Annotated in this window: 55 protein-coding genes (1 of these 55 running past the window's edge); 49 read left to right on the top strand and 6 right to left on the bottom strand. The window is 41.2% G+C overall.

Annotated features, from left to right (window positions below; all coding sequences use genetic code 11):
- From DTK66_RS03145 to pyrE, 26 genes are all read left to right on the top strand, one after another.
- A protein-coding gene (locus DTK66_RS03145; protein ID WP_172971299.1) for a NupC/NupG family nucleoside CNT transporter crosses the window boundary here: on the top strand, positions 1-1,032 show its 3' portion. 180 nt of this gene lie to the left of the window's left edge; 1,032 of the gene's 1,212 nt are visible here — the last part of the coding sequence; its start codon lies off the left edge, out of view; it ends in the stop codon at positions 1,030-1,032.
- An 80-nt stretch (positions 1,033-1,112) separates the two neighbouring features.
- Entirely contained in the window at positions 1,113-2,021 is a 909-nt protein-coding gene (gene rihC, locus DTK66_RS03140) for a ribonucleoside hydrolase RihC (protein WP_191667752.1), read from the top strand.
- A gap of 141 nt (positions 2,022-2,162) precedes the next feature.
- Positions 2,163-3,053 carry a 3-hydroxyacyl-CoA dehydrogenase gene (locus tag DTK66_RS03135; protein ID WP_191667751.1) on the top strand — a complete coding sequence of 297 codons (891 nt, stop codon included), beginning with the start codon at positions 2,163-2,165 and terminating at the stop codon, positions 3,051-3,053.
- Positions 3,054-3,422: 369 nt separating this feature from the next.
- On the top strand, positions 3,423-4,148 hold the full coding sequence (gene rsmG, locus DTK66_RS03130) for a 16S rRNA (guanine(527)-N(7))-methyltransferase RsmG (RefSeq protein ID WP_191667750.1): 726 nt from the start codon (positions 3,423-3,425) through the stop codon (positions 4,146-4,148).
- A gap of 17 nt (positions 4,149-4,165) precedes the next feature.
- Complete coding sequence (locus tag DTK66_RS03125) at positions 4,166-5,128, top strand: nucleoid occlusion protein (RefSeq protein ID WP_153931009.1); 963 nt, start codon at positions 4,166-4,168, stop codon at positions 5,126-5,128.
- A 12-nt stretch (positions 5,129-5,140) separates the two neighbouring features.
- Positions 5,141-5,911, top strand: a complete 771-nt coding sequence (locus tag DTK66_RS03120) for a ParA family protein (RefSeq protein WP_153931008.1) — start codon at positions 5,141-5,143, stop codon at positions 5,909-5,911.
- Positions 5,898-6,785 carry a ParB/RepB/Spo0J family partition protein gene (locus tag DTK66_RS03115; protein ID WP_191667749.1) on the top strand — a complete coding sequence of 296 codons (888 nt, stop codon included), beginning with the start codon at positions 5,898-5,900 and terminating at the stop codon, positions 6,783-6,785. Before DTK66_RS03120 ends, DTK66_RS03115 begins: the two co-directional genes overlap by 14 nt.
- A 13-nt stretch (positions 6,786-6,798) precedes the next feature.
- On the top strand, positions 6,799-6,996 hold the full coding sequence (locus DTK66_RS03110) for a DUF951 domain-containing protein (RefSeq protein ID WP_153931006.1): 198 nt from the start codon (positions 6,799-6,801) through the stop codon (positions 6,994-6,996).
- 83 nt (positions 6,997-7,079) lie between these two features.
- A complete protein-coding gene (gene ychF, locus DTK66_RS03105; RefSeq protein ID WP_191667748.1) occupies positions 7,080-8,177 on the top strand; it encodes a redox-regulated ATPase YchF in 1,098 nt (365 codons plus the stop codon).
- A gap of 29 nt (positions 8,178-8,206) precedes the next feature.
- The gene (locus tag DTK66_RS03100; RefSeq protein ID WP_191667747.1) at positions 8,207-8,977 is read left to right on the top strand and encodes a DUF1129 domain-containing protein; all 771 of its coding nucleotides are present in this window, start codon (positions 8,207-8,209) and stop codon (positions 8,975-8,977) included.
- Positions 8,978-9,151: 174 nt separating this feature from the next.
- Complete coding sequence (gene deoC / locus DTK66_RS03095; RefSeq protein ID WP_191667746.1) at positions 9,152-9,826, top strand: deoxyribose-phosphate aldolase; 675 nt, start codon at positions 9,152-9,154, stop codon at positions 9,824-9,826.
- 49 nt (positions 9,827-9,875) lie between these two features.
- The gene (locus DTK66_RS03090; protein WP_191667745.1) at positions 9,876-11,069 is read left to right on the top strand and encodes a phosphopentomutase; all 1,194 of its coding nucleotides are present in this window, start codon (positions 9,876-9,878) and stop codon (positions 11,067-11,069) included.
- Positions 11,070-11,098: 29 nt separating this feature from the next.
- Positions 11,099-12,397: a pyrimidine-nucleoside phosphorylase gene (locus tag DTK66_RS03085; RefSeq protein WP_153931002.1), complete on the top strand. Its 1,299-nt coding sequence runs from the start codon at positions 11,099-11,101 to the stop codon at positions 12,395-12,397.
- A 23-nt stretch (positions 12,398-12,420) separates the two neighbouring features.
- The gene (gene deoD, locus DTK66_RS03080) at positions 12,421-13,131 is read left to right on the top strand and encodes a purine-nucleoside phosphorylase (protein ID WP_153931001.1); all 711 of its coding nucleotides are present in this window, start codon (positions 12,421-12,423) and stop codon (positions 13,129-13,131) included.
- 117 nt (positions 13,132-13,248) lie between these two features.
- Positions 13,249-14,187, top strand: a complete 939-nt coding sequence (gene deoR / locus DTK66_RS03075; RefSeq protein WP_191667744.1) for a DNA-binding transcriptional repressor DeoR — start codon at positions 13,249-13,251, stop codon at positions 14,185-14,187.
- Positions 14,188-14,265: 78 nt separating this feature from the next.
- Entirely contained in the window at positions 14,266-15,408 is a 1,143-nt protein-coding gene (gene guaB / locus DTK66_RS03070) for an IMP dehydrogenase (RefSeq protein WP_153930999.1), read from the top strand.
- 167 nt (positions 15,409-15,575) lie between these two features.
- Positions 15,576-16,265 carry a response regulator transcription factor CroR gene (gene croR, locus DTK66_RS03065; protein ID WP_153930337.1) on the top strand — a complete coding sequence of 230 codons (690 nt, stop codon included), beginning with the start codon at positions 15,576-15,578 and terminating at the stop codon, positions 16,263-16,265.
- A 31-nt stretch (positions 16,266-16,296) separates the two neighbouring features.
- A complete protein-coding gene (locus tag DTK66_RS03060) occupies positions 16,297-17,442 on the top strand; it encodes a sensor histidine kinase (protein ID WP_191667743.1) in 1,146 nt (381 codons plus the stop codon).
- Positions 17,443-17,580: 138 nt separating this feature from the next.
- Positions 17,581-18,480: an AzlC family ABC transporter permease gene (locus DTK66_RS03055; RefSeq protein ID WP_191667742.1), complete on the top strand. Its 900-nt coding sequence runs from the start codon at positions 17,581-17,583 to the stop codon at positions 18,478-18,480.
- Positions 18,481-18,482: 2 nt separating this feature from the next.
- Positions 18,483-18,827 carry an AzlD domain-containing protein gene (locus DTK66_RS03050; RefSeq protein WP_153710809.1) on the top strand — a complete coding sequence of 115 codons (345 nt, stop codon included), beginning with the start codon at positions 18,483-18,485 and terminating at the stop codon, positions 18,825-18,827.
- Positions 18,828-18,916: 89 nt separating this feature from the next.
- Positions 18,917-19,804: a LysR family transcriptional regulator gene (locus tag DTK66_RS03045; protein WP_191667759.1), complete on the top strand. Its 888-nt coding sequence runs from the start codon at positions 18,917-18,919 to the stop codon at positions 19,802-19,804.
- A gap of 347 nt (positions 19,805-20,151) precedes the next feature.
- On the top strand, positions 20,152-21,081 hold the full coding sequence (locus DTK66_RS03040; protein WP_191667741.1) for an aspartate carbamoyltransferase catalytic subunit: 930 nt from the start codon (positions 20,152-20,154) through the stop codon (positions 21,079-21,081).
- Positions 21,082-21,094: 13 nt separating this feature from the next.
- Complete coding sequence (gene pyrC / locus DTK66_RS03035; RefSeq protein WP_191667740.1) at positions 21,095-22,378, top strand: dihydroorotase; 1,284 nt, start codon at positions 21,095-21,097, stop codon at positions 22,376-22,378.
- A gap of 3 nt (positions 22,379-22,381) precedes the next feature.
- A complete protein-coding gene (locus DTK66_RS03030; protein ID WP_191667739.1) occupies positions 22,382-23,308 on the top strand; it encodes a dihydroorotate dehydrogenase in 927 nt (308 codons plus the stop codon).
- A complete protein-coding gene (pyrF, locus tag DTK66_RS03025) occupies positions 23,290-24,024 on the top strand; it encodes an orotidine-5'-phosphate decarboxylase (RefSeq protein WP_191667738.1) in 735 nt (244 codons plus the stop codon). The genes DTK66_RS03030 and pyrF overlap by 19 nt, the downstream gene beginning before the upstream one ends.
- An 11-nt stretch (positions 24,025-24,035) precedes the next feature.
- On the top strand, positions 24,036-24,677 hold the full coding sequence (pyrE, locus tag DTK66_RS03020) for an orotate phosphoribosyltransferase (RefSeq protein WP_191667737.1): 642 nt from the start codon (positions 24,036-24,038) through the stop codon (positions 24,675-24,677).
- Between the two features lie 99 nt (positions 24,678-24,776).
- On the opposite strand, the gene DTK66_RS03015 is transcribed toward pyrE, so the two are convergent.
- The 3 genes from DTK66_RS03015 to DTK66_RS03005 form a co-directional block, all read right to left on the bottom strand.
- Entirely contained in the window at positions 24,777-25,415 is a 639-nt protein-coding gene (locus tag DTK66_RS03015) for an HAD hydrolase-like protein (RefSeq protein ID WP_153930330.1), read from the bottom strand.
- An 87-nt stretch (positions 25,416-25,502) separates the two neighbouring features.
- Complete coding sequence (ribB, locus tag DTK66_RS03010; protein ID WP_153930329.1) at positions 25,503-26,165, bottom strand: 3,4-dihydroxy-2-butanone-4-phosphate synthase; 663 nt, start codon at positions 26,163-26,165, stop codon at positions 25,503-25,505.
- 238 nt (positions 26,166-26,403) lie between these two features.
- The gene (locus tag DTK66_RS03005) at positions 26,404-27,579 is read right to left on the bottom strand and encodes an SAM-dependent methyltransferase (protein WP_191667736.1); all 1,176 of its coding nucleotides are present in this window, start codon (positions 27,577-27,579) and stop codon (positions 26,404-26,406) included.
- 169 nt (positions 27,580-27,748) lie between these two features.
- On the opposite strand from DTK66_RS03005, the gene DTK66_RS03000 reads away from it, so the two are divergent.
- From DTK66_RS03000 to budA, 4 genes are all read left to right on the top strand, one after another.
- Entirely contained in the window at positions 27,749-28,792 is a 1,044-nt protein-coding gene (locus tag DTK66_RS03000) for an AI-2E family transporter (RefSeq protein WP_153930327.1), read from the top strand.
- Between the two features lie 384 nt (positions 28,793-29,176).
- Positions 29,177-30,838, top strand: coding sequence for a formate--tetrahydrofolate ligase (locus tag DTK66_RS02995; protein WP_153930326.1), 1,662 nt, complete (start codon positions 29,177-29,179; stop codon positions 30,836-30,838).
- Positions 30,839-31,028: 190 nt separating this feature from the next.
- On the top strand, positions 31,029-32,708 hold the full coding sequence (gene alsS / locus DTK66_RS02990; RefSeq protein ID WP_191667735.1) for an acetolactate synthase AlsS: 1,680 nt from the start codon (positions 31,029-31,031) through the stop codon (positions 32,706-32,708).
- Between the two features lie 18 nt (positions 32,709-32,726).
- Positions 32,727-33,443 carry an acetolactate decarboxylase gene (gene budA, locus DTK66_RS02985; RefSeq protein ID WP_191667758.1) on the top strand — a complete coding sequence of 239 codons (717 nt, stop codon included), beginning with the start codon at positions 32,727-32,729 and terminating at the stop codon, positions 33,441-33,443.
- 134 nt (positions 33,444-33,577) lie between these two features.
- Here budA and DTK66_RS02980 read toward each other — a convergent pair whose 3' ends face one another.
- Both DTK66_RS02980 and DTK66_RS02975 read right to left on the bottom strand, forming a co-directional pair.
- Entirely contained in the window at positions 33,578-34,585 is a 1,008-nt protein-coding gene (locus tag DTK66_RS02980; RefSeq protein WP_191667734.1) for a Gfo/Idh/MocA family protein, read from the bottom strand.
- Between the two features lie 3 nt (positions 34,586-34,588).
- Entirely contained in the window at positions 34,589-35,782 is a 1,194-nt protein-coding gene (locus DTK66_RS02975; RefSeq protein WP_225208972.1) for an iron-containing alcohol dehydrogenase, read from the bottom strand.
- Between the two features lie 144 nt (positions 35,783-35,926).
- Here DTK66_RS02975 and DTK66_RS02970 point away from each other — a divergent pair, with 144 nt between their 5' ends.
- Positions 35,927-36,808 carry an AraC family transcriptional regulator gene (locus DTK66_RS02970; protein ID WP_191667733.1) on the top strand — a complete coding sequence of 294 codons (882 nt, stop codon included), beginning with the start codon at positions 35,927-35,929 and terminating at the stop codon, positions 36,806-36,808.
- A 1-nt stretch (position 36,809) separates the two neighbouring features.
- On the opposite strand, the gene thrC is transcribed toward DTK66_RS02970, so the two are convergent.
- A complete protein-coding gene (gene thrC, locus DTK66_RS02965; RefSeq protein WP_191667732.1) occupies positions 36,810-38,303 on the bottom strand; it encodes a threonine synthase in 1,494 nt (497 codons plus the stop codon).
- Positions 38,304-38,410: 107 nt separating this feature from the next.
- Between thrC and DTK66_RS02960 the strand changes: the two genes are divergently transcribed.
- From DTK66_RS02960 to tyrS, 18 genes are all read left to right on the top strand, one after another.
- Positions 38,411-39,685, top strand: coding sequence for a homoserine dehydrogenase (locus DTK66_RS02960; protein ID WP_191667731.1), 1,275 nt, complete (start codon positions 38,411-38,413; stop codon positions 39,683-39,685).
- Between the two features lie 9 nt (positions 39,686-39,694).
- Entirely contained in the window at positions 39,695-40,555 is an 861-nt protein-coding gene (thrB, locus tag DTK66_RS02955; RefSeq protein WP_191667730.1) for a homoserine kinase, read from the top strand.
- Between the two features lie 206 nt (positions 40,556-40,761).
- Positions 40,762-41,247: a 5-(carboxyamino)imidazole ribonucleotide mutase gene (purE, locus tag DTK66_RS02950; protein WP_191667729.1), complete on the top strand. Its 486-nt coding sequence runs from the start codon at positions 40,762-40,764 to the stop codon at positions 41,245-41,247.
- Positions 41,234-42,364: a 5-(carboxyamino)imidazole ribonucleotide synthase gene (gene purK / locus DTK66_RS02945; protein ID WP_438268341.1), complete on the top strand. Its 1,131-nt coding sequence runs from the start codon at positions 41,234-41,236 to the stop codon at positions 42,362-42,364. Before purE ends, purK begins: the two co-directional genes overlap by 14 nt.
- Positions 42,365-42,434: 70 nt before the next feature.
- Entirely contained in the window at positions 42,435-43,730 is a 1,296-nt protein-coding gene (gene purB, locus DTK66_RS02940) for an adenylosuccinate lyase (RefSeq protein ID WP_191667727.1), read from the top strand.
- A gap of 300 nt (positions 43,731-44,030) precedes the next feature.
- Complete coding sequence (locus tag DTK66_RS02935) at positions 44,031-44,759, top strand: phosphoribosylaminoimidazolesuccinocarboxamide synthase (protein WP_191667726.1); 729 nt, start codon at positions 44,031-44,033, stop codon at positions 44,757-44,759.
- Positions 44,752-45,000 carry a phosphoribosylformylglycinamidine synthase subunit PurS gene (gene purS / locus DTK66_RS02930; RefSeq protein WP_153930313.1) on the top strand — a complete coding sequence of 83 codons (249 nt, stop codon included), beginning with the start codon at positions 44,752-44,754 and terminating at the stop codon, positions 44,998-45,000. Before DTK66_RS02935 ends, purS begins: the two co-directional genes overlap by 8 nt.
- On the top strand, positions 45,001-45,681 hold the full coding sequence (gene purQ, locus DTK66_RS02925) for a phosphoribosylformylglycinamidine synthase subunit PurQ (protein ID WP_191667725.1): 681 nt from the start codon (positions 45,001-45,003) through the stop codon (positions 45,679-45,681). It abuts the gene before it with no gap.
- Between the two features lie 3 nt (positions 45,682-45,684).
- On the top strand, positions 45,685-47,913 hold the full coding sequence (gene purL, locus DTK66_RS02920; protein WP_191667724.1) for a phosphoribosylformylglycinamidine synthase subunit PurL: 2,229 nt from the start codon (positions 45,685-45,687) through the stop codon (positions 47,911-47,913).
- On the top strand, positions 47,889-49,352 hold the full coding sequence (purF, locus tag DTK66_RS02915) for an amidophosphoribosyltransferase (protein ID WP_191667723.1): 1,464 nt from the start codon (positions 47,889-47,891) through the stop codon (positions 49,350-49,352). The genes purL and purF overlap by 25 nt, the downstream gene beginning before the upstream one ends.
- Entirely contained in the window at positions 49,349-50,395 is a 1,047-nt protein-coding gene (purM, locus tag DTK66_RS02910; RefSeq protein WP_191667722.1) for a phosphoribosylformylglycinamidine cyclo-ligase, read from the top strand. The genes purF and purM overlap by 4 nt, the downstream gene beginning before the upstream one ends.
- Complete coding sequence (gene purN, locus DTK66_RS10945) at positions 50,396-50,974, top strand: phosphoribosylglycinamide formyltransferase (RefSeq protein ID WP_153930310.1); 579 nt, start codon at positions 50,396-50,398, stop codon at positions 50,972-50,974.
- A gap of 3 nt (positions 50,975-50,977) precedes the next feature.
- The gene (gene purH / locus DTK66_RS02905; RefSeq protein WP_225208971.1) at positions 50,978-52,516 is read left to right on the top strand and encodes a bifunctional phosphoribosylaminoimidazolecarboxamide formyltransferase/IMP cyclohydrolase; all 1,539 of its coding nucleotides are present in this window, start codon (positions 50,978-50,980) and stop codon (positions 52,514-52,516) included.
- Between the two features lie 17 nt (positions 52,517-52,533).
- Positions 52,534-53,790 carry a phosphoribosylamine--glycine ligase gene (purD, locus tag DTK66_RS02900; protein WP_191667721.1) on the top strand — a complete coding sequence of 419 codons (1,257 nt, stop codon included), beginning with the start codon at positions 52,534-52,536 and terminating at the stop codon, positions 53,788-53,790.
- Positions 53,791-53,888: 98 nt separating this feature from the next.
- Positions 53,889-54,575, top strand: coding sequence for a 2,3-diphosphoglycerate-dependent phosphoglycerate mutase (locus DTK66_RS02895; protein ID WP_153710783.1), 687 nt, complete (start codon positions 53,889-53,891; stop codon positions 54,573-54,575).
- Between the two features lie 161 nt (positions 54,576-54,736).
- Positions 54,737-55,786 (top strand): hypothetical protein, encoded by a 1,050-nt coding sequence (locus DTK66_RS02890; RefSeq protein ID WP_191667720.1) that lies wholly within the window; start codon positions 54,737-54,739, stop codon positions 55,784-55,786.
- A 75-nt stretch (positions 55,787-55,861) separates the two neighbouring features.
- Positions 55,862-56,017, top strand: a complete 156-nt coding sequence (locus DTK66_RS02885) for a hypothetical protein (protein ID WP_172971257.1) — start codon at positions 55,862-55,864, stop codon at positions 56,015-56,017.
- Positions 56,018-56,129: 112 nt separating this feature from the next.
- Entirely contained in the window at positions 56,130-57,380 is a 1,251-nt protein-coding gene (tyrS, locus tag DTK66_RS02880; RefSeq protein WP_191667719.1) for a tyrosine--tRNA ligase, read from the top strand.
- Positions 57,381-57,671 lie beyond the last annotated feature (291 nt).

Raw genomic sequence — 57,671 nt, 5'->3', positions numbered from 1 at the left:
GCTGCCGATGGATTTGCTTGGATTGTTAATGTATCTGCAAAAGGTACTGTCTTTGCTTTGGGTGGTTGGTACAACACCAAAAACCTTAACTTCATTTGTTCAGCATTGATGCCAATTCTTATGATTGTTCCATTGTTCGATATATTAAACTACATTGGTGTATTACCATGGATTATTAAGTGGATCGGACGGGGACTTTCATTCATCACCGGTGAACCTAAGTTTGAATCATTCTTTGCTGTAGAAATGATGTTCTTAGGTAACACTGAAGTTTTGGCTGTTTCTGGTATGCAGATGCGGGCAATGAACAAGGAACGTAACTTGACGATTGCCATGATGTCAATGTCTTGTGTTACTGCTTCCATTCTTGGTGCATATATTGAAATGATGCCAGGACAATATATTCTGACTGCTGTTCCAATTAACATTATTAATTCTTTAATCGCTGCAAGTATGTTGAATCCTGTTACTGTACCAGCTGAAGATGATACTATCGAAAAAGTTGGTGCTGAAGTTGATTCTGATAAGCGGGAACCATTCTTTAGTTTCTTAGGTGACTCAATCTTAGGTGCTGGTAAGTTGATCCTTATCATCATTGCTAACGTTGTTGCTTTCGTTGCTTTAGCTGCTTTAATCGATGCTATCTTAGCATTATTCTGGAAGCAATTATCGCTTGAAAGTATCCTCGGGGTTGTTATGTTCCCATTCTCATGGCTACTCGGATTACCTGTTCATCAAGCATGGATGCTTTCACAAGATATGGGTATGAAGTTAGTTACTAACGAATTCGTTGTTATGGGTAAAGTTACCGGTGAAATTAACAACTACGCACCACACTTGCGGGCTGTCTTGACTGTCTTTGTTACTTCCTTTGCTAACTTTGGTACTTTAGGTATGATTATCGGTGCCTTCAAGGGATTAGTTGATAAAGAAAAGAACGACTACATCGCTGCAAACATTGGTTACTTAATGCTTTCTGGTATTTTAGTTTCACTATTATCAGCAGCATTTGTTGGCCTCTTTGTTTGGTAAAATTGAAAAGCAGCTGTCAAAGCTGCTTTTTTTTACACTAAGTTCGTAAACGCTTGCAAAACAAAAGGAGACGATTAATTATGACTACAAAAATTATTATGGATACAGATCCAGGTATTGATGACGCAGCTGCCTTAACAATGGCAATCAATAACCCTGCACTTGATTTGAAGTTAGTTACGACTGTTGCTGGTAACGTTACTGTTGATAAGACAACTGCCAATGCGTTGAAGATTGTGCATTTCTTCGGAAAAGATATTCCGGTTGCGGCAGGGGCTGAACAGCCATTAATCAAGCCATTTGAAGATGCAGCGCGGATTCATGGTGAATCAGGAATGCCTGGCTATGACTTTGGAAATGACTATGGTGAACCAATTAAAAAGACAGCAGTTGAAGCACTTCATGATGCTATTATGGCTGAAGATGAGGTCGTATTAGTGCCAACTGGTTCATACACTAACATTGCTTTATTATTTAGTGAATATCCAGAAGTTAAAAGTCATATTAAGCAAATTGTTGCCATGGGTGGTTCATTCTCTGGCGGTAACATGACCAGTGCAGCTGAATTTAATGTCTTTACCGACCCGGATGCTGCTAAGATTATGTATAATGCGGGCGTTCCAATTGTGACTGTTGGTTTAGATGTTACCTTGAAAGCTCTTCTCACCGCTGACACAATTGAAAAATTAGGCAAATTAAACAAAGCAGGAGAAATGCTGCATGGCCTAATTACCCACTATAATGATGGTAGCGATGAAGGACGTCCAATGCATGATGTTAACACGATCTTCTACCTTCTGCACCCAGAAGCATTTACTACAAAGGATATGTGGGTAGATGTTCAAACAGATGGTCCAGCAATTGGGGCTACTGTTGGAGATGTGCGGGCTGCTTATCATGATGGCAAGACTAATGCTAAGGTTTGCTTAGACATTGATGCTGATTACTTCAATAAGTGGTTCTTAGAAGAAGTTGCAAAGATTAAATAAAATGCAAAAAGGCCGAGTAAACCTCGGTCCTTTTTTATACCAAACGAAATGTCTTGTTGCCGATTACACAAGCATTTAAGTTTTTGTTGAAAGCGCTTTTTGATATGATGTTGTTAGAGACATTATTAAGGAGATGGCAAAATGGAATTTAAAAATATTATGATTGCTGGTGCAGGTGTTTTAGGTAGCCAAATTGCTTATCAAACAGCTTTATCAGGATTTCCAGTAACCGTTTATAATCATCATATTGATACAGCAGAACGGCGTATCAAGGCTTTAAAGGCTGATTACCAACGGGACTTACATTTAACTGATGAAGAATTCCAAAAAGGTCTCGATAATATTAAGGTGATTACTGACGATATTGAAACGGCGGTTAAAGATGCAGATTTGATGATTGAGGCTTTACCAGAATCATTAGAATTAAAAGATAGTTTTTACCAAGAAGTGTCTAAACTGGCACCAGAAAAAACAGTATTTGCAAGTAATTCATCAACCTTTATTCCTAGTCAATTGGCTCCGCATACTGACCGGCCAACGAAATTCTTAAATATGCACTTTGCAAATCATATTTGGCGGTTTAACGTTGTTGAAATTATGGGTTCTGCTAAAACAGAGCCAGCAGTAATTGAAGCAGCAACTAAATTTGCTCGTGAAATTAAGATGGTTCCAATTGTTTTGCATAAAGAACAGCATGGGTATATTCTTAACTCACTCTTAATACCGTTATTAGCAGCTGGTTTAGGGTTATGGGCTAAAGGTGTTGCAGAACCAGAAACGATTGATAAAGATTGGATGATTTCAACTGGTGCACCAATGGGACCGTTTGGAATCTTGGATATGGTTGGTTTACGGACAGCAGCTCAAATTGAGTTAAACGCATATGCTCAAACAAAAGATGAAAGTCATAAGGCAATTGCAGAAAAGATGCAAGAAATGATAAAGGAAGGGCATGAAGGAAAAGAATCCGGTCAAGGGTTCTATACTTATCCTCATCCTGCCTTTATGGATCCAGACTTCTTGAAGCATTAAACTATAAAAAATAGAGTAGGGGGAGTGAGACAGAACTAGCTTGCTAGTTCGTTTTTCGACGCGAAGCTAGCCTTTAGGGAACCCCCGCAAGCACAAAGAGGACTCTAGTGTTCGGATTTTCCGAACGCTAGAGTCCCTTTGTGTACTGCGCTGTAGCATTTTCAACTATATAGGAGACTTATGTCAGAGCCCCTTTCCTACGATTAGTCAAGAAAAATATTTAGAAAAGAAGAGTAATACTAAACCAACCCGGTTCTTATTCAAAAATCGAGCGCGAAAGGGAGTTACGAGGTTGCAACAAGCGGGAATTTACGGTACAGTAATATAGAACGTGAAACAATAAATGTTTCACGAAAGGAGACTTAATAAATGAATCCGGAACAATTCCAACAAGCATTGGCCGACCACGGCATTGCATTATCAGTAACGCAAATGGAACAATTTGCTGACTACTATCACTTATTAGTCCAGACTAACGAGCATGTAAACCTTACACGAATTACTGAGAAAAAAGAGGTGTATTTAAAACACTTCTATGATTCAATTACAGGCGTTTTTGCAGAACCACGGTTACAAAATGAAACGCTGACCTTATGCGATATTGGTGCTGGCGCTGGTTTCCCATCGTTACCGCTTAAAATTGCTTTTCCACAGTTGAAAGTAACTATTGTGGATTCGTTAAATAAACGGATTGCTTTTTTGAATGATTTAGTTGCTAAGCTTGGTCTGGAGAATGTGACGCTCATCCATGATCGTGCTGAGACCTTTAGTGCCAAGCAAAGTCCTTACCGCGAAAAATTTGATATTGTTACTGCCCGAGCGGTGGCAAGGTTAGCAGTCCTTAGCGAATTATGTTTGCCCGCGGTTAAGGTTGGTGGTGAATTCATCGCTTATAAGGCTAGTGCTGCTCCTGAAGAATTACAACAAGGTGGGACAGCAATCAAAAAACTTGGTGGTAAAGTCCAAAAGACGGTAACTTTGACCTTGCCAGGGACAGATGATGAACGTAATATAATTGTGATTGATAAAGTCCAATCGACACCTAACAAATATCCGCGTCGTCCTGGTTTACCAAGTAAGAAACCAATTCAATAAAATAAGGAGTTAAGATTATGGCTTTTTCATTATTTGGTATTGGAAAAAATAATTCTGATAGTACAAAAAATAAGGTCGTTGAAGTAAAACTGGACCAAATTATCCCTAATCGTTACCAGCCACGAAAAGTTTTTGACCAAGATGGCATTCGTGAGTTAGCCCAAACAATTGACGAGCATGGTTTGCTACAACCGATTGTGCTTCGTGAATATGAACCAGCAAAGTATGAAATTATCGCTGGGGAGCGACGTTATCGGGCAATGAAGCTCTTGAAGTGGGAAAAAGCGCCAGCCATTATTGAGAAGATGAGTGATCAGGAGACTGCATCTTTAGCCTTAATTGAAAATTTGCAACGATCCCAATTAAGTTCGGTTGAAGAAGCACAGGCATATCGGCAATTGATGGACCTTAATCACTTAACGCAATCTCAACTCGCAAAGGGGATGGGAAAAAGTCAATCATTTGTTGCTAACAAGTTGCGGTTATTACGGTTGATTACCCCTGTTCAAACAGCAATTCTTGACCATCGGATTTCGGAACGTCATGGCCGGGCGCTATTAGACCTTAATGAAAAACAACAACGTGATATGTTAATGCGGATTGTTAATGAGCGCTTGACTGTTCGGCAGACAGAAGATGAAGTAGCCCGGTTATTAGGCCGTCCTCTCCCTTCAGAAATTGCAGAATTAAAAGCAGCAGCAAAACGGAAGGAACTTGCTTCACTTGAAGTGCACTCGGAAGAAGAACGTGAAGAAGCCGTTGAAGAAGCGCCGGTAATAAAGAAAAAAGTTACTAAACGAAAGACAAATAAAAAAACGAAAAGTACCAAAACTAAACAAGCTAATGATGCGCGGATTGCCCTTAATACGATTAAGAAATCAATTAAGATGGCAACCACTAACGGCTTTGAAATTAAGACACATGAAGAAGATAATGGTGATACTTACCAATTGACGATTGAAATTCCGAAAAAGCAGTAGGGAGGCCAAAAGATGGGTTCTGTAATTGCACTAGCAAACCAAAAAGGCGGCGTTGGTAAAACAACGACGAGTGTCAACTTAGGTGCGTGTCTAGCTGACCTTGGGCAACGAGTCTTGCTAATCGACTTAGATCCTCAAGGAAACGCAACTAGCGGCTTGGGAGTTGAAAAACAAAGTATCGAGCAAAGCGTTTATGATGCGCTGATTAATGATGTGCCGCTAAAAGATGTTATTCAAACAACCAGTCACCCAGGAGTTGACATTGCGCCGACAACGATTGCTTTATCAGGAGCAGAAGTAGAATTAACTAACCTGATGGCACGGGAAACAAGGCTTAAGGACTCATTTGGGGAGATTCGCGCTGAGTATGACTTTATCCTCATTGACTGTCCGCCTTCGCTCGGCCTACTGACTATCAATGCCTTTACAGCATGTGACTCGATCCTTATTCCTGTCCAAAGCGAGTATTATGCTCTTGAAGGATTAAGCCAGTTGCTAAATACAATTAAACTTGTTAGAAAGCACTTTAACCCGCAACTAAGAATTGAGGGTGTTCTGCTGACGATGTTTGATAAGCGGACTAACTTGGGACAACAGGTAAATGCGGAAGTGAAAAAATTCTTTGGCGACCAAGTTTACAATACAATTATTCCGCGTAATGTTCGTTTATCAGAGGCACCAAGTCACGGCTTAGCAATTATTGATTATGATAAAAATTCAACAGGTGCACACGTTTACCAACAATTAGCAAAGGAAGTGTTGGCCAACCATGGCAAAGCATAAAAAGAGTGGATTAGGACGCGGAATCGAGGCGCTCTTTGCAGAGAATACGGTAACAGAGCCAGCAGCGGATGAGACAATTCAAGATATTAAGTTATCATTGATCCACCCTAACCCATATCAGCCACGGCGGACGTTTGATCAAAAATCATTAGCCGAATTGGCAGCATCGATTGAAAAATCGGGGGTCTTTCAACCAATCATTCTTCGCCAATCAGACCCGGCAATTAACCGTTACGAATTGATAGCTGGTGAACGGCGTTTTCGAGCTTCCAAACTCGCTAAGCAAAAAACAATCCCTGCGATTATTCGCAATATGACCGATGAGCAGATGATGGAAGTTGCTGTTTTGGAAAATCTGCAACGGGAAGACTTGACTCCATTAGAAGAAGCGCAGGCATATCAAATGTTAATGGACAAATTATCTCTTACTCAGGCACAAGTTGCCGTACGATTGGGTAAGAGTCGCCCATATATTGCTAATTATTTACGGTTATTAGGACTACCAACGGTGATCAAAGAGTTCTTAAATAATGGCAAACTATCAATGGGGCAAGCACGGACGATTCTTGGACTAAAGGATAAGACAAAGCTTGTTCCGCTGGCGCAACGAGCGGTGGACAAAAATCTGACTGTTCGGCAATTAGAAGAAGTTGTGGCACAGTTAAACGGTACTGCTAAGAAAAAAGAACAACGGCGCAGTCAACGAAAACCGGTGTATATTCGGGCAGCCGAATCGCAACTGCAAAGTAAATTTGGAACCAAAGTGTCGGTTGCACAAAGCCGCAAAAAGGGAACTGGTAAGATTGAAATCCCGTACAGCTCAAATGAAGACTTTACGCGAATCTTAGAACTATTAAATATTACCCTTGATTAAGGAGGAATTACTCATGGCAACTTATGATAAAGGCGACATTGTAATGATGAAAAAAGCACATCCTTGTGGAACGAATCGTTGGTTGATCACGCGGGTTGGTGCAGACATTAAAATTGAATGTCAAGGATGCGGTCATATTGTCATGATGACCCGCCAAAAGTTCGATAAGGGCTTGAAAAAAGTCCTTGAGAAGGCTGATCAACAAGATTAATGTTTTTGATGATTACTAGTCACAAATACACAATTGTAGCTTAAAATAATAATTGATTAATTGAAAAGGAAAGTGAACAATATATGTCATTAACTGCAGGAATCGTTGGGTTACCAAATGTTGGTAAATCAACACTTTTTAACGCCATTACTAAAGCCGGGGCTGAAATGGCCAACTACCCATTTGCGACAATCGATCCCAACGTGGGAATGGTTGAAGTGCCTGATAGTCGTCTTGATCGAATTCAAGAATTGATCCCCGCAAAAAAGATTGTCCCAACAACCTTTGAATTTACCGACATTGCCGGAATTGTTAAAGGGGCAAGTAAGGGTGAAGGTCTCGGTAACAAGTTCTTAGAAAATATTCGTCAAACAGATGCGATCGTTCACGTTGTGCGGGCGTTTGATGATAGCGACATCACTAGTGTCTCGGGTAAGGTTGACCCAATTGAAGATATCGATACAATTAATTTGGAATTAGTTATGGCCGACTTAGATGCTGTTAATAAGCGTTTAGCTAAGGTTCAGCGAGCAGCTAAGGGTCAAGATAAGGATGCTTTAGCAGAACTAGAAGTCCTTAATAAGATCAAGCCCGTTCTTGAAGATGGTAAGAGTGTTCGCTCAATTGATTTTAAAGATGATGAACAAAAGATTGTTAAGGGTCTCTTCTTACTAACAAGCAAGCCCGTCCTCTATGTTGCAAACATTGCCGAAGAAGACATGGCTGATCCTGAAAGCAACAAGTACATGGATGCCATTAGGGAGCATGTTAAAGACGATGGTGAAGTAATTGGGGTTGCCGCTGCTGCCGAAGAACAGATTGCCGAGATGGATGAAGCCGATAAAGCCGACTTCCTTGAAATGGAAGGGGTAACAGAGCCTGGTTTGAATCGGTTGATTCGGGCAGCATATAAGCTTCTTGGCTTAGAAACCTTCTTTACCGCTGGCGGTCCAGAAACACGGGCATGGACTTACAAAAAGGGGACCAAGGCTCCTCAAGCTGCGGGGATTATTCACTCTGACTTTGAACGTGGCTTTATCCGTGCCGAAGTAATGAGTTTTGAAGATCTTGACAAGCTTGGTTCAGAATCAGCAGTTAAGGAAGCAGGAAAGCTCCGTCTTGAAGGTAAAGATTATGTAATGCAAGATGGTGACATTGTTGAATTCCGGTTCAACGTCTAAAACTCTAATGATGGGAGAGAAGTTTTAAAGTGAGTGAAGAACAACCACGTAACGCCCAAGCTGGACAGCGGCAGAGGCAACTAGAAAAAGAACGCCGTCAAGCTAGCGGAAATGCTTTTAGCAATTATAATTTGACACGTAAAAATGAAGATTTCATGTACCAGCTAAATAAGCAATTAGATCGGCTTGACGTTCCCTCTGATAAAAAAGCAGAAATGCTGCAAGAAACAATTAGTAAATTGTTAGCTGGACAAAAGAAAAATCAAACCGCGCGGACGTTATTAGGAACCCCGACCGAATACGCAAAAGAATTAAAAAATCCTAAGCCAACGCCTGCTCAAGCCAGTAAGCAGTCAATAAAACTATTGGCAATTGATAATATGCTAATTTTCTTAAGTATCTTTACGTTTATGTTTGGATTAATGTTCTGGTTATCGCCAGCAGCAATGCAAACTAAGAATGCTGGTAGTAGTGGTATTACAGCAATTTTAATTGTTGCCATTACGGGGGGCCTTATTTTTGGGTATGTTGCAACCCAGGTTCAGCCACAAATTAATGAAAAGGGTCAACGCGTAAGTAAAAAGCCGCTTTGGCAACGGATTTTGCTAATCGTAGCTGGATTAGCGGCATGGCTAATTATCTATATGCTCGTAAGCATGTTGCCAAACGCTATTAATCCACGGCTAAATCCATGGGTTTACATCATTATCGGGGTAGTTACCTTTATTGGTGATATGTACTTCCGTTCGAAGTTTCATGTTACGGGATCGCTTTATGGCAATCGGGCACCAAGAAAATAATAGATAAACTAAAAGAGTTTGTGCAAAATAATGATTTTGTTACAAGCTTTTTTATTTTTCGTAAACTTTGAAATAAATTTCTCGAAATATGTGGACAAATGTGCAGATGATTGATAAGATATAAATGTAAACTTATGAAAGCGTATTCAGATCTTGAGAGGAGATTATTAAATTATGAAATTAACACAAGCACAATTAGCAAAATACATGGACCACACCATGCTTAAGCCAGAAGCAACCGCAGAAATGATTGATAAGACTGTTGCAGAAGCACGCAAGTATAACACTGCTTCAGTATGTATCAATCCATACTGGGTTAAGCGGGTTCACGAAGGACTAGCTGGAACTGACATCAATACTTGTACTGTTATCGGCTTCCCTCTCGGTGCTACTTCTACCGAAAGCAAGGTCTTTGAAACTAAGCAAGCAATTGAAGATGGTGCTGACGAAGTTGATATGGTTATCAACATCGGTGAATTAAAGGGTGGCAATGATGATGCCGTTGTTGCTGATATTAAGGCCGTTGCAGATGCAACCCACGAAAAAGGGAAGGTACTTAAGGTAATTATTGAAAATGCTCTTCTTACTGATGAAGAAAAGACACGTGCAAGCAAGCTAACCGTAAAAGGCGGTGCTGACTTTGTTAAGACTTCCACCGGTTTTTCAACTTCAGGTGCTAAGGTAGAAGACGTTAAGATTATGCGTGAAGCAGTTGGCCCTGATTTCAAGATTAAGGCTGCTGGTGGAATTCACAGCTTACAAGAAGCTTACGATATGATTGAAGCAGGGGCAAACCGTTTAGGGGTATCAGCCTCCGTTCAAATCTTAGAAGAAGCTGCACAACAATAAGCAAAAAGGTTAATTGCTAATCTTAATTTAGAAATAGGAGGAGTCAAATATGTCATATAAACGTGTTTTTGTTATTGTAATGGACTCAGTTGGTACGGGTGCCGCTCATGACGCCGCAAAGTTTGATGATGTTGGTTCAGATACACTTGGTCATGTTGGCGAATATTATAAAGGCGCCTTAAAGTTGCCAAACCTTGGTAAATTAGGAATTAGCAATTTACGTGATAAGCCAATTGAAGGTGTGCCAGTTGCCGACCCAGCCATTGGTGATTACGGTAAGATGGAAGAAATTTCTGCGGGGAAAGATAGTATGGATGGCCACTGGGAAATGATGGGCTTGCCGGTAATGAAGCCTTTATCAACTTTCCCTAATGGCTTCCCACAAGAAATTGTTGATAAGCTTGAAAAGTTCTCTGGCCGTAAAGTAATCGTTAATAAACCATATTCAGGAACAGAAGTAATCCATGATTATGGTGAACGTCAAATGGAAACTGGTGAATTAATCCTTTATACTTCAGGCGATTCTGTAATGCAAATTGCCGCTCATGAAGATGTTATTCCTGTTGAAGAACTTTATAAGATCTGTGAATACGCTCGGACACTGGTTAATGGTCCGGAATATACTGTTGGGCGAATTATTGCGCGGCCATATGTTGGACCAGATAAAGACCACTTTACGCGGACGGCTAACCGGCATGACTTTAGCTTGAAGCCAATTGGTAAAACTGACATGGACCGGCTACGTGAAGCGGGTTATGAAGTAATCGGCGTCGGCAAGATTAATGATATCTTCTCTGGCGAAGGAATTGACAAAGGCTACCATAACGAAAGTAACATGGATGGGATGGACCACGTTGATGAAGTAATGAAGCAAGACTTTACTGGTTTTTGCTTTACTAACTTAGTTGACTTTGATGCAATGTATGGTCACCGTCGTAATCCAAAGGGCTTTGGTCAAGCATTGATGGACTTTGATAAGCGTCTCGGAAATGTTCTTGATCAAATGAAGCCTGATGACTTATTGATGGTAACTGCTGACCATGGTAACGATCCTGGCTTTAAGGGAACTGACCACACTCGTGAAAACGTTCCATTGTTGGTTTACTCACCATCGATGAACAAGCCAAACCAATCACTTGGCTTACGGAAGACCTTCTCTGACCTTGGAGCAACTATTTTGGAAAACTTCAATGTTAAACCGGTCAAGGGTACCAGTTTCTACAAGGAAATTAGCAACGACTAAGATTGTTTTGATGAAAGGGGCGAAATGTGATGCGAATGGTTGACATCATCGATACTAAACGGAATGGTGGAACGTTGAGTGATGAGCAATTACAATTCTTCGTTGATGGGGTAGTAAACGGGACAATTCCCGATTACCAAATTAGCGCACTCTTAATGGCAATTTATTTTCAAAAAATGACCAAGGAAGAGCAAACTAGTTTAACGATGAAGATGATGGAGTCCGGTGAACGACTAGATTTGAGTCGGATTCCGGGAATTAAAGTTGATAAACATTCCACTGGTGGTGTTGGTGATAAGGTTAGTCTGCCACTCGCCGCAATGGTTGCCGCAACTGGTATTCCAGTCCCCATGATTTCTGGTCGTGGTTTAGGCCACACGGGAGGAACGCTTGATAAGCTTGAAGCAATTCCAGGTTTTCGAGTAGAACTTTCTGAAGATGAATTTATTGATCAAGTTGCTCAAGAAAAACTGGCAATTGTTGGAGCTACTGGCGAAGTTGCACCTGCGGATAAAAAAATTTACGGTTTGCGGGATGTGACAGATACGGTTGACTCCATTCCATTGATTGCTAGCTCGATTATGAGTAAGAAGATTGCCTCTGGGACAGATGCGTTAGTGATTGATGTTAAAACAGGGGCCGGTGCCTTTATGAAAACGCTTGACCAATCTCGGGCACTTGCAAAGGCGTTAGTTGAAATTGGCAAACAAGCGGGGCTAAAGTGCATGGCGGTGATTTCTGACATGAATCAGCCGCTCGGCAATAAGATTGGTAATTCACTCGAAATAGAAGAATCATTAGATGTCTTAAAGGGCAAAGGGCCGGTTGATTTGACCGAGCTTGTACTAACACTTGGCAGTTATATGGTAGTGATGGGAGAGAAAGCCCAGACACCAGCAGAAGCGCGCAAAATGTTAGAACAAACAATTGCTGATGGGTCGGCGCTTGATCGTTTCAAAGCAATGATTGAGGCCCAAGGGGGAAACCCAGCAGTGGTCGATGATTACCAGTTGATGCCGCAAGCAAAATATCAAATTCCATTTAAAGCTGACCGTGATGGGGTATTAACTAAGTTATCAGCGGATGAAGTTGGAACGGCTAGCATGTTACTTGGTGGTGGTCGTCAAAAAGCTGATGATAAGCTCGATTATAGTGTTGGAATTGAACTACATCATAAGCTAGGTGATGAAGTTAAAGACGGGGAAACGCTTTTAACCATTTATAGTAATCGCCAAGATATTCCAGATGTCGAGCAGTTGTTACGTGAAAGTATTGAAATTAGTGACCATGGTGAAGTGCCAACACTAATTCATGAGATTGTTGAATAATTAGATTGAGGAGGAATATTTCAATGAGTACACATATTAATGCTAAAAAAGGTGATTACGCAGATACTGTCTTACTTCCGGGAGACCCATTGCGGGCAAAGTACATTGCTGAAAACTTTTTAGAGAATGTTAAGCAGGTTAACGCTGTCCGGAATGCTTTCGGTTACACTGGTGAATACAAGGGTCACCGAATCTCAGTTCAAGGTTCAGGAATGGGTATTCCATCAATGTCGATTTATATCAATGAATTAGTTCGTGAATTTGGGGTAAAGACAATTATCCGTGTTGGTTCTTGTGGTGGAATTGCTCCTGATGTTCATGTTCGTGATGTCCTTCTTGCCCAAGGATCTTCAACTGACTCGGCCGTAACGGTTAATACATTTGGCCCAGGTTTCCACTATGCACCATTGGCGGACTTTAAGTTACTAGACACTGCTTACCACGTTGCCGGCAAGTTAGGAATTGATACTAAAGTTGGTGACATTTTTGCTGCTGACCGGTTCTACAATGATGAACTGGATATGAGCAAGCTCCGTGATTATGGAATCTTAGGAACTGAAATGGAATCTGCGGGACTTTATCTCTTAGCGGCAAAGCTCCACTTCCGCGCCCTTTCTGTTTTGACTGTCAGTGACCTTATCTTTGGTGATGAAAAGGCAACCGCAGAAGAACGTGAAAGAACATTTAATGACATGATCAACATTTCTTTGGAAACAGCAATTGCTGATAAATAGTTGCTTGTCTTAATGGTGAAATACACCTTATAATATAAGATCGTAAGAAAAGCAAAGAAGCGAAGAAAAGATAATAAGCTTCTTTGCTTTTTATGGTTTAAGAAAGGGGGCTAAAGAATGGATGATAAGGATCGGATTGAATTAGCGCTTAAAGTAGCAACCTTGTATTACCGTGATGGCTGGAATCAAAGTGATATTGCCACCGAGCTGAATATTTCGCGGGCAACCGTGTCCCGATTATTGCAGTTTGGCCGGGAGCGTGGTTTGGTGACGATTAAAATTCACAATCCAATTGCACCATTGCATCAATTAGAAGTTGACCTACTTGCTAAATACCCATCATTACGCAAGATTATTATTGTGCCTGGAACTGATGATCCGTTGGAAGAAGTAGGAGCAGCGGGAGCGCAATATATTGAACAAGTAGTAAAGGATAAAGATATTATCGGTTTAGGCTGGGGAAAAACAGTCTATCAAGTGGGTCTGCACTTAAATCCTAAAGATGTATCGGATATTACGGTCGTGCAAATGAAAGGAAGCATGGCAAATACGAATACGCGTAACTATGCCTTTGAAACGGTAAATACTTTCGCTAATGCCTTTAATACGATTCCGCAATATTTGCCATTGCCAGTAATTTTTGACCATGCACAAACGCGTGAATTAGTGGCTAATGATACGCATATCAAGCACATCCTAAGACTGGGTGAACAATCCAATATTGCCGTCTTTACTGTAGGGACAGTTCGTGATTCTGCACTATTATTCAAGTTGGGATATTTCACGAAGCAAGAACAGCAAACCTTGCAACGAGAAGCAGTCGGGGATGTTTTTTCCCGTTTTATTGATAGTAAAGGCCGAATTGTTAACGAAAATATCAACCAGCGGACGATTGGGATTGCCCTCCCTGAATTAAGAAAGAAAAAGCATAGTATTTTAGTTACAGCTAATGTTGCTAAAGTACCGGCCGTTCATGGTGTTCTAACCGCTGGATATGCTAATACGTTAGTTATCGATCAAGAAAGTGCTAATAGCTTAGTCAATTTTTCTAAATAAATTTAATATTTCAATTGACCTCGGTAGAAAATCCTAGTAGAGTATACCTAATTAAAAATCAAAGGAGTTGCACTACAGATGTCAAATTGGGACACAAAATTTGCCAAGAAGGGCTTAACCTTCGACGATGTATTACTTATTCCAGCTGAAAGTCACGTTTTACCAAATGAAGTTGACTTGAGTACGCAGCTAGCTAAAAATATCAAGCTACATATTCCGCTTATCAGTGCTGGGATGGATACAGTTACAGAAGGACCAATGGCAATTGCGATGGCACTGCAAGGTGGCTTAGGGGTTGTTCATAAGAATATGTCAATCCAAGCACAATCAGGTGAAGTTGCTAATGTTAAGAGTGTAGTTGTACCAGCTGGCGCAACCAAAGCAGCTGTTGATGATCAAAATCGGTTACTAGTGGCTGCTGCGGTAGGGGTTACCAGTGATACTTTTGAACGTGCCGAATCCCTCTTAAAAGCGGGTGCAGATGCAATCGTGATTGATACTGCGCACGGGCATTCTGCCGGTGTTCTTCGCAAAATTGCGGAGATTCGTGAACACTTCCCCGAAGCAACGTTAATTGCTGGTAATGTTGCCACTGGTGAAGCAACCAAGGCATTATTTGATGCTGGTGTTGATGTAGTTAAAGTTGGGATCGGTCCAGGTTCAATTTGTACTACCCGGGTTGTTGCAGGGGTTGGTGTCCCTCAAATTACTGCTATTTATGACGCTGCGAGTGTTGCTCGTGAATATAATAAGCCGATTATTGCTGACGGTGGGATCAAGTACTCGGGAGACGTTGTAAAAGCACTTGCAGCTGGTGGTAATGCAGTTATGCTTGGTAGTATGCTTTCTGGGACGACGGAAGCACCTGGTGAAGTATTTGAAGACAACGGTAAGAAGTACAAAGCTTATCGGGGAATGGGTTCGGTCGGTGCAATGGCCCAAGCTCATGGATCATCTGACCGTTACTTCCAAGGCGGAGTTAACGAAGCTAATAAGCTCGTGCCAGAAGGAATTGAAGCGCGCGTAGAATACAAGGGTGACGTTTCCGATATCGTCTTCCAAATCGATGGCGGGTTACGGTCAGGAATGGGTTATGTCGGTGCAGCCGATATCCCATCCTTGATTGAAAAAGCCCAATTTGTCCAAATTACTAACGCAGGACTTCGTGAATCTCACCCTCATGATGTCCAAATTACGCGGAATGCGCCTAACTACAAATAATGTAATTAGCGAAAGTAAGCTTAGGGAAATATTCCTTAGGCTTTTTTATTTCCCAGGAAATAGTGGAGGGTAAACTTTTTGTTAAGGCGACATAAGAATTATCGCTTTTTGACAAGAGTTAGTTATAATATTTAATAGGATATTATGCTGAAAAAGGAGAGCCACTTATGAAAATTTTAGTTGTCGATGATGATAAAGAAATTGTTCAATTACTTGAGATCTACATCCGTAATGAAGGATACGATCCAATTTCTGCTTATGATGGTAAGGAAGCATTGACAAAATTAAATACCAATCCTGATATTGGCCTCGTTATCCTCGACCTAATGATGCCGGAAATTGATGGCATGGATGTTATTAAGCGGGTACGTAAAGATTCTGATATTCCAATTTTAGTTCTTTCTGCTAAAACTGGTGATATGGATAAGATCCAAGGATTGATTACCGGTGCTGATGACTATGTTACAAAACCATTCAATCCATTAGAGGTAATGGCACGAGTCAAGTCATTATTACGGCGTAGTCAAGGAGAAGTTACTAATGATCAACCGGACGTATTAAATGTTGGTCCATTGACGATTAATAAGGATTCTCATGAAGTAAAGACCATCAAGGGGGATGTGATTCAGTTAACCGCTCTTGAATTTGGAATTTTATACTTGCTTGCTAGTCATCCTAACCGCGTTTTTTCTGCCGATGATATTTTTGAACGGGTATGGCAGCAAGAAAGTGTTGTTTCTGCTAAAACTGTAATGGTACACGTAAGCCATTTACGAGATAAGATCGAAGAAGCAACTAATGGGGAGAAAGTTATCCAAACAGTTTGGGGCGTTGGTTATAAGATTGAAGACCATTAGTTTGTATTTTTGATGATGTGGAGGAAAAATCGTGAAGTTAACGGGGCGTGAGAAGAGTTCACTAATATTAGAAGGGGTAGTGACTGTTATCTTGCTCTTGCTGCTGAACATGGCAGTGATTGTAATTATTCAAGATGCTATTCAATCTAACCCGGGGGTAACAAATGGGATTTTTATGATAAAGCAATCATTGCGCGTTGGCCCCCTGCAAGCGCAAATTTGGAGTTACCAACGGATCTTAATTGCATTTCTGGTAATTATTGATATTTGGGTTGTTTGGTGGCGTTTGCGGCGCCGGTACCACCTATATCAAATGAATCATATCATTGCTGAGTTACACTATATTGCCCAAGGACACTTAGACCATCGAATTCCGTTTAGATTAAAGGGAAACCAGCAGCATGTTATCACGAGTGTTAATGCGCTCGTTGATAGTGCAGTTCGTTCGATGGATGATGAACGGAAGATTGAGAAGTCTAAAGATGAGTTGATTACAAATGTTAGCCATGACTTACGGACGCCGCTGACCAGTATTATTGGTTACCTTGGGTTAATCGAGGATAAACAGTACCGTAGTGAAGAAGATATTCTCAAATATACTCATACCGCTTATGAGAAAGCTAAGCAAATGAAAACATTAGTTGATGACCTCTTTGAATACACTAAGGTTCAGCAGCATGGTGCACCAGTTAATATCATGAAGATCGATCTTAACCAATTAATAGAGCAGCTTACGGCGAGCTTTGAACTTGAGGCTCAACACCGTGGGATTGAGATTACGTCATCTGTCATTCCCAATCCATTAATGATTGAAGCTGATCCGGAAAAGTTGGGCCGAGTATTCAATAACCTTGTATCAAATGCGTTTAAATATGGCAATGGTGCAAGCTATATCCGAATTGATGCCCGTCAAGAGCGAGAGATGGTCGTGGTAAAGGTCGCTAATGATGGAACGCCAATCCCCGCGGAATCATTAGAGCACCTTTTTGAACGTTTTTACCGTGCAGAAGCTTCCCGTTCACGTGCGACTGGTGGAACTGGATTAGGTTTAGCGATTGTCAAAAGTATCATTGACCTCCACCATGGTAGCGTCCGTGTGACGTCAAATGAGGATGAAACAGCATTTATTGTGACGTTACCATTAAAACAAGATAAAGAAAAAAATAATCAAAAGTGAGAAAAAAGTCCAAAATCATGTGATTTTGGACTTTTTTCTTCCTCCGTTATATTCAACGTATTTGTTATGTGGTAGACTAAAGAAGCATTGTGTCACGTAATATTTAGAAAAAAGATACAAATTATTGGAGGAAATTCTGTGGCTAAAGCACAAATAAATCCAGAAAAGGCACGCTGGCTTGAGGTGCTTGGTGTCTCAATGCCGTTGTGTCTTAGTTATATTCCGATTGGATTGGCCTGTGGTATCTTGCTGCATGCGGCAGGTTTTAACTTTATCATGATCTTGCTGGTGTCAGTATTGGTCTTCTCTGGTGGAGCCCAATTTATCTTGGCATCCTTATTAACTGTAAATTCACCATTAAGTACGATTTTTCTTTCGTTGTTCTTCTTAGAATTACGTTATGCATTATTAGGCTCCAGTTTATCAAAATATATTAAGCAAAAGTCAGCTCGCTTTATTTTGATGTTTTCAGCCTCAATGAATGACGAAAATTATGCCATTAATTATATGAAGTTTGCAACTGATAAGAAGTGGACACCCGATGATGCGTTATTAGTTGAGTATTATTCGCTCGCTGCATGGTCGATCTCTAACATGGTTGGTGGATTAATTGGCGGAGCAATCTCAATTGATCTTGAAGTTGTTGATTTTGCTTTGACAGCCTTATTCTTATACATGATTGTTATGCAGGTTCAAAACCACTTAAGTTTTGTTATTTGTATTCTGGCATCAATCCTCGGTGTATACTTCCTTGTTTTGACTAAGAATACCTTAGGATTGATTATTGCGACCCTACTGGCTTCATTCGTTGGTTTTATGATCGAAAATACGGTTCGTCATCATAGTAAGGACCCTGGTAATAACTGGTTCTTGACTAAAATGTTCAGACCGAAAATTACTAAGACAACGCTTGAAGATAAGCAGGCACAAGAAAAGAAAGAAATTAAAGAAGTTGAAAACCTGGAAAACAAGATTGAAGATGTGGTTGAACGTCACGACAAACACAATGACGACACGCCACACCATGATGAGGGTTAGACATGGAACAACTATTAAGCAATAAAATCTTTTACCACATTATAGTGATTATATTAGCGGCAATTGCGGCTTTTATACCTCGTTATTTACCGGTATTATTCTTTTCAACCCGGAAAATTCCTGAATGGTTTAATGAATGGATGAAGTACGTGCCGGTAAGTCTTTTTGCGACATTAGTTGTAAAGGGAATATTTGTTGACAGTTCATACAACTTTATTGCATTCGGTCACGTTGAACAGATTATTGCTGCATTGATTGTTATTGTAATCGCTTACTTTACGCGGTCAATGTCAATATCAGTTATTGCTGGCTTAGTTGCAGTTTGGTTATTGAGTTTAGCGTTATAAGAGCAGTTTTGTTATAATTGAATTGAGCTTTTAAACGGTGGATTGGTTTCTGACTTGTGGAGAAGCCAGTCCATTTATTTTTCAAGGAAGTGAGTGCGTTGGATTTTAAGCAGATAATCGCGTTTGTCAACCTTGGTAACACCTTAGATTATCAGCTGGCCGCAAAGAAGTCAGCATTAACAGTTGATGAATTAGTTAAAGAAATCAAAAACCTAGAACAGGAATTAGTTGTACCGCTGATTCGCGCTAATGGTGGAGCTGTTGAGCTAACAGCAATCGGTAAGACTATTCTTCCATTGGCTGAGCAAACAGTTCAAGGACAGGCACAGCTTTTAACGACAGTTGCGGACTACAAAAAGAAAGAAGCCCAACAAGCAGTTAAACTTACGGTTCTGCCGGCATTTGCTAATTATGCTATTGCGCCGTTGATTGAACAATTAAGCCAGCAGCATAAAATGACGATCATTGAGGACAATAATCCATTAACGTCATTACAAGAGGGGCAGAGTGACATAGCATTTATCAGTTATCCAGATGCTGATCAGTTAAGTGATGATATTGAATTGATCACGGTCGGGACTGATCGATTAGCAGCCTATGTTCCCGCTCGTAATCCGATTTCTCAGCATTCAACCTTGAGTCTCGAGGATTTAAAGGCTGAAAAATTCTTAACCTTAAATCATCAGACTCCGTTTGCTAAGTTTGTGCAACAGGTTTGCTCAGCTGCCGGTTTTGAGTTATATTCTGTTTTTGAAGGTGAACGCGGTCAAACTCTTGTAAATATGGTTGCCTTAGGGATGGGTGTGACGTTGTTAATGGAACAGTCAGTTAGCAACAAGCTTGACAGCAAAGTCGTTAAAATCCAGATTGAGCCTGCAATTACTCAACAATTAGCTTTTGCACGGCTTAAAGATGCTGAGCGGACACCAGAGCAAGAAGCATTATGGCAGGCACTAAAAGATTCAGCAAAAAATTAGAAAAAAGATTTGACAATTTAAGATAATGCGCTTATTATCATTAATAACAAAAATACCTTTAACTTAGTCCTGTGAGGCTAAGAAGGATTTAATTGAGCGTTTAAGTATTCCCTTCTTAGCTATTGCTGAGGAGGTTTTTCTTTAAGCAATAGCAGTAGAAATGCGCCAGTGAAATCAGATAGGTATTTTGAAACGACCGACCATTTAAATGTTCCAGAGAGGACATAACGGTGTGTTGTTTTTAGCCTTTTTGATACCCTAAAAACAAACAGCGATGACTCTCTATGGATAAATGGAAAGTCATCGCTGTTTTATTTTAACTTAGATTGGAAAAGGAGCGCTATTTGATGATTAGTACTGAAAGAATTCAACCAAACTTAGTAACTGTTGCAGAGATGGATGCGGAAGATGCCATTGATTTGATTCATGAAGCTCAGGCATATAAGGCGGGTAAGCAAGCGAATCTTAATGCTCCAGCCTACGCGGTAAATCTTTTCTTTGAAAATTCGACGCGAACTAAGACCAGTTTTCAGATGGCTCAAATGAAGTTGGGGATGCATGTATTAGAATTTGAAGCAGGTACAAGCTCGGTCAAAAAGGGTGAGAGCCTTTATGACACCGTCAAGACAATGGAATCAATCGGGGTTAACATTGCCGTTATTCGCCACCCGGAAAATGAATACTATAAGCAATTGGTTAATCGTCCTGATCTTAAAATCGGAATCGTTAATGGTGGTGACGGTAGCGGCCAGCATCCATCCCAGTGTTTACTTGATATGATGACGATTGATGAAGAATTTGGCGGCTTTAAGGGATTGAAGGTATTGATTATCGGCGACCTGAGCCATTCACGTGTTGCGCACTCAAATGCAATGATGCTTAACCGCTTAGGAGCCGACGTTTACTTTGCCGGCCCAGAAAAGTGGTATGACCCAACCCTTGAACAGTACGGAACATTCGGTGATTTTGATGAATTGCTTCCGCAAATGGATGTTGTTAATTTATTGCGAGTACAAAACGAACGGTTAACAACGGCTGACGGACAAGCGTTTAATGCCGATCAATACCACCAAGCATACGGCCTTACTCTTGAACGTGCTGCCAAGATGAAACCGGGAGCAATTATTATGCATCCGGCGCCTGTTAACCGGGGAGTAGAAATCGATAGCTCCTTAGTTGAAGCGCCTAATTCCCGGATTTTTCAACAAATGACCAATGGTGTCTATACTCGGATGGCAATTTTAAGCCGGGTGCTTCGTTACCAAGGGTTGATGTAAGCAGGAGAAGATGATGAGCAACGCAATATTATTAACAAACGGACGACGAGTACTAGCAGGTGGACTTGTTAAAAGCGATGTACTAATTACTGATGGTAAAATCGTTGCAATCGATAATGAGATCACGGCCCCATCTAATGCAAAGAAAGTTGATTTGCATAATAACTTAATCACGCCGGGGCTTGTTGATGTCCATGTCCACCTGCGCGAACCAGGCTACACCAATAAGGAAACTATTGCGACTGGCAGTGCGGCCGCAGCTCATGGGGGATTTACAACAATTGCTGCAATGGCTAACCTTAATCCAACCTGTGACACACCAGAACGGTTTAAAAAACAAGTTCAGCGCAACCAAACAGATGGGCGGGTGAAGATCCTCCAATATTCACCGGTAACGATCGGCCGTGCTGGCAAAAAAGTTGTTAATATTGCGAACCAGTTTGCAGCCGGTGCGCGTCTCTTTAGCGATGATGGCGCAGGAATTCAAGATGCTGGGGTTGTTTACCAAGCAATGAAAGAGTTAGCACGGGTGGGAGCACCATTTTGTGACCATGCCCAAGATAACCAGTTGGCTCAAAAAGGGGTAATTAACGCTGGTCCAGTAGCAGATAGACTTTCCCTTCCCGGAATGCCAGCAATTAGTGAAACAGCTCAGATTGCACGTAACCTTGTGATTGCCCAAGCAACCGGCGTCCATTATCATGTTTGCCATGTTTCAACAAAAGAAAGTATCGACCTTATTCGTCATGCTAAACAAATTGGTATTAACGTAACTTGTGAAGTGACGCCTCACCATTTGCTATTAGCTGATGCGGATATTAAAGAAGACGATGCTGAATTTAAGATGAATCCCCCGCTGCGTCGACGAATTGACCAACAAGCATGCTTAATTGGCTTGCTTGATGGAACAATTGATTGTATTGCGACCGATCACGCTCCCCATACAGATGCAGAAAAACACCAAGGGTTCCTAAATTCACCAAATGGAATTGTAGGTTCAGAGACGGCGTTTGCCCTTCTCTACACTCGCTTTGTTAAGCCAGGAATCTTTACCCTTGAACAATTGATTCAGTGGATGAGTGTGAAACCACAAGCGATTTTTAACTTACCTGATGTTGGTTTATTGCGAGTAGGTGATCCAGCTGATATTGCCATCGTTGATATTGACCACCAAGATGAAATAATGGCAGATCAGTTTTTCTCAAAGGGTCATAATACGCCATTTATTGGCGACAAGGTATATGGGATGACTAAGCAGACTTATGTTGATGGAAAACTTGTGTACATGGAGGAATAGATAATGCAATTAGCAAACCGGCTAGCAGTGGAACTTCCAGGTCTATCGTTAAAAAATCCGGTAATTGCTGCAAGTGGAACATGTGGTTATGGGCAGGAAACTGCAAAGGTATATAATCTGAATAATTTAGGATCATTAGTATTAAAATCAACGACGCTTAAACCACGCCAAGGTAATCCCCGACCGCGTGTCTGTGAAACCACGGCTGGTTGGCTGAACGCAAATGGCCTTCAGAATGTGGGCATTGCTGTGGCAACTAATGAGAAAATTCCATGGTTGCGGGATAACTTCCCGCAACTACCAATTATCGCTAGTGCTGCAGGATTTTCTGAAGACGAATATGTTGCGGTTGTAGCGCGGTTAGCGGATACTGCGGGGGTAAAAGCGATTGAATTAAATGTTTCCTGTCCTAACGTTAAGCACGGTGGGCTGGCGATGGGAACTGATCCAGAAGTACTTCAAAGATTAACGGCAAGAGTAGTAAAGGTAGCTCACGGAATCCCGATTTATGTCAAGTTAACACCAAATGTCACCAACATTGTACCCTTAGCTAAGGCGGCAGAACGTGGCGGTGCAAACGGCTTAACCATGATTAACACGCTTACGGGCTTGAGCATTAACCTTAAAACGCGGCGTCCAGTATTAGCAAATGTGACGGGCGGCTTATCAGGTCCAGCGCTTAAACCACTAGCTTTGCGAATGATTCACCAAGTTCGTCAAGTATCGTCATTGCCAATTATTGGCGTTGGCGGGATTGAATCTGCTGAAGATGTGCTGGAATTTATGATGGCGGGAGCGAATGCAATCGAAGTTGGTGCCGCCAGTTTCCACGATCCGCTAGCGTGTCTTAAGATTATTGCTGATTTACCAGTAGTGATGGATCGTTACGGAATAAAAAAACTAACTGACTTATGGGAGGTAAGGTTTTGAAACGCTTTGTGCCAATGGTAGCGATTGATGTTGCAACTAAACAAGAAGCAATTAGCTTATTTGACCAGTTAATGACTGCTGATCCCCAACCAATTGTAAAAATTGGCATGGAACTATATTACGGTTTAGGTCAAGCAATTGTTCAAGAAGCTAAGAAACGAGACTTTAAGGTTTTCTTAGATTTAAAACTATATGACATTCCCCATACTGTTCAGCGGGCAATGACAGCGATTGGCCGGCTCGGTGTTGACTTTACGACAATCCATGCTGCTGGCGGGAGTGAAATGCTACAGGCCGGGCTGAGTGGCTTGAATGAAGGAGCAAAAGAAGCGGGGCTCATCCCTGCTAAGTTATTGGCAATTACGCAGCTGACATCAATTGATGACCAGATTCTTCATGCGCAGCAGCATGTAGATTTATCCCTAATCGAATCAGTTCAAAACTATGCGAAGCTTGCTGAACAAGCCGGTTTAGCTGGTGTTGTCTGTTCAGCTCATGAAATAAAAGCAATTCGTAAAGTAACGGGAGCTAACTTCTTATGTATAACTCCGGGCATTCGTCCAGTTCAAGCAGTTAAAGATGATCAAAAACGAGTAGTAACCCCCGCTCAAGCGCGACAAAATGGCAGTAATGGAATTGTAGTTGGCCGACCAATTACACAAAGCAATGTGCCTGTAACGGCCTACCGCCAAATCGCCCAAGCATTTTTAGGATAAGGAGAAAAATAATGACATATTCACAACGTGTTGCTCAAGCCCTGCTAGATATTCATGCAGTAACCCTCAGCCCAGATAAGCCGTTTACCTGGGCAAGCGGACTCCAAGCTCCGATTTACACTGATAACCGATTAACGATTTCATATCCCGTAGTTCGTCAAGCAATTTTTAATGGAATGGTTGAGCAAATAAAACTTCATTTTAGTGATGTGGAAGTAATTGCGGGAACCGCGACGGCTGGAATCCCCCATGCAGCGTGGGTCGCCCAAACGATGGAACTACCATTGATTTATGTGCGAACGAAACCCAAGGGCCACGGTCAAGGCAAGCAGATTGAAGGTACGCTTAAAGAAGGACAACGGGTGGTTGTAATTGATGACCTAATTTCAACTGGTGGTAGTGTCCTAAATGCTGTGCGTGCGGTAAATAATGCTGGCGGGAAAGTCGTGGGAGTTATTGCAGCCTTTACATATGGGTTATCCGCGGCTACGCAAAATTTTATGGCAAATGGGTTAAAATATTACGCTGTTACAGATTATATGACGTTGATTAATGTTGCAAAGGAAGCTAATGAAATTAGTGATGAGCATTTAAAGTCGTTACAGGAATGGCGAAATGACCCCCTAAGGTGGAGCAAGCAACATGCTTCATAATTAAAAGAGGGATTATGATACAAAAATCTATTTACTAGTTAAAATCCGAACGTAAAAGAACTTCAGAGCGCGGGGAGACCGAACTCTGAAGTTCTATTTTTATTGCTTATCTTCCCATACTTTTTGCAACATGGGGTAACGGAGATCACCAACTTGGACTACTTGGTAATCAGCAGCGGTTAATTTAGCCGCATCACCAATTCCAATAGCAACGGCATCAGCGTTATGAATAGCTAGTAGTTGTTTGGCAGTGGTGCCAATTCCAATGCAGTCACTACCGACTAAATTCATTTTCTCAATTGCAGCTGAATAAGGATTATCAGCAGTAGTTTGGATAATTTCATCGACATAATTGTCAAGACCAACTTGTTTGAGGATTGATTGTGCATCCCCGGTTGAATCAATAACTGCAATTTTGACATAGTGGTCATAAAGGTTGAGGAGGAGGCGTTTAATCCCTGGAAGCTGGTCGTCTTCGCGGAGATCATCAGCACTTTCTTCCAGCATCTGCTGCCATTCAGCGATCATTGCAGCTTTTTCATTCGCATCTGGCGTGGTATTAAAATGTTTTAAGACTAGGGCAAGCCCTTCTGCTGGCGTTGTATTTGCAAATTGGCTAGTGAGTTTGCCCGGAAGTCCCATTCCAAATTCATACATGGCAAATTTTTGCCAGGCTGCAAATGCTAGCTTATTAGAGTCAATGAAAATATTATTAAATGAAAAAATCGCGCCTTCCATGTTTCTTACGTCCCTTCGTATCAAATTACTAAGTTTATTTTAGCGTAATTAAAAATGAAAGGGAATACATGGTGCGCGACTTATTAATTAGGCATGAATTTTAGAACTATTAGCCGCGTAAGCAATCTTTTTAGTATCCATATATTCAGTAATTTGATTAATAGTAATGAACGGGACTTGGGTGCGATTGGCAAGTTCAAATAGGCTGTCACGGCGAGCCATTGTTCCATCGCTTTTGAGTACTTCAATAATGACAGCAACTGGCGGTTTACCAGCTAAGTATGCGAGGTCAACGGCTGCTTCAGTATGGCCTGTCCGGTCACGCAAGCCCCGGGGTTGAGCGTATAGTGGTTGAATGTGTCCTGGACGATTAAAATCGGTAGCTTTAGCATCTGGTTTAGCGATTTGTCGAATGGTTGCGGCACGATCAAAAGCAGATACTCCAGTTGTAACGCCAGTTGCTTCTAAAGTACCATCAATCGTGACCATGAATGGTGTTTGGTGTGGATCGGTACTATGCTTTACCATCGGCCGAAATGCGAGCCGGTCAGCGATATCTTCACTGACTGGTACACACATTAGACCATTGGCTTCGTTTAACATTTCGTAAACCGTGCTGGCATCGATTCCATCACCGAGTGCAACAAGATCGCCTTCATTTTCGCGGCTTTCGTCATCAGCTAAAATAATGTATCCGCCATTTACTAAATGATTTAGTGCATCTTCGACAGTTGAGAATTGACTTTGCATAATTTGAATAGCTCCTTTGCAATTTGAAAAGTAACAGGACAACAACATTCGAATGTGTCACTATAATAACGAACTATTTTATTTAAATCAACCTGTTTATAAAATAAATAACGAACTTTATTAAGGTAAATAATAATTAAAGTTAATAAAAAGAGCGTGATAGAAGCCGTTTATGACTTCATCTTCACGCCCCTTTGTGTACTGCGCAATGTTAAGAGCCTTATGTCACAGCTCCTTGTTATTTTGTCATATAGTCACGCGTCATCGGCAAATCCTTGCCAGATGGGCCCTTAGTAATTAAGTACTGAATAACGTCAATATTTCCTGATTCAAATGATGCAGCACATGCTTGGAGATAAAGATCCCACATTCGTGTGAAACGTTCACCCATCATATCAAGAATCTGCGCTCGGTGTTCATTGAAGTTCATATCCCAAATTTCAAGCGTCCGTTGGTAGTGACGCCGAAGCATTTCAATATCAGCAATTTGCATATGGTTTTCTTCGATATGCCCGATCATTTCTTCGAGGCCGGGGATGTAGCCGCCGGGGAAGATGTATTTATTAATCCAGCCGTTATAAGCTCCACCTTGCTGGCGAGTAATCCCGTGGATTAAAGCCACCCCGTCATCGGCAAGGTAACCTTGAATATCTTTGAAGTAAAGACCAAGATTTTCTTTACCGACGTGTTCAAACATGCCGACTGAAGTAATGTAGTCCCACTTTTGGTCACCAAGTTCACGGTAATCAATTAGCTTGACTTCAGCCACATCTTGAAGGCCTTCATCTTCAATTCGGTTCTTAACTAGCCGGTATTGTTCTTCACTTAGGGTAACACCAGTAACTTTTAACCCGTATTCCTTAGCAGCAGTTAACATCAAGGTCCCCCAGCCACAGCCAATATCAAGTAAAGTCTTACCTGGTTTGGGATCGAGTTTCTTTAGGATGTGGTGAACCTTATCAATTTGCGCTTTTGTAAGGTCATCGTGGTTGCCGTTAGTAAAGTAGGCGCATGAGTAAGTTAAAGTATCGTCAAGCCACAATTTATAAAAATCATTACCAACATCGTAGTGGCTTTGAACGTCGTTTTCACTTTCCTTTTCTGAGTGACCTTGTTTAGGGAGGAACTTACGGAATTTAGAACTCCGCATAAAGCTGTCGGCACTCTCATACGCTGACTCGATTAATGCTTGAATACTACCTTGGATTTCAATCTTTTTATCCATGTAGGCTTCCCCGAGGGCAATCGAGGCGTTCTTGGTAATATCACGAATCGGAATTTTCTCCTTAAAAGTGATTGTTACTTCTGGGGTTCCGTCACCATAAATGACACTTGAACCATCCCAAAACACAATCTTTACGGGAATAGTAAATGAGTGCTTTAATAATGACTTGTAGAACGTCTTTTCTAACATGAAACGCTTCCTTCTTTCTCCAATAATAGTACTTATTATAACACCCTTAAAATAAAAGTGTTTTAAGACAATTTTAGAAAAATATTTCGTGAGAAAGCGGTAAAATTAATTGTTGGAGAAATAAAAGCTTGATATTATGCTAATTAAGAGAAAAACGGGAGATGGTTAGATGACAGAAGCATGGCACCATTTCATTGAAAATGTGAAGTTGCGCCGTTTTACAGTCTTGTTATTGATTGTGATTGTACTATGGTTAATGCGGTCAATGATGAACTTGATATTATTCACCTTTATTTTGACATACCTTGTAGTAAACTGGGTCCGACTGGTACAACGCTGGTTACCACGGTTATCGACATCAATAACCGTGGTTGCGACCTATGCCTTTTTACTGATTGTATTATATTTAGGGGTAACTCGTTATTTACCTATTTTGTCCCACCAAGTGGTGAAAATGGTTAATTCAGTGGTGAAATTCTATAGTACCCATCAAGCAACTATGATTTACCGTTATATTAATCATTACGTAAGTACCGCCACGATTATGACCCAAGTTCGGCATGGGTTAACGATTGCGGTAAGCACCTTAACGAGTATCGGGGCAATTACTGTTTCATTTGTAATGTCACTAATTCTGAGTTTCTTCTATACTTTAGAATTAAAGCAAATGAATGAATTTTCTCATAGTTTCTTAGATAGCGACTTCGGTTGGTTTTTCCAAGATATCGATTATTTTGGTAAAAAATTTGTAAACACATTCGGTGTTGTTCTTGAAGCACAATTCTTTATCGCTATTTGTAACACCGTTATTACGACAATCGGCTTACTTTTTATGAAGATGCCGCAAATTTTTGCGCTATCACTGATTGTGTTTATCTTTAGCTTAGTGCCAGTTGCCGGGGTGATTATTTCAACGATTCCGTTAGCGATGGTCGGTTATTCTGTCGGAGGTGTACGGGATGTTGTCTATATTATTATTATGATTATCATCATCCATACTTTGGAAGCGTATGTTCTTAATCCGAAATTTATGTCGAGCCGCACGGACCTACCAATTTTTTACACTTTCATCGTACTATTGATTGGTGAAAATCTGTTTGGCACCTGGGGACTAATTGTCGGCGTTCCTATTTTTACCTTTTTGTTAGATGTATTAGGCGTAAAGCCGATTCATGGGCCAAAGAGAGCAAAAAAACGAAGTGGGCAAGCTTAAAAAACGAGAAGAACAGGGAGAAGAGACAAGGCGGTTGACTTAGAATGATGATTAGCACGTTACGGGCTGATGATCATTCGTTAAAGTAGTTGCGGCTAGAAAATAAAAGTTTTTTCGCAGCTTCGTCTTCATGCCCTCCCCGCATACACAAAGAGGACTCTAGTGTTCGGTTTTTTCCGAATACTAGAGCCCTTTTGTATCCTACGCTATAGAATTTTAAATTATGCAGGATCCCTATATCATAACTAATTTTTCCGAACTATTCATTGAATTATCGAACGTAAAGTTGATTATTGTCGAACTTATTTCCCTAAATTAATGAAAAAGTATTTTGTTAGTGTATAATAAAATTGAGTTAGTTCACTAGAAAGGAAGTTGATATTCATGACAGATATTGAAATTGCAGACCAGGCGACCCTTGAACCTATTACGCAAATTGCGGACAAATTAGGCCTTTCAGCCGATCAAATTGAACAATACGGTAAGTACAAGGCCAAAATTGATTTAAACGTAAAATCATTACCAAATAAAAAACATAAGCTAATTTTGGTTACTTCGATCAATCCAACCCCAGCTGGCGAAGGAAAATCGACCGTTTTAATTGGGCTGGGGGATGCGATGAACCAATTAAACTATCAAACAACGATTGCCATGCGTGAACCATCGATGGGACCAGTTTTTGGAATTAAAGGTGGTGCTACTGGTGGGGGCTATAGCCAAGTAGTGCCGATGGAAGATATCAACTTAAACTTTACTGGTGATCTGCATGCGTTAACAAGTGCCAACAATACTTTGGCAGCGTTAATCGATAATTACATCATGCGTGATAATGAGATGAATTTAGATCCGCGACGGGTTATTTGGAAGCGGGTTGAAGATGTTAATGACCGAGCATTACGGCATATTATCACCGGACTTGGCGGCCCGATGGCAGGTGTTCCACGTGAAACAGGTTTTGATATTACTGCCGCTTCAGAATTAATGGCCATTCTATGCCTTTCTACCAGCTTGCATGACTTGAAACAACGGATTAGCCGAATCGTCGTTGGATATACATATGACAAGGAACCTGTTACAGTTGGTCAGCTTAATTTTCAAGATGCGATTACGATTATCTTAAAGGATGCCTTAAAGCCTAACCTTGTTCAAACTCTCGACCACACGCCAACAATTATTCATGGTGGTCCGTTTGCTAACATTGCGCACGGTTGTAATAGTGTTCTTGCCACGCAGACTGCCTTAAACCTATCTGATTACACGGTTACTGAAGCTGGCTTCGGTGCGGATTTAGGTGGGGAAAAGTTCCTTGATATTAAGCAACGTGTTCTTGGCAAGCACCCTGATGCAATTGTGATTGTCGCAACTGTACGGGCTCTCGAATACAATGGCGGGGCTAAGCTTGCGGACTTAAATGAAGAACAGCTAGCTGCCCTTCAAAAGGGGATGGCTAATCTTAATCGTCATATCAAAAATATGCAGCTTTATGGGTTGCCGATTGTGGTTGCCATCAATCATTTTGTTACTGATACTGATAAAGAAATTCAAATGATTAAGGATAACTGTGCCAAGCAAAATGTTGAAGCAATTTTAACTGATGCGTGGGCAAAGGGGGGTGCCGGTACTCATGACCTTGCCAATAAGGTCGTTGAGCTTGCTGACAGTCCAAGTGAATTTACCCATATTTATGATGTTCAAGTTGACGACTTACAAACTAAGCTTGAGAAGATTGCTAAACAGATTTATGGGGCCAAGGAAGTATCGTTTAGCCGAAAAGCGCAGAACCAACTAAAACGTTTTGCTGACTATGGGTGGAATGATTTGCCAGTATGTATTGCCAAGACCCAGTATTCATTTACCGATGATCAAAAGCAATTGGGAGCACCAACCGACTTTGTCTTCCATATTCGGGAATTAGTGCCAAAGATTGGTGCGGGTTTTGTTGTGGCATTAGCTGGTAACATGATGACCATGCCTGGTTTGCCAAAGGAACCAGCGGCGGTAAACATGACTATTGATGATAATGGTAAAATTACCGGTTTATTTTAATAATTAACGTTGAAGCATCGATTGTGCAATTTGCTACATCGGTGCTTTTTTCACAAACTTTAAGCGGTAAAGAAGCCGAGATTATTGTCTTAATGCTTATGTGAACATACTGGCTTTCTTGTGAAAAAGAGGAATAAGGCTTACAGTAGAAATATAATGTTCTAAAAGTTTTTGGAGAGGTGAAGATCTAATGGAAAAGAAAATCCATGGTGCAGATGTTGTAGTTGATAGCCTAAGAAAACATGGGATTGACCTTGTTTTTGGTATTCCCGGCGCAAAGATTGACCGATTATTTGAAGCGTTAGACGGTCAGGGCAGTGATGACGCACCAAAGTTAATTGTTACCCGTCATGAACAAAATGCGGCCTTTATGGCTCAGGCCTATGGACGATTAACTGGTAAAACTGGGGTTGCTATTACCACGTCCGGTCCCGGAGTGGGGAATCTCGCGACAGGTCTAATGACGGCAAATGCTGAAGGCGACCCGTTGCTGGCAATTGGGGGTCAGGTCCAACGAAAAGACCTTCATCGGGCAACCCACCAGAGCACGCCGTCAACTGAAATTATGGCACCAATTACCCAGTACAGTGCTGAAATTCAAGACCCCAATAATATTTCAGAAATCATGGCAAATGCTTTTGAAGCAAGTCAGGATGCACGAAAAGGAGCAGCTTTTGTTAGCCTCCCTCAAGATGTAGATGATGCAGAGGTAACTGAAAAGCCATTACCAATCTACGAGACACCTAAGATGGGACCTGCTGATTCAAATGACTTGCAAAAGTTGGTTGAATTAATTAAACATAGTCAAATGCCAGTTATCTTGGTTGGTCAACGGGGGGCAGATGAAGAAATAACTGTTGCATTACGGCAACTGCTCAGTGATTATTCATTGCCGGTTGTTGAAACTTATCAAGCAGCGGGCGTCGTTTCACGTGAATTAGAACAGCAATCTTACTTTGGGCGGGTCGGATTATTCAGAAACCAAGTTGGTGACCAATTGCTTCAACAAAGCGATCTTGTAATTACAGTCGGATATGACCCAATCGAATATGAACCACGGAACTGGAACAAGGAAAACCAGTTGCGAATTGTTAACCTTGATACTTTACCAGCACAAATTGATAATCACTTTACCCCGATTATGCAATTAGTTGGCAATATTGCCACAAGTTTAAGTGAGCTTGATAAGCTTTTGAAGGGTTATAAGTACCCGCAAAGTGCGACTAATCAATTGATTGAGTACAAGCAACAACTTGATCAAGATAAAAAACTTCAAGCGCCAGCCAGCAATGGAGCTAGTCATCCCTTGGCTGTTGTTCAAGCAATCCAGGAAAATGTTACTGACGATATGCGGGTTGCGTTAGATGTCGGTTCACATTATATCTGGATGGCTCGGCACTTCCGGTGCTACCAGCCACGACACCTGCTAATTAGTAATGGGATGCAAACATTAGGTGTTGGGTTACCATGGGCAATGGTTGCCGCAATGCTTTATCCTGCGCATAAGGCTGTTGCTGTTTGTGGTGATGGTGGTTTCCTCTTCTCAGGAGCAGAATTAGCAACGGCGGTTCAACATCATCTTAATGTTGTTACGATTGTTTGGAACGACGGCGGTCACTACGACATGGTGAAGTTCCAAGAAGAAATGAAATATCCCGAAGCAGCCGGAGTAAAATTTGGTGATGTTGATATTGTTAAGTATGCGGAAAGCTTTGGTGCAACAGGTTTACGGGTCGAAAAACCAGCTGATCTTTCTAAAGTAATGAAGCAAGCATTTAATATTGACGGCCCGGTTGTTGTTGATATTCCGGTTGATTATTCAAATAATAAAGAATTAGCAGCTAATTTAATTGATTCACAACTTGGTTAATGGAAGGATCTGATATTTATCACAACATTATATGAACACGGTACGTTAGCCTCGTTAATGGCCGGAAACTTTGATGGAACAATTACCGTTGGTGACCTCTTAAAGCACGGTTCAACCGGAATTGGTACTTTGACGGGGCTTGATGGTGAGGTTGTAATTTTAGACAACGAAGTATATCAGGCGGTTTCGAGTGGCAAAGTAAATCATATTACTGGTATGGATGCAACGATGCCATTTGCGTCGGTCCACTTTCCTGCAGAGCAACAAAGCGTGACATTAAGAGATGTTAATTTTGCTAAATTGAATAACGATTTTGTAAAAGCCCACAAACTTAATAACGTTTTTGCGTTCTTAAAGTTAAGTGGAAATTTTGAACATGTTAAGATTCGAATTGCACCTAAGCAGGAAAAACCGTACCCTACCTTGCTTGAAGTGGCGCAGCACCAACCAGAATTTAGGGCAGCAAATATTTCGGGAACGATTCTGGGATATTATGCACCAGCAATTTTTGGGACAATTACGGCTGCTGGCTGGCATTTACACTTTATTAGTGATGATCGTCAATTTGCTGGTCATCTTCTTGCATTTGATGCTACTGAATTAACAGGGAGCTTTGAAGTGTTCGATAATTTAGAGCAGCATTTGCCGATTAATAATAAAGAATTTCGTGAGAGTACGGTTGATATGAGCACGCTACGCGAAGGAATTGCTAAGTCGGAAGGAAACGCAGAATAAAAGCTTGAAACATAAATAGGACTTCAAAGTTCGAATTACCGAGCTTTGGAGTCCTATTGCGTCCTACGCTATTTATACGTTAATCGGGAAAATAAGTTTCTTGCCTTATCTCATTATTTAATGGAATTATTAACTTAATAGTCACTTGGGAAAACGATATTTGCAGATTTGCGAAGTCGATACAGGGTCATATTAACAATTTTAGCTAATTCAAGCCAATGTTGATAATTAGCCTGTTGTTGCGGAGATTCTAGCTTAGTAAAAACTGCTGCAAAATCATTTAGTTCATCAGTCATAGTGTTTGCCAAGTAGTGGTTATTAATTATTTGCATGTCGCCGTGATCGTTAGAATAAGTTACTTTCTTAGTATCGAAAATACTATCAATTACTAGGGTATCGCGAAGTCCATAGATTTCGGAATTATTATGCGTAGTAGTTGTCTTTCCCGTATTAACGATTACATTGTAATTTGGATATTGTAATAACGCTGTGCCCTTAAGATCAATCGTTGTTTCTTTAGAAAGAGTTGCAAAATAATTTACGTTTAGCGGCTTGCCAAAAAGAGCGACGGCAGCGTAGATTCCGTAACCCCCCATATCCATTAAGGCACCACCAGCAAATTTTCGCCGAAAGATATTGGGGTAAGGAGCAGGCTGGTTAAAAACGTGATCATAACGTGACGAATACTTCATAGCATAAAATTCAGCACCTTGGATATGGCCCATCTGGAGGAGTTGTTGTTGAATACTATGGAAAAGAGGTGTATGGATGTGTCGTGCTGCTTCAACTAACCGTGCCTGTGGATGGGCTGCTAATAAGTCTTCAATTGCTGCAAATTCTTGAGGGTTTACAAAAGCTGGTTTTTCAACAATTACATAGAGATTGTTTTTAATTGCTAAAGCTGCTTGTTGGTAATGTAAACTATTTGGCGATGCAATATAAACAACATCAAATGTCCCACTGTGCATAAAAGCATGTAAATTATCAAAAAAGAATCGGGCGCCATATTTCTTGCCGAACACTTTGGCCGTGCTAAGCTTACGTGAATATACAGCAGTAAGTTGATACTTGCCGGTATCTTGGGCGGCATGAATCATTTGGTCAGAAATAGTATGAGTTCCAATAATTCCTAATCTTAACATAAGTTAAATCTCCTGATTAGCCATTTTGTAGATCTGTACCATATCGTCATAATAGAGAACTTTAGCTGATCCTTTATGGCCGCCCGTTGCATTAGAACATGATTTAGCCATTTCCATAATTTGGATTTCACGGGGGTGAATTCCTAATTCCGCAAAATTAGTAGGCATCCCAATCGAGTGGTAAAATTCAACCATTTTATCAATCCCAGCTAAAGCAATCTCTTCATCAGTACCTTGTTTTTGAACTCCCATTACATTTTTGGCAAACTTTACAAAACGAGGCAAGTCATTTTGGTAGACATACCGCGCCCAGCTTGGCCAGATTGCAGCGAGTCCAGCCCCGTGGGTTACATTAAACATTCCACTAACTTCGTGTTCAAGCATATGGGTTGCAAAATCCCCGCCATCATTTCCACAACCAGTTAAATTATTATGGGAGAGTGAACCAGCCCACATTACTTCTGCACGGGCATCGTAATTTTGGGGATCATGATGTAATAAAAGGGCATTCTCTTTAACGGTTCTTAAAAGCCCTTCGGCAATTGCATCTGTTAATTCCATGTTACCGCCATTAGTGAAATAACGTTCCATGGTGTGCATCATGATATCGGTTGCACCACACTCAGTTTGAAAATCGGGGAGGTTAAGCGTTAATTCTGGATTCATAATCGCAAATTTTGGTCGAGCCAAGTCATCATCATAGGCTCGCTTTTCTTCATTCTTTTCATTTGTAATTACGGCTCCCATGCTTGTTTCACTACCAGCAGCGGCAATTGTTAATACTGAAGCAACTGGTAAACATGCCTTCGCATTACGCTGATGTTCAAAGAGTTCCCAAACATCCTTTTCGGGCTCGGCTAATCCATAGGCAATTGCCTTAGCAGTATCAATAACGGATCCACCACCGATAGCAAGAAGGAAATCAATTTTTTCACGTTTACCAAGTGCAATTCCTTCGTAGACTTTACCTAGCTGTGGATTAGGAACAATCCCATTCAATAAATGATAATTAATATTTGCGCTTTCTAAGGAGGTCGTTACCTCTTTTAACAATCCGTTTTTAACAATTCGATCGCTTCCGTAGACAATTAAGACGTTATGGCCATGGTATTTTTTAACGTATTTCCCAGTATCTTTTTGGGTTCCTTTACCAAAAAGAACTTCAGTAGGTGAATAAAAGTCAAAATTATGAATCATATTATTACCTTCCTTGTATTTAAGAGTATGACTAAATTTTACAGGGAAAGACGGGTTGTTCATATAAAAATCCTGCCGTATATTATAAATATAAAGACAGGATTAGGAATTTTTTTATATTATAGGGAAAGGACATTATTTAAGATGAAAAAAATACCATTTATTCAAGATGCAAATGATGTTGAACATATTGCGGGGATCACAAACGCCTTTCCATATACAATGCATCGTCGTGATTTAACTACTGATGTTATCCCCTGGCACTGGCACGAAGAAGTAGAATTTAACTATGCTTATCAAGGAACAATTGAAATTCAGACTTTTGATCAGACATATATAATTAAACAAGGAGAAGCCTATTTTATTAACACGAACGTAATGGACAAAAAGCAAAAAGCTGCAGGAGCTTCTAAAACGATTGAACACGCTCACCTTTTTCATCCGATTTTACTTGGTGGGTATTTTAATAGTGCTTTTTTCACGAAATACTTAAACCCTGTTTTAAAAAATCGTTCCGTTGAGGTTTTAGTGATTCGGGAATCTAACCCGACTGGCAAAAAGTTTATCAGCCTGCTTCATCAGCTAACGGAATTGGCAGACCAGGTTGATAAGGAATTTGAAATTCGTAATCTCCTTTCGCAAGCCTGGTTAACGCTAATCGCTGAAATCAGCTTTCAAGAACAGCATCGACGATTAAAAGTCAGCCCACGTGAACGAAGTAAAAGTATTTTAGCGTACTTGCATCAACACTATGCGGAAAAAGTAACAATTAATGACATTGCAACTGCGGTAAATGTCAGTCCCAAAGAATGTATTCGGTCATTTAAAAAGAATCTTCATCAGACGCCGGTTGAGTATTTATTGAACTATCGGATTGAGCAGGCCAAAAAACTATTGCGTCAGTCAGAACTTTCAATCACAGATATTGCTCTGCAAACCGGCTTTAGTACGAGTGCCTATTTTAGTAAATTATTTAAGGAACATACGGGATTGACGCCGCGAGAATATCGTCGCCAACAATTGTGAGTTATTTTAAGTTTAAAATTTTACTAATTAATGATTCCATTTCTGCTGGATTTATAACTTTTTCTTGACGCGGTGTTTGGACAATTAAGGATTGCACCCCCGCACTAAGCTGATCGCCTAAAAAATCATGTAATTGTTGGAGAGCAGGAAGACCGCTTTGCTTGACCTGTTGATTAGTTAGGGCGTGATAGACGGTTTCGGGGAATTTATACGGACTAGCAGTTGAAACGATCACGGTTGGCGTTGTGTCACGGCTTTGCTGTTGGTATTGATATGTTACGTGGGATGCGACTGCAGTATGCGGGTCGATCACGTACCCGTCATTTAGGTATACGCGCTTGATTTCAGCTTCCACTTCATCAGGGGTTGCATAGCCAGCCACAAATTGTTGTTGAAGCTTAGCAAATACGGCTGGGCTTACTTGGTAGTGACCATTAGTTGATAATTGCTTCATTAATTGAGCGATCGTTACGCAATCTTCATCGTAAAGATCAAAGAGAAGACGTTCTAGATTGCTTGATACTAGGATATCCATTGCGGGTGAATTAGTCAGATAAAATTTACGTTGGCGGTCGTATTTTCCGCTTTGGAAGAAGTCGGTTAATACATTGTTTTCATTCGAAGCACAAAGAAGTTTGTTAATCGGTAACCCTAGTTTTTTAGCGTAGTAACCAGCGAGGATATCCCCAAAATTACCAGTGGGAACAGTGAAATTGACTTTATCGCCTAGCTGGATTGCGCCTGTTTGAACAAGTTGCCCGTAAGCCGCAAAATAATATACGATTTGGGGAATCAGGCGTCCGATATTCATTGAATTAGCAGAAGAGAAACAGTAATTATTTTGCGCGAGCCGAACATTGAATGCATGGTCGTTAAAGATATGTTTAACGCTTGTTTGCGCATCATCGAAATTACCTTTAATTGCGATTGCGTGAAGGTTTGTTCCCGGTTGACTTAGCATTTGCCGCAATTGAACCGGACTAACTCCGCCCGCGGGATAAAAGACAATTACCCGTGTCCCTTGTTGATTGCTAAATCCCCGCATTGAGGCTGTTCCAGTGTCACCAGAAGTTGCAGTAAGGATGACGATTTGCTTTTCTAGTTGAGTATCTTGAGCTGCCTGGGCCATTAACCGCGGTAACATTTGGAGGGCGATATCCTTAAACGCCAGGGTAGGTCCATGAAAGAGCTCCAGATAATAATTTCCCGCGTGTTTGGAAGACAAGGGAGCAATTAAGTGATCATCCCACTGGTCACCATAAGCTGCGGTGGTACTTTTTAGTAGTTGGTCGCTTGTAAAATCATCAAAAAACCAACTAAGAATAGTGGCAGCAAGCTGTTGGTATGGCAATGAGGTTAAGGAAGCAAGATTATAGCTTGGTTGAGGAAAATGAAGCGGTACATAAAGACCGCCGTCTGGAGCGAGTCCCTGTAAGATAGCAGTTGGTGATTTTAAGATTGTTGATAAATCTCCTTGAGTGCTGCGGTAGTCCATGATAGTTCCTCCTATTTCAACGGTAATTTTATTTTTAATTGTATATTTCTTATATGCTATGGTACAATGCTGAAAATGAAAAAACAATGAGAAACTGAGGCGGGAAAATGAAAAATATTAAACTAGGACTCCTTGGCCTAGGAACGGTCGGGTCTGGAGTTTTACAGATGGTGCAACAAAATGCAGATAAGATTCTCGATGTTACTGGGTGTGAGTTAACAATCAAAACAGCCTTGGTTCGGAATCCTGCTAAGTATAGTCAATATGCTAATGAAACTTCTTTAACGACTAACTTTGATGAGATTCTAAATGATGATGAAATAAAAATTGTCGTTGAACTGATGGGGGGAATTCATCCCGCTAAAGAATATATTACAACCTTATTAAGAAATCATAAGAATGTTGTTACAGCGAACAAGGATTTGATTGCATCTTACGGCCCGGAATTGATGACGGTCGCGCACGAAAACCACTGTGACCTTATGTTTGAGGCAAGCGTGGCGGGTGGGATTCCTATTTTACGAACGATTGCTAATAGCTTTACCGCAGATAAAGTCAAGGAAGTAAAGGGGATCGTGAATGGAACAACTAATTACATCTTGACGCAAATGAGCCAGCAGGGATGGTCATATCAGCAAGCATTAGCGCAGGCGCAACAACTGGGATTTGCAGAAAGCAATCCAACTAATGATGTGACTGGTAAGGATGCGGCGTACAAGATGATTATCTTAAGCCAATTTGCATTTGGTACCCAGTTAGATATTAAGGATATTGCCGTGGAGGGGATTGACCAATTGAGTGACGCCGATGTTCGGCAAGCCGCGGCATTCGGATATGTAATTAAATTATTAGGAATTGCCAAGTTAGTTAATAACGGGGTATTCGTTGAAGTTGGGCCGGTATTAATTTCGCGTAATCATCCCTTGGCAACAATCAACGATGAATTTAATGCCGTAATGGTTACAGCTCAAGCAGTTGGTGATACGCTCTTTTATGGCCGGGGTGCTGGCGGACTCCCTACTGCTAATAGTGTGTTGAGTGATATTACGACGGTAACTAAAAATATTGTTCTTGGAACTAATGGGAACCTTTTCAATAACTATCAGCAACCATATATCCCAGCAAAACTCGCTGATATAAAGTACCCGTACTACCTATCACTTACTTTGCCCGATGTTCCTGGACAAATGTTGAAGTTAACGCAAATGATGACGGATGTTAATGCTAGTTTTCGTGAAATAACCCAGACGAAAGATGGTCAAATTGCTCACATTGCGATTATTACCCACCGAATGAGTAAGGAGCAATTACTAGCATTGCTCACAAAAGTGGATAATGACCAGTCAATTAATTTGTCAGCGGCTTATAAAGTGATGGAATAGGGGGATATCATGATTATTCAAGTACCTGCTTCTAGTGCAAACCTCGGTCCCGGCTTTGACTCGATTGGTATTGCGGTTTCCTTATACTTAAAATTAGAAGTTCTGGGGCCCAGTGATAACTGGCAAGTTGACCATCAGCTTGGGAAGCTTCCCCATGATGAGACGAATATGATTGTAACAACTGCACTAAGCGTCGCATCAGATTTACCACCACAGCATCTGCGGGTAGTAAGTGATATTCCAGTAACACATGGCTTAGGAAGCAGTTCAAGTGCAATTGTGGCAGGGGTTGAATTAGCAAATCAGCTGAAAGAGCTACACCTAAGCAAAGAAGAAAAAGTTGAGATTGCCAGTCAAATTGAAGGCCATCCAGATAATGTTGCCCCAGCTATTCTAGGCGGTTTAGTAGTCGGCACACATATTAATGGTCACTTTGCCGCGCTTGAAGCGCCCTTGTTTCCATATGATTTTGCTGCGTATATTCCGCCGTATAGCCTAAAAACGGCCGATGCACGGGCAGCCCTGCCATATCAATTGGACTATTCTCAGGCTGTTCACGCTAGTGCAATTGCTAATACTTTTGTTGCCAGCTTATTTACCAAAAATTATGATGTGGCATTTAAATTGATGGAAGCGGACCGTTTTCATGAACCATATCGTAAAGAATTAGTTCCAGAATTAAATCAAATTCGCGAATTAGGGAAAAAACACGGGGCCTTGGCAACATATTTAAGTGGTGCCGGGCCAACAGTAATGACGGTTGTTGATAGGGATAAATATGAATCCTTTGAACAAGCAGTGCATGCTGGGGGATTAGATGGAAAAATCGTTCGCTTACACCCAGATGTTGACGGGGTTAAGTTAATTTAATGGGAGCGGAATGTAATAAAATATAAATGATAGACTCCTGACTCGGATTCGAACTCTGGAGTCTTTTTTTGCGCTTTCGTATTTTTAATATTGCTTATTTGTGTTTATACGAACTATTTTTATTGTTGATGAAATTAAGTTCGATTATTGATTGAATTTAAATAATCTCTTTGTTATCCTTAAAACAGATTTAAGGAGGTAAGATTATGAGCATGGTTAGTGTCGTAATGGGTAGTAAGTCTGATTGGCCAACGGTTAAAGAAGCATGTGCAATATTCGATCAATTTGATATCCCCTATGAGAAAAAGGTGATCTCTGCACACCGGATGCCGAACGAAATGTTCGCCTTTTCGCAAAATGCAGTTGCTGAAGGAATAAAAGTAATTATTGCTTGTGCAGGCGGGGCAGCGCACTTGCCAGGCATGATTGCTGCCAATACGCCCCTCCCGGTGATTGGAATTCCAGGACAAACAAAAGCGCTTGGGGGAATGGATTCACTACTATCAATTGTCCAAATGCCGGCGGGAATTCCCGTTGCTACAACGGCAATTGGGAAGGCTGGTGCCCAAAATGCGGCCTTATTAGCTTTACAGATTTTAGGGATTACCGATAAAAATATTCAACAAAAAATTATTGAATACCGACACCAGATGCATGATCAAGCAGTAGAAAGCGGGGATCACCTTGACTAACTTTATTCCGCAAGGTAAAACTATTGGAATTATCGGTGGGGGACAACTTGGACAGATGATGGCACTTGATGCCAAGCAAACAGGGATGAAGGTGATTATTCTTGACCCAACTCCAGCATGTCCAGCGGGGCAAGTAGCTGATGAACAAATTGTTGCTCCGTATACTAGTATAAAAGCGATAGAAGAATTAGCTGATAAGGCTGATGTGTTAACTTATGAATTTGAAAACGTTGATTTGAAAGCTTTAGAAGATGTTGCTAATCGTGCTTACATCCCACAAGGAACCCGCTTGCTTTATATAACTAAAAATCGCTTGCGTGAAAAAACATTTTTACGTAGGGCAGGGTTAAAAACAGCGCCCTTTTTACCCGTTCATGATGATGTTAGTTTACGAAAAGCTATCAAAATGCTTGGTTATCCAGCAGTCCTAAAGACTAGTGAGGGCGGTTATGATGGCCACGGTCAAGAGGTTCTTCGTAATGATGCGGATTTGCCGAAGTGTTCTGATGTTATTGCCAGTGGCGACTGTATATTAGAAGGATGGGTTCCGTTTAAGCTAGAGTGTTCTGTGATGGTTGGCCGGAATGAAAAGGGCGATACAACGGTCTTTCCTGTTGCCGAAAATATTCATCATAATGAAATCTTACATTTAAGTATTATCCCAGCACGAATCTCAACCACACTACAACAGGCAGCGCAACGGATGGCCTTGAAGATTGCTGAAGCGATGAATTTACGTGGTGTTTTAGGGGTTGAAATGTTTGTAACTGATAGTGGTGAGATCTATGTTAACGAACTAGCTCCACGCCCGCATAATTCAGGCCACTATTCGATTGAGGCCTGCAATTTTTCTCAATTTGCAATTCATAATCGCGCCATCAGCAACTGGCCATTACCAAAGATTGAATTATTGAAACCAGCGGTAATGGTTAATGTTTTGGGGCAGCATGTCGCGGGGGTCCGTGCAGTTATTAAAGACAAAGCTGACTGGCATTTCCATGATTATGGTAAGGCTGCAATAAGGCATAATCGTAAGATGGGACATGTTACAATCTTAACTGATGATATAACAACAACTTTAGCAGAAATTGACAATACAGGAATTTGGATTAATTAAAGTTCGTCTTTACGGAAGTAGTACGACTATGCGATAATACGTTTAGACAAAATAGAGAGGATTTTAACTGATGATTGATCGTTACACGAGTCCAGAAATGAAGAAAATTTGGAGCCTTGAGACGCAATACCAATGTTGGCTAGATGTTGAGATTGCAGCTGATGAGGCTTGGAGTAAGCTTGGGCATATTCCGGCAGAAGATGTTGAAAAGATTAGGAAAAATGCAAAGTTTTCTGTAGAAGGAATTGCTGAAATTGAAGCAGTTACTCACCATGACGTGATTGCATTTACCCGTGATGTTTCAAAATCACTTGGTCCCGAACGGAAGTGGGTTCACTATGGGATGACCAGTACTGATGTTGTTGATACGGCACAGGGATTGCGGTTAAAAAAGGCGAACGATATCTTACGGCAGGATATTGACAACTTTATATCAGTGTTAAAAGAGCTTGCGGAAAAATATAAGTATACCGTATGCATGGGACGGACACATGGTGTGCATGCTGAACCGACAACATTTGGTTTGAAAGCAGCACGTTGGTACTCCGAAATGAAACGAAATAAAGAACGGTTTGAACATGCCGCAAAGGGTGTTGAAGCTGGAAAAATTTCAGGTGCTGTGGGGACTTTTGCGGAAATCGATCCATTTGTCGAAGAATATGTCTGCAAGAAGCTAGGCTTACGACCGCAAGAAATTTCGACCCAAGTGCTTCCACGGGATTTACATGCGGAATATATTACGACAATTGCTTTGATTGGGACAAGCATGGAGGAAATGGCTACTGAGATTCGTTCCCTACAACGAACTGAAATTCATGAAGTTGAAGAACACTTTGCTAAGGGCCAAAAGGGTTCATCGGCAATGCCGCATAAACGTAATCCAATCGGGTCAGAAAATATTACCGGATGTGCGCGGATGTTGCGCGGATTCATGATTCCGGCATATGAAGACGTATCATTATGGCATGAACGGGATATTTCGCATTCCAGTGCTGAACGAATGATTTTGCCAGACGCTACTTCGCTGCTTGATTACATGTTGCGGCGCTTCGGACGGATCTTGCAAAATCTTGATGTCTTCCCGGAGACGATGAAAAAGAATATGGATAAAACGCTTGGCTTGATTTATAGCGGTCGGGTACTTTTGAAGTTAGTGAATAGTGGAATGACCCGTGAAGCGGCTTATGATCTGATTCAGCCATATACTGCCAAGTGCTGGGCTGAACAGGTTCCATTCCGCCCATTGCTTGAGGATGATCCAGTGATTCAAAAGCAATTAACCAAGGATGACCTTAACGATGCGTTTGACTATCATTGGCATTTGCGTCATATTGACGATATTTATAAGCGATTAGGTTTAGAATAGTAAATTCCACGATTAGACTTGATAATATTGAAAATAAAATAATAGAGAGCGTAAAGAGGACTCTAGCGTTCGGATTTTCCGAATACTAGAGTTTTTTTATGTCCTGCTAGGAAAATTAGCAAACAACCTATTATGTTATTTAATAAAAGACGAACTTTTTAAATGAATGCAATTAAAATTAATCGTATTTTTTGTTGACAGCCCTAGGGAAGAGATAGTATATTTATTTTGTGAAATAACGAATTTCAAACGTTTATATTGATATATTGTTCGTATTTACTGAAAGGAAGTTCCCCGAAAATGGAAAAATTGTTATACACCGGGAAAGCAAAGCAGATGTGGCAGACGACGGATCCGGATGTCCTAAGGGTTGTGTATTTAGACCAGGCGACAGCATTGAATGGCAAGCAAAAAGACCATTTTGTTGGGAAAGGAGCGGCTGCTAATGCAATTTCCACGCTTGTTTTTCAGTATTTAATAAATCATGGAATCAAAACTCACTTCCTCAAAAAAGTTGCTCCTAATGAAGATCTTGTAAAAAAATGTCAAATGTTCCCGCTGGAATTTGTGACAAGGAATGTTGTTGCAGGGCATTTTGCCAGCCGATATGGTCTTCAAGAGGGACAGTTATTAGTTGAGCCGGTTGAAGAAACTTTTTATAAGAGCGATGAATTAGATGATCCTTTTATCAACGAGTCAGCTACGATTGCTCTTAAGATTGCTACTCATCAGGAAATCGTACGAATGTGGAATATTTGTCGAGAAGTAAATGGCTTGCTTAAGCTGCTGTTTGCCAAGGCGGGCCTTCAATTAGTCGACTTTAAACTTGAATTTGGCCGGTTGAGTAATGGTGAAGTTGTTCTTGCTGATGAGTTTTCACCTGACAACTGCCGTTTATGGGACTTATCCACTGGCCAACATATGGATAAGGATGTTTATCGCCGGCAACTTGCTGATTTGACCCAAACATATGCTGAAGTATTAGAACGACTACAAGGAGCAATCGAGGAGGAAAATCAAAATGACTAACGTTCGGATTTTCGTAACATATAAACAATCAGTTTTCGATCCACAGGGAGAAACAATCAAAACGGCCATTCATTCCCTTGGTCACGATGAAGTAACGAGTATCAAAGTTGGTAAATTTTTTGATGTTACATTAGCAGCCACAGGAAGTGATGTTGTGACAGCAGTCAAAGAAATTGCTGACCAACTCCTGGTTAACTTTAATATGGAAACTTACACCTACCAAGTGATGGAGGAAGCTTAAATGAAAATAGCGGTCATTGTCTTTCCAGGGTCTAATTGTGATATTGACTTATATGAGGCGCTGCACGCGGTATGTCATGCGGACGTAGAGTATGTATCACATCGCGAAACAAGTTTAACGGGCTTTGATGCCGTGATGTTACCCGGTGGTTTTTCTTATGGCGATTATTTACGGGCCGGAGCGATTGCTCGATTCACGAATATTATGCCAGCGATTGTAAAAATGGCGAATGCCGGCAAGCCGGTATTTGGAACTTGCAATGGTTTTCAGATTTTAACGGAGGCTGGTTTGTTGCCGGGAGCGTTGAAGCGTAATGATAACCAACGCTTTATCTGCCGGACGATTCCGCTTGAAGTAGTAAATAACCAAACGATTTTTACTACACAATATTGTTCGCGTGAACGAATTGCGTTACCAATTGCGCACGCGGATGGCAGCTATTACGCTGATGAGGAAACCCTTGACCGGCTGGAAGCTAACAATCAGGTTGTCTTCCGATATGCCGCGGAGAACCCGAATGGCAGTCTGCGAAATATTGCTGGAATCACAAATGAGCGAGGAAATGTCTTAGGAATGATGCCTCATCCAGAAAGAGCAGTTGAAGCAATTCTTGGTAGTGTTGATGGTTTACGGTTATTCAAGTCCTTGCTAGAAAACGGCAAAGTTAGAACGGAGGCATAATCAATGAAGCAAGCGATGACCCCAGAAGAAATCAAAGAACAAAAGCCATATTTAGATTGGAGCTTGTCGGAAGCAGAGTATGACTATATTCGGACTCAATTATTAGGGCGCCTGCCAAATTATACTGAAACCGGCTTGTTCGCTGCGATGTGGAGTGAACATTGTTCTTACAAAAAATCAAAATCAGTTTTGCGGCTCTTTCCGAATAAAAACGAACGGGTATTACAGGGCCCAGGTGAGGGTGCAGGGGTTGTTGATATTGATGATGGTCAGGCGGTTGTTTTTAAAGCAGAAAGCCATAACCACCCTACAACTGTTGAACCATATCAGGGGGCTGCAACGGGGATTGGCGGAATTTTGCGCGATATTTTTAGTATGGGCGCACGACCGATTGCTTCACTTGATTCTCTGCATTTTGGAGAGTTAACTGACCCATTGATGCGGATGAAGGTTGAAGCGACAGTTCGCGGAATTGGGGATTATGGTAATTGTATGGGAATTCCGACAGTTGCTGGGGAAATAACCTTTGATTCGTGCTACCAAGGCAATCTTTTATGTAATGCAATGAGTGTTGGCTTGATGGACCAAAAGGATATTCAACAAGGACGCGCGGCGGGAATTGGCAATGCAGTAATGTATGTTGGTGCTAAGACTGGTCGTGATGGCATTCATGGGGCTACTTTTGCTTCAACTGATTTTAGTGACGAAAACGAAACGCAACGTTCTGCAGTTCAAGTTGGCGACCCCTTTATGGAAAAATTATTATTAGAAGCGTGCCTAGACTTGATTACTAAGCATCCTGCTTGGCTTGTCGGCATTCAGGACATGGGAGCCGCCGGAATTGTTTCTTCAAGTGCTGAAATGGCATCAGAGGGAAAAAGCGGGATGGAGCTAAATCTTGACTTGGTTCCCCAACGTGAGCCGCATATGTCAGCCTATGAAATTATGCTAAGTGAATCGCAAGAGCGGATGCTTCTCTGCGTAAAAAAGGGAAACGAAGAAGATGTTAAAAAGATCTTTGACCTTTATGGGCTTGAAGCTGTAACGATTGGCCGAATAACAGCAGGTCATGACTACGTATTATTTCATGATGGCGAAGAAGTGTGCCATCTTCCAGTGGCCAGCCTAACTGATGATGTACTGGAAGAAGAAAGTATGGAGAGAAAGCCTGCCCGAATTGAAGAAGCAGAGAAACAGTCAGCATGGGAACCGCATATTACTAATATTGAAAGCACCTTAGCTGACCTATTGCAGCAACCGACAATTGCAGATAAGGCGAGTCTATACTGGCAATATGATTCACAGGTACGAACCAATACCGTAGTTGGCCCCGGAAGTGATGCTGGCGTAATCCGAATTCGTGGTACGAAAAAGGGATTAGCAATGACTACTGATGGTAATGGCCGGTTTGTCTACCTTAATCCTGAAGTTGGCGGGCAGATGGCCTTGGTAGAGGCAGCCGCCAATATTATTGCTAGTGGTGCCCAGCCATTAGCAATCACTGATTGTCTAAATTATGGCGATCCTAATGATCCTGAGATTTTCTGGGAACTTCACCAATCTGTGCAGGGGATGGCGGATGCTTGCCGTGAATTTAACACTCCAGTTATTTCTGGAAATGTATCGTTATATAACGAAAATAATGGGCGGGCAATCCATCCCACACCGATGGTCGGTATGGTTGGGCTGATTAAGAATATCGATCGAGTGATTCCTTCATTTGTTCAGCATCCGAGCGACAAAGTCTACTTAGTCGGCAAGACGAGAGATGACTTTGCTGGTTCTGAATTACAAAAGATGATGATTGGTGGTATTAGCGGGGTGGTGAAACCATTTGACCTCAGTCACACTCATGATTACATGAAACGCCTTTTAGCGGTTATGGAAACGGGGCATGTTGCCAGTGCTCATGATTTAAGCGAAGGAGGCCTCGGCGTAGCCCTAGCAGAGATGCTCTTTCACACTGATTTGGGTTTAGATTTAACCCTGCCAATGATTAATGCCGATCAATTCTTTAGCGAAAGCCCAGGCAGGTTTGTTGTAACGGTGCCAGAACGTGCGATGGCCGAATTTGAAGCAACATTAGCAGGTGATGCAGTTCTGATTGGCGAAGTAACCAATAGTCACTGGCTAGAAGCTAAGTTAGCGAATGGTGAAGTTAATGCGAATGTTTGCGAATTACAGAAAAAATGGGAGGAGGCCATTCCGTGTCAGTTGAAATTAAAGGATTAAATGAGGAATGCGGCGTTTTTGGGATTTTTGGAACACCGGATGCTAGCCAGTTAACTTATTATGGCCTCCATACCTTGCAACATCGTGGTCAAGAAGGGGCAGGAATTGTTTCAACTGATGGCAAAACACTTTACCAACATCGGGACCGTGGATTACTAGCGAAGGTATTTGCTGACCCTGCCGAATTAAAACGATTAGTGGGGGAGGCTGCCATTGGGCATGTTAGGTATGGAACTAGCGGTCATAACTCAATTGCAAATGTTCAACCATTTTTATTTCGTTTTGGTGATGGGGATATTGCCTTAGCGCACAATGGCAATTTAACGAATGCGGTGACTCTGCGACAACAGTTAGAAAATGAAGGAGCAGTTTTTCAATCTGATTCTGATACTGAGATCCTTATCCATCTGATTCGGAAATATATTAATGAGGGATTTATCCCCGCATTAAAAAAGAGCCTTAATCTTATTCATGGTGGCTTTGCATACTTGCTTTTGCAAAAGGACCGGTTAATTGCAGCGTTGGATCCAAACGGAATCCGCCCGTTATGTATTGGACGCTTGGCAAATGGGGCTTACGTTGTTGCTAGTGAGACCTGTGCATTAGATATTATTGACGCTAAGTTCGTTCGCGATGTGCAACCCGGAGAATTGATTACGATCGATCAAGATGGTTTACATATTGATCATTACACAAGGCAGACACAATTAGCGATTTGTTCTATGGAATACATCTACTTTGCTCGGCCCGATTCCATTATCCATGGGGTAACAGTGCATAACGCCCGTAAACGAATGGGAAAACTATTAGCTAAAGAACACCCAGTGGATGCTGACATCGTAATCGGTGTACCTAATTCATCATTATCGGCTGCTAGCGGATATGCTGAAGAAAGCGGCTTACCGTATGAAATGGGGCTAATTAAAAGCCAGTATGTTGCCCGGACCTTTATCCAACCAACCCAAGAGCTTCGTGAACTCGGGGTTCATATGAAATTATCAGCAGTTCGCGGCGTCGTAAAGGGTAAGCGGGTAGCAGTAGTTGATGATTCCATCGTTCGTGGTACTACTTCAAAGCAAATTGTTCAGATGCTCCGTAATGCGGGGGCTAGCGAAGTTCACTTACTGATTGCTTCTCCGCCATTTAAGTTTCCTTGCTTTTATGGGATCGATGTTTCAACCAGATCAGAACTAATGGCTGCGCATTATTCAGTCACAGCAATGTGCGAGAGGGTCGGCGCTGATTCGTTAAACTTTTTGAGCATTGATAGCTTGGTTAAGGCGATTGATGTTCCTGATGCGGGGGATGCTCCTAATGGTGGACTAACGGTTGCCTATTTTAATGGGAAATACCCAACACCACTTTATGATTATGAAAAAGGCTATTTGAAGTCATTAAACGCTCAGGAACGGTTAGCGAGAAAGGAGAACGTGCGATGAGTCGTTACCAAGATGCTGGTGTTGATGTTAATGCGGGCTATGAGCTTGTTCGCCGAATTAAGAATGCTGTTGGATCAACCAATCGTGCGGGGGTTCTTGGTAGTATCGGGAGCTTTGGCGGGATGTTTGATCTCGGAGTATTAAAGGTAAAGCAACCGATCCTTGTAGCAGGGACTGATGGTGTTGGGACCAAATTGCTAATTGCGCAAAAGTTGAATCGCCATAGCACAATTGGGATTGATGTTGTGGCGATGTGTGCTAATGATGTCTTAGCGCAGGGAGCTGAGCCAATTGCTTTTCTTGACTATATTGCTACTGGTCACAATGATCCGGTAAAGATGGCTGAGATTGTAAGCGGCGTGGCGGCTGGTTGTCGTGATGCGCGTGCAGCATTGATTGGCGGTGAAACAGCTGAAATGCCCGATATGTATGCTAAAAATGAGTATGACTTAGCGGGGACAGTGATTGGCATTGCGGAGAAAGAAGAATTACTGACCAATAAGGGACCGCAAAATGGTGATATTTTGATTGGCTTACCTTCAAGCGGTCTGCATTCTAATGGTTTTTCACTAGTACGGCAAATCTTATTTAAGGACCATAGGGTTAACTTCACTGCTCGTCCTGTTGAACTTGCTGGTCAGATGGTTGGAGAAGCACTTTTGACGCCGACTAAAATATATGTTCAACCAGTCTTACCGTTAATCCACCAGCACCTAGTTCGTGGAATCAGCCATATTACTGGTGGCGGTTTGATTGAGAATGTTCCACGGATGCTTGGTGAAAACTTACAAGCAGTGATTGATAGCAAACGCTGGCCCCACCAACCGATTTTTGACTATTTACGGGTACTAGGAAAGCTTTCGCCGGAAGATTGTTTTCAAACATTTAACATGGGAATTGGCATGGTGTTAGCAGTTGCCCCTAATGATGTTGAACAAGTTGAAAAAATATTAGAACAACAGCAGATGCCAACTTATCAAATTGGTTACATCCGCCATTGCTTGCCAACTGCTGACAAAATTAAGATTAAGCGAGGAAAGTAAATGAGAGTTGCAGTTTTTGCATCAGGAAATGGTACTAATTTTGAAGTGTTGGCAAACCATTTTAAAAATAAAGATATCCCAGGTGAGTTGGTCCTGCTATTTTGCAATCACCCAGATGCTTATGTAGTAAAAAGGGCGAAACGGCTACGAATACCAGTGGAAGTTTTTACGGTTAAATCTTGTGGGAGTAAGCAGCAGTATGAAGAAAAACTGCTAGGACTTTTACAAAAATATCAAATTGATTTTATTGCCTTAGCCGGGTACTTACGGGTGGTTGGGCCGACAATTTTGGACCACTATGCTCATCGGATTATTAACCTTCACCCAGCATGGCTGCCTGAGTATCCGGGATTGCACTCGATTGAACGAGCGTTTGACGATCGGCGGGCACAAACAGGCGTTACTGTGCACTATATCGATGCTGACTTGGATTCGGGTCCAATCATCATGCAAGAACACGTCCCTATTTTACCTACTGACACGGTTGAAACTCTTGAAGAGCGGGTTCATGAGACTGAACATCGTCTTTACCCGCAAGCATTAAAAAAAGCGCTAGAAAATGAAAAGGAGCAAGGTTAACCTATGAAACGAGCATTAGTTAGTGTATCGGATAAGACAGATTTGATTCCGTTTGTTAACGGGCTAGCAGAGAATGGCTTTGAAATTGTATCAACAGGTGGTACTAAACGAATACTGGATGAAGCAGGAATTAAGACCATTGGCATTGAAGATGTTACCCATTTTCCTGAAATCCTTGATGGGCGGGTAAAAACGCTCAACCCATATGTTCACGGCGGCTTGTTAGCGCGACGTGATTTGCCGGAACATATGGCAACGTTAGAAAAGTTCGCCATTACTCCGATTGACTTAGTTTGCGTTAACCTCTATCCATTTAAAGGAACGATTGAAAAGCCAGACGTACAATTAGCAGATGCAATTGAAAAGATTGATATTGGTGGTCCAAGCATGGTGCGGTCGGCTGCTAAAAATTATCGGGATGTGACGGTGGTTGTTGACAAAAACGATTATCAAGAAGTTTTACACCAAATTACAGAAAACGATTCTACAACATTGGAGTTACGGATGAAATTAGCTGCGAAAGCCTTTCGTCATACGGCTGCTTATGATGCCCTTATCTCCCAATATCTTACTAACTTAGATGGGCTGGCCAATCCAGAAAAACTAACATTAACGTGGAATCTTAAAGAAACCATGCGTTATGGTGAAAACAGTCACCAACAGGCTTGGCTGTATGAGGATGCTTTACCAAAGAGCTTCTCTGTTTTACAAGCGCAGCAATTACATGGCAAGAAGCTTTCTTACAATAATATTAAGGATGCTGATGAAGCGTTGCGGTGTATCCGTGAATTTGAGGAGCCTACCGTGGTGGCAATGAAACACATGAATCCTTGTGGGATTGGGCGGGGTGCCACAATCGAGCAAGCATGGGAACGAGCATATGCGGCTGATTTAGTTTCGATCTTTGGCGGTGTGATAGCGCTAAATCGGCAAGTAGACTTAGTGACTGCCGAAAAGATGCATCATATTTTCTTAGAAATCGTGATTGCGCCAGGTTTTGATGATGATGCCTATCAATTATTAGCCAGAAAGAAAAATATTCGGTTGCTTACTCTTGACTTTAGTAAAAAAGATGAACCAGCGAAGCGTGAAATTGTTTCAGTAATGGGTGGAATACTTCTTCAAGAACAAGATACCTTAGCAGAGGATTATCATGATTGGCAATGTGTTACGACGATTCAACCGACAGAAGATCAGTTAAAGAGTCTAATGTTTGCTTGGAAGGCAGTTAAACACGCCAAGTCTAATGCGATTGTGTTAGCAAATGATGAACGGACTCTCGGAATTGGCGAAGGCCAGCCTAATCGAATTGATTCATTAAAAATTGCAGTTGCCCATGCAGAAAATGATATCGATGAGCGAACAGTGATGGCGTCTGACGCATTTTTCCCATTTGGTGATTGCGTTGAATATGCTGGAAAGCATGGAATTAAAGCAGTAGTACAGCCGGGAGGTTCTATCCGTGACCAAGAGTCAATCGATATGGCAAATAAATACGGGATTGCAATGGTTACGACCAGTGTTCGTCATTTTCGCCACTAGGATTTAAGGAGGAGACCATGGCAAAAAAGGTAAATGTGTTGGTTGTCGGTGAAGGTGGTCGTGAATTTGCGATTGCTAAGAAGCTTCAGGAGAGCAGCCATGTTAACCAAGTTTATTGTGCTCCGGGGAATGTGGGCATGACAACGGTTGGCGTTTTACCAGTTGCAATTGCCGAAACGGACTTTGCGCAGTTGATTCAATTTGCTAAAAATCATGGAATTGCATGGACTTTCGTCGGTCCCGAAGATTGCCTTGTTGATGGAATTGTTGACGAGTTCCGGACAGCTGGCTTGAAAGTTTTCGGACCTGATGCGCGATCGGCTCAACTGGAGGGCTCGAAAGATTATGCCCTCAATTTTATGGATAATTATCATGTGCCGACTGCTCGTCATGCAACTTACCGCAACCAAACTGCGGCAATTAATAACATTGACCAATTTGGTTTTCCAGTCGTAATTAAGGAAAATGGTCTTGCTGGCGGAAAAGGCGTAGTAGTAGCACAAGATCGCGCGATAGCAATTAAAACCGTAAAAGAGATGTTTGCTAACGGACAGGCGCGGCTTATTTTAGAGGAATGTTTAGTAGGACCGGAATACTCAATGTTTTTGGTGGTTAGTAATGGTCACTATCGTGTATTACCGATGGCACAAGACCATAAGCGGGCATACGATAATGATGAAGGACCGAATACTGGGGGGATGGGGGCTTATAGTCCATTGCCACAGTTATCTTCGACAGTACGACAACAAATGATCACAAGAGTAGTAGAACCTACTATTAAAGGACTAGCGGCAGGCGGTTACCATTATCATGGAATTTTATATATTGGACTTATTTTGACCGCAACCGGTCCCAAAGTAATTGAATATAACGTTCGTTTGGGAGATCCAGAAACACAAGTGATTTTGCCACGGCTAAAGACCGACTTGTTTGAACTTATTGAAGCGGCAATTAATGATCAACCCTTACCAACGATTGAAGAGCGTCCGATAGCTTGCTTCGGTGTTGTTCTGGCTTCGAAAGGCTATCCGACTAAACCGTTATATGGTCAGCATTTAGGGTGCTTCCCCAATAAAGATAATATTGAAATTGCGTATGCTAATATTACTGGTAAGCTGAACTCGTTACGTGGAGCAGGCGGCAGGTTGTTAATGGTTATTAGCGAGGATCGCTCTTTACAACTAGCTCATAATCAAGTTTATAAATATTTGGCAGAGCTTAACGAGCCCGAATGTTTTTATCGGCATGACATTGGCGCGAAGGCAGGCTTATAGGAATTTAAGTCTCGCTATTGGAATTTACCGGCGAATGGATTAAAATAGTGGAGTAATGCTGTTAAAGCGAGATTTAAGAAGAAAGAGGTCAATTGAACATGGCTAAATTAGTATTAATTCGTCACGGTCAAAGTGAATGGAACTTATCTAACCAATTTACTGGTTGGGTTGATGTTGACTTAAGCGAAAAGGGTGTTGAACAAGCAAAGAACGCTGGTAAGGCCCTTAAAGAACACGGGATTGAATTCGATTACGCTTACACTTCTGTTTTGAAGCGGGCTATCAAGACACTACACTACGCTCTTGAAGAATGTGACCAATTATGGATTCCTGAATACAAGACATGGCGTTTAAATGAACGTCACTACGGCGCACTTCAAGGCCACAACAAGAAGAAAGCTGCCGAAAAATACGGTGACGAACAAGTTCACATTTGGCGTCGTTCATACGATGTATTACCTCCATTGCTAAGTGCTGATGACGAAGGTTCTGCTGCTCAAGACCGTCGTTATGCAAACTTAGACCCACGTGCTATTCCTGGTGGTGAAAACTTAAAGGTTACGTTGGAACGTGTTATTCCATTATGGCAAGACGAGATTGCTCCTAAGCTTTTAGATAACAAGAATGTGATTATCGCTGCCCATGGTAACTCGCTTCGTGCATTGAGCAAGTACATTGAAGATATTTCTGATGAAGATATCATGAACTTGGAAATGGCTACTGGTCAACCAGTTGTTTATGACTTTGATGACAAGCTTAACGTATTGAGCAAGGAAAAGTACTAAAATAATTGGCTTAGATTTACTGTAAAAAGGAACTGCTGAAAATGGCAGTTCCTTTTTGGGTTAACATATGAAAAAACCATGAATAAATTAGTTAATAAATTGTGCTTAAAATGAGTTGTGGTATGATTAACAACAGAATCTAATATATGGAGAGAAATTAAATGAAAATGGAAAAACAACGAACACTCCCGATGAAGGAATTTATTACTTCATTGAAGAAGCTGGTAAAGCCTAATTACTTAAAGGCAATGTGGCCAGTTGCCGGAGTTTCAATTATTTTTATTGCATTAGTATCGATTTTATCGATGTTTAATTCAAATATCGCGGCATCTTTGAGTATGACTGTAATGATGATCATGTATGGGATGGCGTCTCCTGTTACTGTTCTATTCGCGCTGTTAGAAATTTTGGGGATATTTGCGATTATTGCTGCTTTAGCATTCTTCTACTCATTCTTTGTGGTTGCCACGCAATATACTTACCAAGACAAGATGGCGCATCCAGAGCAACCTGTTAGTGCGGGCTCTATTTGGATGCACTATAAGCACTTACGGAAGAATCAACTTTGGCGAATTATCCTTTATATTGGGTTGTTTACATTCTTGTGGAGCCTACCGTTAAATCTTGTCAATGCGTTGCTTGTTTCACGAATTTCGGGGAATGCTGGATTGTACGTTGCATGGATTGTGAGAATCCTTAATGATATCATCATTTTATGGAAGAGTATCGAATATTCACAATCCTACTTCCTTTATCGTGAAAAACAACCTCAATTCCTTGGTCAGTCGATGCGGTATGCGTTAACTGCAAGTCGTCGTTTTATGACAGGACGGAAATGGAATTACTTTGCGATTGTTTTTGTAGTAGAATTTTTACCAATGCTCATTTGGACTTTAATCTTTGGTGGCCTTGCCGTTTATGGGATCTACACAGCTACATACGTTCTCACATATGTAGGGATAATTCTTTTGATTGTCGGTTTGTCTTGTTACTTTCCAGTTGCATATGCAACTGCTGCCTTATATTACAATCGTGCTCGAGCAGGGATGGAAATGGATGTTCTCTTTAAAGATACTTTCAAGCCCGTTGCAGATTTGACTGGTGAAGCATATGTCCATGAGGTTTATGTTGCAAAGCAGCCTGCAGAACAGCCATCACCGGCAGCTAAGAATAAACAAGAAAAGAAGCATGAAGCAAAGAAAGATGAATAAAAAAGAAAGCGGCGATTTATTCGCGGCTTTTTTTCTTCAAAAGATGCTTGACAGTAGCCGGTAAACACAGGTACAATGACGGCAATAATTAAAGGCGATGAAGTAATATTAGTAGTTAGCAGTTGGACATTCAGAGAGCAAGTGGTTATTGAGAACTTAGCCAAGACTGTTGAACGAATTACAATTACTGAGCCTTTCATCATTAGAACGGATCGTCTCGTTATCGACTAGAGTGGTAGCTGTATAAGCAGTTGCAAATCAAGGTGGTAACGCGGTAAATCGTCCCTGACTTCATTGATAGAAGTCAGGGATTTTTTGTATCCGAAATATTTTGGAGGTAAACATGGATATTATTAATGAATTAGAATGGCGCGGTGCCATTAACCAAGTTACTGATGAAGAAGGATTACGCAAGTTAACATCAGAAGATAAGATTGCCCTTTACTGTGGGACGGATCCAACTGGGGATAGTTTGCACATTGGGCATTTAATTCCCTTTATGATTTTGAAACGATTCCAATTAGCCGGTCACCACCCAGTGATTATTATCGGTGGAGGAACAGGGGCAATTGGAGATCCATCTGGGCGAAAGTCTGAACGACAGTTACAAACAATGGAACAAGTCCACCATAATGAAGAAGCATTGACAGCGCAAATGAAGAAATTGTTTGGGACAGAGAACTTTACAATTGTTAATAATTATGATTGGCTGTCGAAGATTAGCTTACTTGATTTTCTTCGAGACTATGGGAAGCTATTCAACATTAATACAATGTTGAATAAGGAAGTAGTGGCTAGTCGTTTAGATGCTGGGATTTCATTTACTGAATTTACATACCAGATTTTACAGTCAATCGACTTCCTTCACCTTTACCGGCATAATGATGTACAGCTACAAATCGGTGGTTCCGATCAATGGGGGAACATTACTGCCGGAATTGATTTGATCCACAAAGTAGAAGGTCCCGATACTAAGGTTTATGGACTAACTATCCCATTAATGCTAAAGGCGGATGGTACTAAATTCGGTAAGACTGCTGGTGGAGCGATATGGCTTGACCCAAAAAAGACGTCGCCATATGAATTCTACCAATTCTGGATCAACCAAGATGACCGTGATGTTGTTAAATATTTGAAATACTTTACCTTCTTATCAAAAGAAGAAATTGACAATTTAGCAGAAAAAGTTAAGAAGGAACCATGGAAGCGGGAAGCTCAACGCCGTTTAGCACAAGAAGTCACGAAGTTTGTCCATGGGCAAGAAGCGGTCGAAGAAGCAGAACGAATCAGTAAAGCACTTTTCTCTGGAGATGTAGCCGATCTTTCTGTTGCGGAAATTGAGCAAGGCTTTAAGAATATGCCTTCAGTTAACGTTGAAAACAAAAAGGAAAATATTGTGATTTGGTTAACTGAAAATGGAATCGAGCCATCACGTCGTCAAGCACGGCAAGATGTATCAAGTGGTGCTATTCGGATCAATGGCGAAAAAGTTGATGATGTTGATGCTGAAATTGACCCAAGTGCTCATTTTGATGGTAAGTTTGTGATCGTGCGGAAAGGGAAGAAACACTACTATCTTGCACGTGTAAAATAAACATGAATATAAATGTTAGTAAATACGTCTGTAAATTAATTTTTAGGGACGTATTTATTTGTTTTTAAAAGCGAAAAACAAATAAATTTGATAACCTGAGAAAGAAAGTTCATATTTAAAAATTAATTCAAGAATAATGAAAAAAGGTGTTGACGAGAAGGTGAAAGCACGGTATAGTAATTATCGTTGTCAAAACAGTTAAGTGCTGTTACGATGGATTAACAAAAAAGTTAAAAATAATTGTTGACATCAGATTGATGACATGATATAGTAATAAAGTTGCTGATTGAG

Origin of the sequence: Limosilactobacillus walteri (assembly GCF_014830205.1) — a bacterium.
In the GTDB taxonomy this organism is placed as follows: Bacteria; Bacillota; Bacilli; order Lactobacillales; family Lactobacillaceae; genus Limosilactobacillus; species Limosilactobacillus walteri.
The sequence above is the reverse complement of the archived record's forward strand: the minus strand, read 5'-3'. Positions and strand labels throughout refer to the sequence as shown.

What these genes read in the sequence shown, in the direction of transcription:
- rihC (WP_191667752.1), top strand. Translation starts at nt 1,113, where the DNA reads ATGACTACAAAAATTATTATGGATACAGATCCAGGTATTGATGACGCA.
- DTK66_RS03135 (WP_191667751.1), top strand. Translation starts at nt 2,163, where the DNA reads ATGGAATTTAAAAATATTATGATTGCTGGTGCAGGTGTTTTAGGTAGC.
- rsmG (WP_191667750.1), top strand. Translation starts at nt 3,423, where the DNA reads ATGAATCCGGAACAATTCCAACAAGCATTGGCCGACCACGGCATTGCA.
- DTK66_RS03125 (WP_153931009.1), top strand. Translation starts at nt 4,166, where the DNA reads ATGGCTTTTTCATTATTTGGTATTGGAAAAAATAATTCTGATAGTACA.
- DTK66_RS03120 (WP_153931008.1), top strand. Translation starts at nt 5,141, where the DNA reads ATGGGTTCTGTAATTGCACTAGCAAACCAAAAAGGCGGCGTTGGTAAA.
- DTK66_RS03115 (WP_191667749.1), top strand. Translation starts at nt 5,898, where the DNA reads ATGGCAAAGCATAAAAAGAGTGGATTAGGACGCGGAATCGAGGCGCTC.
- DTK66_RS03110 (WP_153931006.1), top strand. Translation starts at nt 6,799, where the DNA reads ATGGCAACTTATGATAAAGGCGACATTGTAATGATGAAAAAAGCACAT.
- ychF (WP_191667748.1), top strand. Translation starts at nt 7,080, where the DNA reads ATGTCATTAACTGCAGGAATCGTTGGGTTACCAAATGTTGGTAAATCA.
- deoC (WP_191667746.1), top strand. Translation starts at nt 9,152, where the DNA reads ATGAAATTAACACAAGCACAATTAGCAAAATACATGGACCACACCATG.
- DTK66_RS03090 (WP_191667745.1), top strand. Translation starts at nt 9,876, where the DNA reads ATGTCATATAAACGTGTTTTTGTTATTGTAATGGACTCAGTTGGTACG.
- DTK66_RS03085 (WP_153931002.1), top strand. Translation starts at nt 11,099, where the DNA reads ATGCGAATGGTTGACATCATCGATACTAAACGGAATGGTGGAACGTTG.
- deoD (WP_153931001.1), top strand. Translation starts at nt 12,421, where the DNA reads ATGAGTACACATATTAATGCTAAAAAAGGTGATTACGCAGATACTGTC.
- deoR (WP_191667744.1), top strand. Translation starts at nt 13,249, where the DNA reads ATGGATGATAAGGATCGGATTGAATTAGCGCTTAAAGTAGCAACCTTG.
- guaB (WP_153930999.1), top strand. Translation starts at nt 14,266, where the DNA reads ATGTCAAATTGGGACACAAAATTTGCCAAGAAGGGCTTAACCTTCGAC.
- croR (WP_153930337.1), top strand. Translation starts at nt 15,576, where the DNA reads ATGAAAATTTTAGTTGTCGATGATGATAAAGAAATTGTTCAATTACTT.
- DTK66_RS03050 (WP_153710809.1), top strand. Translation starts at nt 18,483, where the DNA reads ATGGAACAACTATTAAGCAATAAAATCTTTTACCACATTATAGTGATT.
- DTK66_RS03040 (WP_191667741.1), top strand. Translation starts at nt 20,152, where the DNA reads ATGATTAGTACTGAAAGAATTCAACCAAACTTAGTAACTGTTGCAGAG.
- pyrC (WP_191667740.1), top strand. Translation starts at nt 21,095, where the DNA reads ATGAGCAACGCAATATTATTAACAAACGGACGACGAGTACTAGCAGGT.
- DTK66_RS03030 (WP_191667739.1), top strand. Translation starts at nt 22,382, where the DNA reads ATGCAATTAGCAAACCGGCTAGCAGTGGAACTTCCAGGTCTATCGTTA.
- pyrF (WP_191667738.1), top strand. Translation starts at nt 23,290, where the DNA reads ATGGGAGGTAAGGTTTTGAAACGCTTTGTGCCAATGGTAGCGATTGAT.
- pyrE (WP_191667737.1), top strand. Translation starts at nt 24,036, where the DNA reads ATGACATATTCACAACGTGTTGCTCAAGCCCTGCTAGATATTCATGCA.
- DTK66_RS03015 (WP_153930330.1), bottom strand. Translation starts at nt 25,415, where the DNA reads ATGGAAGGCGCGATTTTTTCATTTAATAATATTTTCATTGACTCTAAT.
- ribB (WP_153930329.1), bottom strand. Translation starts at nt 26,165, where the DNA reads ATGCAAAGTCAATTCTCAACTGTCGAAGATGCACTAAATCATTTAGTA.
- DTK66_RS03005 (WP_191667736.1), bottom strand. Translation starts at nt 27,579, where the DNA reads ATGTTAGAAAAGACGTTCTACAAGTCATTATTAAAGCACTCATTTACT.
- DTK66_RS03000 (WP_153930327.1), top strand. Translation starts at nt 27,749, where the DNA reads ATGACAGAAGCATGGCACCATTTCATTGAAAATGTGAAGTTGCGCCGT.
- DTK66_RS02995 (WP_153930326.1), top strand. Translation starts at nt 29,177, where the DNA reads ATGACAGATATTGAAATTGCAGACCAGGCGACCCTTGAACCTATTACG.
- alsS (WP_191667735.1), top strand. Translation starts at nt 31,029, where the DNA reads ATGGAAAAGAAAATCCATGGTGCAGATGTTGTAGTTGATAGCCTAAGA.
- DTK66_RS02980 (WP_191667734.1), bottom strand. Translation starts at nt 34,585, where the DNA reads ATGTTAAGATTAGGAATTATTGGAACTCATACTATTTCTGACCAAATG.
- DTK66_RS02975 (WP_225208972.1), bottom strand. Translation starts at nt 35,782, where the DNA reads ATGATTCATAATTTTGACTTTTATTCACCTACTGAAGTTCTTTTTGGT.
- DTK66_RS02970 (WP_191667733.1), top strand. Translation starts at nt 35,927, where the DNA reads ATGAAAAAAATACCATTTATTCAAGATGCAAATGATGTTGAACATATT.
- thrC (WP_191667732.1), bottom strand. Translation starts at nt 38,303, where the DNA reads ATGGACTACCGCAGCACTCAAGGAGATTTATCAACAATCTTAAAATCA.
- DTK66_RS02960 (WP_191667731.1), top strand. Translation starts at nt 38,411, where the DNA reads ATGAAAAATATTAAACTAGGACTCCTTGGCCTAGGAACGGTCGGGTCT.
- thrB (WP_191667730.1), top strand. Translation starts at nt 39,695, where the DNA reads ATGATTATTCAAGTACCTGCTTCTAGTGCAAACCTCGGTCCCGGCTTT.
- purE (WP_191667729.1), top strand. Translation starts at nt 40,762, where the DNA reads ATGAGCATGGTTAGTGTCGTAATGGGTAGTAAGTCTGATTGGCCAACG.
- purB (WP_191667727.1), top strand. Translation starts at nt 42,435, where the DNA reads ATGATTGATCGTTACACGAGTCCAGAAATGAAGAAAATTTGGAGCCTT.
- DTK66_RS02935 (WP_191667726.1), top strand. Translation starts at nt 44,031, where the DNA reads ATGGAAAAATTGTTATACACCGGGAAAGCAAAGCAGATGTGGCAGACG.
- purS (WP_153930313.1), top strand. Translation starts at nt 44,752, where the DNA reads ATGACTAACGTTCGGATTTTCGTAACATATAAACAATCAGTTTTCGAT.
- purQ (WP_191667725.1), top strand. Translation starts at nt 45,001, where the DNA reads ATGAAAATAGCGGTCATTGTCTTTCCAGGGTCTAATTGTGATATTGAC.
- purL (WP_191667724.1), top strand. Translation starts at nt 45,685, where the DNA reads ATGAAGCAAGCGATGACCCCAGAAGAAATCAAAGAACAAAAGCCATAT.
- purM (WP_191667722.1), top strand. Translation starts at nt 49,349, where the DNA reads ATGAGTCGTTACCAAGATGCTGGTGTTGATGTTAATGCGGGCTATGAG.
- purN (WP_153930310.1), top strand. Translation starts at nt 50,396, where the DNA reads ATGAGAGTTGCAGTTTTTGCATCAGGAAATGGTACTAATTTTGAAGTG.
- purH (WP_225208971.1), top strand. Translation starts at nt 50,978, where the DNA reads ATGAAACGAGCATTAGTTAGTGTATCGGATAAGACAGATTTGATTCCG.
- purD (WP_191667721.1), top strand. Translation starts at nt 52,534, where the DNA reads ATGGCAAAAAAGGTAAATGTGTTGGTTGTCGGTGAAGGTGGTCGTGAA.
- DTK66_RS02895 (WP_153710783.1), top strand. Translation starts at nt 53,889, where the DNA reads ATGGCTAAATTAGTATTAATTCGTCACGGTCAAAGTGAATGGAACTTA.
- DTK66_RS02890 (WP_191667720.1), top strand. Translation starts at nt 54,737, where the DNA reads ATGAAAATGGAAAAACAACGAACACTCCCGATGAAGGAATTTATTACT.
- DTK66_RS02885 (WP_172971257.1), top strand. Translation starts at nt 55,862, where the DNA reads ATGACGGCAATAATTAAAGGCGATGAAGTAATATTAGTAGTTAGCAGT.
- tyrS (WP_191667719.1), top strand. Translation starts at nt 56,130, where the DNA reads ATGGATATTATTAATGAATTAGAATGGCGCGGTGCCATTAACCAAGTT.